This is a genomic window from Aquimarina algiphila, from assembly GCF_007489275.1.
GTDB classification, from domain to species: Bacteria; Bacteroidota; Bacteroidia; order Flavobacteriales; family Flavobacteriaceae; genus Aquimarina; species Aquimarina algiphila.
Genome location: NZ_VLNR01000009.1, coordinates 57,672 through 115,342 on the forward strand (window position 1 = coordinate 57,672; position 57,671 = coordinate 115,342).

At 31.6% G+C, this 57,671-nt stretch carries 50 protein-coding genes and 1 pseudogene (2 of these 51 cut by a window edge); 21 read left to right on the plus strand and 30 right to left on the minus strand.

Annotated elements, in window-relative coordinates:
- From FOF46_RS06050 to mutY, 3 genes are all read right to left on the minus strand, one after another.
- Positions 1–550 carry the start of a gliding motility-associated protein GldE gene (locus tag FOF46_RS06050; RefSeq protein WP_143915830.1) on the minus strand. Its footprint begins 782 nt before the window's first position, so the window shows 550 of its 1,332 coding nt (coding positions 1–550); its start codon is at positions 548–550; its stop codon lies off the left edge, out of view.
- Positions 551–574: 24 nt separating this feature from the next.
- Positions 575–1,036, minus strand: coding sequence for a single-stranded DNA-binding protein (locus FOF46_RS06055; RefSeq protein WP_109434434.1), 462 nt, complete (start codon positions 1,034–1,036; stop codon positions 575–577).
- Between the two features lie 178 nt (positions 1,037–1,214).
- Entirely contained in the window at positions 1,215–2,279 is a 1,065-nt protein-coding gene (gene mutY, locus FOF46_RS06060; RefSeq protein ID WP_143915831.1) for an A/G-specific adenine glycosylase, read from the minus strand.
- 130 nt (positions 2,280–2,409) lie between these two features.
- On the opposite strand from mutY, the gene FOF46_RS06065 reads away from it, so the two are divergent.
- Together FOF46_RS06065 and FOF46_RS06070 are read left to right on the plus strand one after the other, a co-directional pair.
- Complete coding sequence (locus FOF46_RS06065; RefSeq protein ID WP_024768281.1) at positions 2,410–2,700, plus strand: HU family DNA-binding protein; 291 nt, start codon at positions 2,410–2,412, stop codon at positions 2,698–2,700.
- Between the two features lie 282 nt (positions 2,701–2,982).
- Positions 2,983–4,521 (plus strand): Rne/Rng family ribonuclease, encoded by a 1,539-nt coding sequence (locus FOF46_RS06070; RefSeq protein WP_109434436.1) that lies wholly within the window; start codon positions 2,983–2,985, stop codon positions 4,519–4,521.
- Between the two features lie 81 nt (positions 4,522–4,602).
- Here FOF46_RS06070 and FOF46_RS06075 read toward each other — a convergent pair whose 3' ends face one another.
- Positions 4,603–4,821, minus strand: a complete 219-nt coding sequence (locus FOF46_RS06075; protein ID WP_109434437.1) for a hypothetical protein — start codon at positions 4,819–4,821, stop codon at positions 4,603–4,605.
- Positions 4,822–4,957: 136 nt separating this feature from the next.
- Positions 4,958–6,643, minus strand: a complete 1,686-nt coding sequence (locus tag FOF46_RS06080; RefSeq protein WP_143915832.1) for an AraC family transcriptional regulator — start codon at positions 6,641–6,643, stop codon at positions 4,958–4,960.
- A 333-nt stretch (positions 6,644–6,976) separates the two neighbouring features.
- On the opposite strand from FOF46_RS06080, the gene FOF46_RS06085 reads away from it, so the two are divergent.
- Complete coding sequence (locus FOF46_RS06085) at positions 6,977–7,231, plus strand: helix-turn-helix domain-containing protein (RefSeq protein ID WP_143915833.1); 255 nt, start codon at positions 6,977–6,979, stop codon at positions 7,229–7,231.
- A gap of 93 nt (positions 7,232–7,324) precedes the next feature.
- Here the strand turns inward: FOF46_RS06085 and FOF46_RS06090 are convergent, their stop codons facing one another.
- The 6 genes from FOF46_RS06090 to FOF46_RS06115 form a co-directional block, all read right to left on the minus strand.
- The gene (locus FOF46_RS06090; protein WP_143915834.1) at positions 7,325–8,443 is read right to left on the minus strand and encodes a helix-turn-helix domain-containing protein; all 1,119 of its coding nucleotides are present in this window, start codon (positions 8,441–8,443) and stop codon (positions 7,325–7,327) included.
- Between the two features lie 167 nt (positions 8,444–8,610).
- Entirely contained in the window at positions 8,611–8,934 is a 324-nt protein-coding gene (locus FOF46_RS06095) for a hypothetical protein (protein WP_143915835.1), read from the minus strand.
- A gap of 504 nt (positions 8,935–9,438) precedes the next feature.
- Positions 9,439–9,627, minus strand: a complete 189-nt coding sequence (locus tag FOF46_RS06100; protein ID WP_143915836.1) for a class I lanthipeptide — start codon at positions 9,625–9,627, stop codon at positions 9,439–9,441.
- A 122-nt stretch (positions 9,628–9,749) separates the two neighbouring features.
- Entirely contained in the window at positions 9,750–11,447 is a 1,698-nt protein-coding gene (locus tag FOF46_RS06105; RefSeq protein WP_143915837.1) for a helix-turn-helix domain-containing protein, read from the minus strand.
- A complete protein-coding gene (locus FOF46_RS06110) occupies positions 11,444–12,313 on the minus strand; it encodes a thiopeptide-type bacteriocin biosynthesis protein (protein WP_143915838.1) in 870 nt (289 codons plus the stop codon). The genes FOF46_RS06105 and FOF46_RS06110 overlap by 4 nt, the downstream gene beginning before the upstream one ends.
- Positions 12,314–12,385: 72 nt before the next feature.
- A complete protein-coding gene (locus FOF46_RS06115) occupies positions 12,386–14,671 on the minus strand; it encodes a lantibiotic dehydratase family protein (protein ID WP_143915839.1) in 2,286 nt (761 codons plus the stop codon).
- Between the two features lie 424 nt (positions 14,672–15,095).
- Here FOF46_RS06115 and FOF46_RS06120 point away from each other — a divergent pair, with 424 nt between their 5' ends.
- From FOF46_RS06120 to FOF46_RS06150, 10 genes are all read left to right on the plus strand, one after another.
- The gene (locus FOF46_RS06120; RefSeq protein WP_143915840.1) at positions 15,096–16,271 is read left to right on the plus strand and encodes an HlyD family secretion protein; all 1,176 of its coding nucleotides are present in this window, start codon (positions 15,096–15,098) and stop codon (positions 16,269–16,271) included.
- A 383-nt stretch (positions 16,272–16,654) separates the two neighbouring features.
- A complete protein-coding gene (locus FOF46_RS06125) occupies positions 16,655–18,838 on the plus strand; it encodes a peptidase domain-containing ABC transporter (protein WP_143915841.1) in 2,184 nt (727 codons plus the stop codon).
- A gap of 108 nt (positions 18,839–18,946) precedes the next feature.
- Complete coding sequence (locus tag FOF46_RS06130; protein WP_109435067.1) at positions 18,947–19,261, plus strand: HTH domain-containing protein; 315 nt, start codon at positions 18,947–18,949, stop codon at positions 19,259–19,261.
- Positions 19,262–19,413: 152 nt separating this feature from the next.
- Complete coding sequence (locus tag FOF46_RS31385; RefSeq protein WP_160114074.1) at positions 19,414–19,563, plus strand: hypothetical protein; 150 nt, start codon at positions 19,414–19,416, stop codon at positions 19,561–19,563.
- Positions 19,564–19,592: 29 nt separating this feature from the next.
- Positions 19,593–19,748 carry a hypothetical protein gene (locus FOF46_RS31390; protein WP_160114073.1) on the plus strand — a complete coding sequence of 52 codons (156 nt, stop codon included), beginning with the start codon at positions 19,593–19,595 and terminating at the stop codon, positions 19,746–19,748.
- An 81-nt stretch (positions 19,749–19,829) separates the two neighbouring features.
- Positions 19,830–21,074 carry a hypothetical protein gene (locus FOF46_RS06135; RefSeq protein WP_109435066.1) on the plus strand — a complete coding sequence of 415 codons (1,245 nt, stop codon included), beginning with the start codon at positions 19,830–19,832 and terminating at the stop codon, positions 21,072–21,074.
- 609 nt (positions 21,075–21,683) lie between these two features.
- Complete coding sequence (locus FOF46_RS06140) at positions 21,684–21,842, plus strand: ComC/BlpC family leader-containing pheromone/bacteriocin (protein WP_109435065.1); 159 nt, start codon at positions 21,684–21,686, stop codon at positions 21,840–21,842.
- A 412-nt stretch (positions 21,843–22,254) separates the two neighbouring features.
- Complete coding sequence (locus FOF46_RS31395; protein WP_160114072.1) at positions 22,255–22,407, plus strand: hypothetical protein; 153 nt, start codon at positions 22,255–22,257, stop codon at positions 22,405–22,407.
- 489 nt (positions 22,408–22,896) lie between these two features.
- A complete protein-coding gene (locus FOF46_RS06145) occupies positions 22,897–23,373 on the plus strand; it encodes a hypothetical protein (protein WP_143915842.1) in 477 nt (158 codons plus the stop codon).
- A 39-nt stretch (positions 23,374–23,412) separates the two neighbouring features.
- The gene (locus FOF46_RS06150; protein ID WP_109435063.1) at positions 23,413–23,892 is read left to right on the plus strand and encodes a regulatory protein RecX; all 480 of its coding nucleotides are present in this window, start codon (positions 23,413–23,415) and stop codon (positions 23,890–23,892) included.
- Positions 23,893–23,938: 46 nt separating this feature from the next.
- On the opposite strand, the gene FOF46_RS06155 is transcribed toward FOF46_RS06150, so the two are convergent.
- The 7 genes from FOF46_RS06155 to FOF46_RS06185 all read right to left on the minus strand — a co-directional run bounded on the left by FOF46_RS06155 (position 23,939) and on the right by FOF46_RS06185 (position 32,163).
- Positions 23,939–25,354: a S41 family peptidase gene (locus FOF46_RS06155; protein WP_143915843.1), complete on the minus strand. Its 1,416-nt coding sequence runs from the start codon at positions 25,352–25,354 to the stop codon at positions 23,939–23,941.
- A gap of 197 nt (positions 25,355–25,551) precedes the next feature.
- Entirely contained in the window at positions 25,552–26,514 is a 963-nt protein-coding gene (locus FOF46_RS06160; protein WP_143915844.1) for a helix-turn-helix domain-containing protein, read from the minus strand.
- Positions 26,515–26,945: 431 nt separating this feature from the next.
- Positions 26,946–27,812 carry a cupin-like domain-containing protein gene (locus FOF46_RS06165; RefSeq protein ID WP_143915845.1) on the minus strand — a complete coding sequence of 289 codons (867 nt, stop codon included), beginning with the start codon at positions 27,810–27,812 and terminating at the stop codon, positions 26,946–26,948.
- Positions 27,813–27,917: 105 nt separating this feature from the next.
- On the minus strand, positions 27,918–29,021 hold the full coding sequence (gene bioB / locus FOF46_RS06170; protein ID WP_143915846.1) for a biotin synthase BioB: 1,104 nt from the start codon (positions 29,019–29,021) through the stop codon (positions 27,918–27,920).
- A 105-nt stretch (positions 29,022–29,126) separates the two neighbouring features.
- Complete coding sequence (locus FOF46_RS06175) at positions 29,127–30,296, minus strand: beta-ketoacyl synthase N-terminal-like domain-containing protein (RefSeq protein WP_109435058.1); 1,170 nt, start codon at positions 30,294–30,296, stop codon at positions 29,127–29,129.
- An 84-nt stretch (positions 30,297–30,380) separates the two neighbouring features.
- A complete protein-coding gene (locus FOF46_RS06180) occupies positions 30,381–31,091 on the minus strand; it encodes a LytR/AlgR family response regulator transcription factor (RefSeq protein WP_143915847.1) in 711 nt (236 codons plus the stop codon).
- Positions 31,081–32,163: a sensor histidine kinase gene (locus tag FOF46_RS06185; protein WP_244299579.1), complete on the minus strand. Its 1,083-nt coding sequence runs from the start codon at positions 32,161–32,163 to the stop codon at positions 31,081–31,083. Before FOF46_RS06185 ends, FOF46_RS06180 begins: the two co-directional genes overlap by 11 nt.
- A 293-nt stretch (positions 32,164–32,456) precedes the next feature.
- Between FOF46_RS06185 and FOF46_RS06190 the strand changes: the two genes are divergently transcribed.
- The 4 genes from FOF46_RS06190 (at position 32,457) to FOF46_RS06205 (ending at position 36,451) form a co-directional block, all read left to right on the plus strand.
- The gene (locus FOF46_RS06190; RefSeq protein WP_143915848.1) at positions 32,457–33,602 is read left to right on the plus strand and encodes a serine hydrolase domain-containing protein; all 1,146 of its coding nucleotides are present in this window, start codon (positions 32,457–32,459) and stop codon (positions 33,600–33,602) included.
- A gap of 194 nt (positions 33,603–33,796) precedes the next feature.
- A complete protein-coding gene (locus tag FOF46_RS06195) occupies positions 33,797–34,756 on the plus strand; it encodes a hypothetical protein (RefSeq protein ID WP_244299580.1) in 960 nt (319 codons plus the stop codon).
- Positions 34,757–35,004: 248 nt separating this feature from the next.
- Positions 35,005–35,454 (plus strand): cytochrome c oxidase assembly factor Coa1 family protein, encoded by a 450-nt coding sequence (locus tag FOF46_RS06200; protein ID WP_109435055.1) that lies wholly within the window; start codon positions 35,005–35,007, stop codon positions 35,452–35,454.
- Positions 35,417–36,451 carry a hypothetical protein gene (locus FOF46_RS06205; RefSeq protein ID WP_143915849.1) on the plus strand — a complete coding sequence of 345 codons (1,035 nt, stop codon included), beginning with the start codon at positions 35,417–35,419 and terminating at the stop codon, positions 36,449–36,451. Before FOF46_RS06200 ends, FOF46_RS06205 begins: the two co-directional genes overlap by 38 nt.
- Here FOF46_RS06205 and bioA read toward each other — a convergent pair.
- Genes bioA through FOF46_RS06220 form a run of 3 tightly spaced genes read right to left on the minus strand, consistent with a single transcriptional unit; the run spans position 36,448 to position 39,571 of the window.
- The gene (gene bioA, locus FOF46_RS06210) at positions 36,448–37,713 is read right to left on the minus strand and encodes an adenosylmethionine--8-amino-7-oxononanoate transaminase (RefSeq protein WP_143915850.1); all 1,266 of its coding nucleotides are present in this window, start codon (positions 37,711–37,713) and stop codon (positions 36,448–36,450) included. The genes FOF46_RS06205 and bioA overlap by 4 nt on opposite strands.
- A 51-nt stretch (positions 37,714–37,764) precedes the next feature.
- The gene (gene bioD, locus FOF46_RS06215) at positions 37,765–38,406 is read right to left on the minus strand and encodes a dethiobiotin synthase (RefSeq protein ID WP_143915851.1); all 642 of its coding nucleotides are present in this window, start codon (positions 38,404–38,406) and stop codon (positions 37,765–37,767) included.
- A gap of 13 nt (positions 38,407–38,419) precedes the next feature.
- Positions 38,420–39,571: an aminotransferase class I/II-fold pyridoxal phosphate-dependent enzyme gene (locus FOF46_RS06220; RefSeq protein WP_143915852.1), complete on the minus strand. Its 1,152-nt coding sequence runs from the start codon at positions 39,569–39,571 to the stop codon at positions 38,420–38,422.
- A gap of 187 nt (positions 39,572–39,758) precedes the next feature.
- On the opposite strand from FOF46_RS06220, the gene FOF46_RS06225 reads away from it, so the two are divergent.
- Positions 39,759–41,561, plus strand: coding sequence for a M61 family metallopeptidase (locus tag FOF46_RS06225; protein ID WP_143915853.1), 1,803 nt, complete (start codon positions 39,759–39,761; stop codon positions 41,559–41,561).
- Positions 41,562–41,572: 11 nt separating this feature from the next.
- Entirely contained in the window at positions 41,573–42,112 is a 540-nt protein-coding gene (locus FOF46_RS06230) for a GNAT family N-acetyltransferase (RefSeq protein WP_109435049.1), read from the plus strand.
- On the opposite strand, the gene FOF46_RS06235 is transcribed toward FOF46_RS06230, so the two are convergent.
- The 4 genes from FOF46_RS06235 to FOF46_RS06250 form a co-directional block, all read right to left on the minus strand.
- A complete protein-coding gene (locus FOF46_RS06235) occupies positions 42,090–44,930 on the minus strand; it encodes an alpha/beta hydrolase family protein (RefSeq protein WP_143915854.1) in 2,841 nt (946 codons plus the stop codon). The genes FOF46_RS06230 and FOF46_RS06235 overlap by 23 nt on opposite strands.
- Before the next feature lie 218 nt (positions 44,931–45,148).
- A complete protein-coding gene (locus FOF46_RS06240; protein ID WP_109435047.1) occupies positions 45,149–46,162 on the minus strand; it encodes a hypothetical protein in 1,014 nt (337 codons plus the stop codon).
- 157 nt (positions 46,163–46,319) lie between these two features.
- On the minus strand, positions 46,320–47,015 hold the full coding sequence (locus tag FOF46_RS06245; RefSeq protein WP_143915855.1) for a LytR/AlgR family response regulator transcription factor: 696 nt from the start codon (positions 47,013–47,015) through the stop codon (positions 46,320–46,322).
- Between the two features lie 2 nt (positions 47,016–47,017).
- On the minus strand, positions 47,018–48,328 hold the full coding sequence (locus FOF46_RS06250) for a sensor histidine kinase (RefSeq protein ID WP_143915856.1): 1,311 nt from the start codon (positions 48,326–48,328) through the stop codon (positions 47,018–47,020).
- A 205-nt stretch (positions 48,329–48,533) separates the two neighbouring features.
- On the opposite strand from FOF46_RS06250, the gene FOF46_RS06255 reads away from it, so the two are divergent.
- Together FOF46_RS06255 and FOF46_RS06260 are read left to right on the plus strand one after the other, a co-directional pair.
- On the plus strand, positions 48,534–49,403 hold the full coding sequence (locus FOF46_RS06255; protein ID WP_143915857.1) for an ABC transporter ATP-binding protein: 870 nt from the start codon (positions 48,534–48,536) through the stop codon (positions 49,401–49,403).
- A 24-nt stretch (positions 49,404–49,427) separates the two neighbouring features.
- Complete coding sequence (locus FOF46_RS06260) at positions 49,428–53,000, plus strand: M1 family aminopeptidase (RefSeq protein WP_143915858.1); 3,573 nt, start codon at positions 49,428–49,430, stop codon at positions 52,998–53,000.
- Between the two features lie 100 nt (positions 53,001–53,100).
- On the opposite strand, the gene FOF46_RS06265 is transcribed toward FOF46_RS06260, so the two are convergent.
- The 5 genes and pseudogenes from FOF46_RS06265 to FOF46_RS06280 all read right to left on the minus strand — a co-directional run.
- Complete coding sequence (locus tag FOF46_RS06265; protein WP_244299581.1) at positions 53,101–53,739, minus strand: response regulator; 639 nt, start codon at positions 53,737–53,739, stop codon at positions 53,101–53,103.
- Positions 53,740–53,907: 168 nt separating this feature from the next.
- Positions 53,908–54,983 (minus strand): annotated as a pseudogene (locus tag FOF46_RS06270) (IS3 family transposase).
- Positions 54,916–55,062 carry a hypothetical protein gene (locus tag FOF46_RS32500; protein WP_244299582.1) on the minus strand — a complete coding sequence of 49 codons (147 nt, stop codon included), beginning with the start codon at positions 55,060–55,062 and terminating at the stop codon, positions 54,916–54,918. The pseudogene FOF46_RS06270 and the gene FOF46_RS32500 overlap by 68 nt, the downstream one beginning before the upstream one ends.
- Before the next feature lie 324 nt (positions 55,063–55,386).
- On the minus strand, positions 55,387–56,748 hold the full coding sequence (locus tag FOF46_RS06275) for a hypothetical protein (RefSeq protein ID WP_143915859.1): 1,362 nt from the start codon (positions 56,746–56,748) through the stop codon (positions 55,387–55,389).
- 55 nt (positions 56,749–56,803) lie between these two features.
- Positions 56,804–57,671, minus strand: the 3' portion of a protein-coding gene (locus FOF46_RS06280) for a DUF5018 domain-containing protein (protein WP_143915860.1). Its footprint extends 551 nt past the window's final position; 868 of the gene's 1,419 nt are visible here — the last part of the coding sequence; its start codon lies beyond the right edge, outside the window; its stop codon occupies positions 56,804–56,806.

Genomic DNA, 57,671 nt, shown 5'->3' on the forward strand with positions numbered 1-57,671 from the left:
ATTTTTGTTTTCCCAATCTATTATGAATCCCAATAGTAACGCTACGCATAGGGATACTGATTGGAGTGATAATCCAATCCAAAACCCTAAGAGGACGTGCCATAAACATGGCAAATTTCATTTTATTTCTACTGGCATATATTTTTGGCAAGATCTCACCAAATAATAAGATCAAAAAAGCTGCTAGTCCGACTTCTACTAAAAACCGCACACTAATCCAGCCAAACCACACATAGTCAAGGCTACTAAAATATACTTTCCCCAAAGCATCAAAAAGTAATATGATCGCAATATTGATAAAATTATTCGCTACTAATATTGTTGCTAGTAATTTCTTGGGATTATCTAATAATCTGGATATCGTCTTAAGGTTCTTAGATCCATTTTCTTCATCTTTTAGATCAGCAGGAGTTAATGAAAACAGCGCCACTTCACTTCCGGATATTAATGCAGAAAAAACAAGTAAAACTACAAGTGCCACCAAATTAACGGTTTGCATTGGATCAAAAGCGAATAGTAAAATAAATAAAGGTTCAGGATCAGGGTCCAAATTATCTCTGTTTAGTTAAACGTATCAGAATGGGAGATCGTCGTCTTCCATTGCTGGTGAATCAGGTGAAGCCTCTTGCGGATTGTTCACAGAAGGGGTCACTTGCTGAGTTGTATTCTGAGGTCTTGGCTCAGAAGATGGGTTCTCATTTTTGGGGGTAAGAAAAGTAAAATCAGTACACTGTATTTCTGTACTATATCTATCTTTTCCTTGTTCATCTTGCCATTTTCTGGTCTTTAAACGCCCCTCTATATATATTTTATCTCCTTTATTAAGGTATTTCTCACAAATCTCTGCCGCTTTATTTCTCACAACAATATTATGCCACTCCGTAGTAGTCACTCGTTCATTTGTACTTTTATTCACATAAGAATCATTTGTTGCGAGTGGAAATCTACCAATACAATTACCTCCTTCAAAATAATGCATCTTAACCTCATCTCCTGTATGCCCAATAAGCATTACTTTATTTAGTGTTCCAGACATTTTAATTATAGTTTGTTGTTAGGGTTTATACTTGCAAAGAAATAACAAACCTTTATAAATAACGCTATCAGAATAGTTCTTATTTTCTTCTATACCTTAAAATAACATTGTTATCTAGTAAATGTAATAAAAAATCAATAAATACAATACTCTTAGAATCGTCTTAACGTATCTTTTTTTAAACTAAATCTTTCTTAAAAAACGCTTCTATAAAATTACTTAACAAAATAGGAACCGGATAGGAATGTATATCTTTAAAATTTACTTTTTTCTGATCTTCACTACCATTTAGACTATCATTTAATTTTACAATGTAAAACTTAGTGTATAAATGTTGATGAGATAATTTATGCACTATTAACTCCTCTTTATAGGGTATAATCTCATACTCCTTAGTATTTACTATTTTCTGAAAAATATCATTTAACACTATTTCATCAACACCTACAACTTCTCCTTCTATTAAAGGAAATTCATATAGGCCTTTCCATATTCCGTTCCCTACTCTTTGTTGTAATATGGTTTCCTGATCTGATGAAGAAAATACCAGGTAATTAAAATACCGTTTTTTGACTTTTAGTTTTTTAAGTTTTACTGGTAAAGAAGGTACGTTACCTTTTTTAAGTGCTTCACAACTATCTTGTAAAGGGCAAACAATACAATACGGACTTTTGGGCTTACACTGCAATGCTCCAAACTCCATAATTGCCTGATTGTATTCTGCAGGCTCATCATGATCCATTAATGTTATTGCCAGTTTTTTAAACTCACTAATTCCTTTTGTACTATTAATAGGAGTATCAATTCCAAAATACCTGGATAATACGCGATACACATTTCCGTCGACTACAGGTACGGCTTCATTATAACATATAGAAGCAATGGCACTAGCCGTATAATCACCAACTCCTTTTAATTGCAATAAGTCCTTATATGTAGCAGGAAAAATACCTTTTAAATCATTGGCCACATATTTTGCTGTAGCATGCAGGTTTCTAGCCCTAGAATAATAGCCTAATCCCTGCCATAATTTAAGCACTTCTTCTTCACTTGCATTTGCCAAATCAAATACCGTTGGAAAAGTAGTTGTAAATGACATATAATATGGTAATCCTTGCGCAACTCTGGTCTGTTGAAGTATAATTTCGCTAAGCCAAATATGATATGGATTTTTGGTTTCTCTCCATGGCATTGATCTTTTGTTTTGTAAGTACCACGAAATGAGTTTTTTAGAAAAAATCATAATAAAATTATAAGTTTTACAAAATTAAACGTTTAAAGATGAAAATATCATCTTAAGTATTGATATTTTGGATTTTAAATTGTTATATTTGCCCCCTTGAAAATTTAAAAACCCCTTAATAGGTATTATAATGACTAAAGCAGATATTGTAGCAAAAATTTCAGAAAAACTGGGAATAGAAAAAGGAGATGTTCAGGCAACTGTTGAAACATTTATGGAAGAAGTAAAAAGTTCACTAGAAAGTGGAGACAATGTTTATCTTAGAGGATTTGGTAGTTTTATTATCAAAACCAGAGCAGAAAAAACAGGTCGTAACATTTCTAAGAATACTACTATCAAGATTCCTGCACACAATATACCAGCGTTTAAGCCAGCAAAAGTTTTTGTAGAAGGCGTAAAAACTAATGTAGAAGTAAAATAAACTAATAACAATAAATAAAATACACGCACTATGCCAAGTGGTAAAAAACGTAAAAGACACAAGGTAGCTACGCACAAGCGTAAAAAACGCAGAAGAGCCAACCGCCACAAGAAAAAGTAGTTTCTAACTACTTTTTTTGTTTAAAAGTAATGTTCTTTGAAATCGAAATAAAATATACTATCTACTACCGATAGGATTATTTTATTTCAACGGAATTGCAAAATTCCTGTGAAAAAAATTGTTTAATCCATTCCGATTTATCGGGATAAAAATCTAATCAGAGTGAACAACGAATTGATCATTAGGTCAGGTTCCTCTACAGATTTTGCCTTACTAAAGGATGGAAAACTAATTGAGTTACATAAGGAAGAAGACGATAGTGATTTTTCGGTAGGTGATATTTTTATTGCCAAAATCCGTAAATCCGTCCCAGGTTTAAACGCTGCATTTGTAAATGTAGGGTATGAAAAAGATGCATTTTTGCATTATCATGATCTTGGTCCTCAAGTGTCTTCCTTACTTAAATTCATAAAACGTGTAAGCACAGGTAAATTAAGAAATTATTCTCTAAAGGATTTTCCTGTAGAGGACGATATTGATAAACACGGTACTATTACCAATGTGTTAAAATCAAATCAATCACTGTTAGTACAGATAGTTAAAGAACCTATATCAACCAAAGGCCCTCGAATTAGCTCAGAGCTATCGATTGCTGGTCGATATATTGTATTAGTTCCTTTTTCTAACCGAATTTCTATTTCTCAAAAAATAGAATCTTCAGAAGAAAAAGAACGTTTAAAAAGGCTTGTTAAAAGTATCAAGCCCAAAGGTTTTGGTATTATCGTACGTACTGTAGCAGAAGGCAAAAAAGTAGCAGAACTAGACAAAGATTTACAAAATCTGATGGGACGCTGGGAAACCATGTGCAAGAAATTGTACAAAGCGCATCATCCGTCTAAAGTATTAGGTGAAATGAACAGAGCATCTTCTATATTAAGAGATGTGTTTAATGACACTTTTACTTCTATTATTGTAGATGATGAAGATCTCTACAGTAGAATTAAAGAATATCTGCAAGAAATTGCTCCAAAAAAGGAATCAATTGTAAAACTTCATAATCCTAAAATACCAATTTTTGAAAAATATGGTATTGAACGGCAAATCAAAACAAGTTTTGGCAAGACGGTATCTATGAGTAAGGGCGCCTATTTGGTTATCGAGCATACAGAAGCGATGCACGTAATCGATGTCAATAGTGGCAACCGGTCTAATAAAGCCAAAAACCAAGAAGATACTGCACTAGAAGTTAACCTAATCAGTGCAGCTGAAGTAGCTCGCCAACTACGTCTAAGAGACATGGGAGGCATTATCGTAGTCGATTTTATCGATATGAATAATGCTGATAACCGCAGAACTCTCTTTAATCAATTGAGAGAAGAGATGAAAGACGACAGAGCGAAGCACAAAATATTACCGCCAAGTAAGTTTGGCTTGATTCAGATTACGCGACAACGCGTACGACCAGAAATGAATATCAAAACCCGTGAGGATGATCCAAGCGGAATAAATGGTGAAGTTGAGGCACCTATAGTTTTGGTAGAAAAAATAAAGGTCGAATTAGAAAAATTAATTAAGAAAGAACATAAAAAGATAACGCTAAGTGCGCATCCTTTTATTGCAGCTTTTTTAACAAAAGGATTTCCATCCACCCGATCCAAATGGTATTTTAACCATAAACGATGGGTTAAGATTGTACCTAGAGACGCTTACACGTATTTAGAATATCATTTTCACGATAAAGATGGTGAAGTGATAAAATAAAATAAAGCCCGGACTTGTAAAAGTACCGGGCTTTTTGGTTTTATAATCTCCTCTTTATATTAAAGATTTAATACTCACTATTTATAGGCCAAAACATCCTTGAGTAGGTCTGTTAGTCCCTCCATTGTTTTTTGGATCAGTAACTGTTAATGTACAAGTAAAAGCACCTGAAGGCTCAGGTTTAGGTGGGTCTGTTAAAGGACAATGCTCACTTCCTCCCATAATCACTCTTGGGTTTGTTAATTTTGTGATCTCCAACTTTTCTAATCCTAATTTTTTTGTGATTGACTTTTTTTTCATAATTCTCTTTTTTTATTTGTTTCCGTTGGCAAACATAAATAGAATAATTCTGAAATGTCACTTTTTTATTTAACTACCGCCCTGTTTTCCAGAATCACTGAACATAAGATCTTAATAATCAATTTTTTAACAAAAATCAATTACGCTGTTGTTTTTCTAACTCTCGAATAAAGTATGAAGGTTGTATCTTTTTTATTTTATAAAAAGATTTAGAAAAAGCATCTGTAGAATTAAAACCTATCTCTCTTGCTATGGCTTTAATGGTATAATTCATAAACTTTTTGTCTGTTTTAAGTTTTTCAATACAATAATCTATTCTTAATTCATTGATATATACAATAAAGCTTTTCTTCTTATAGTGATTAATCACTCGGGATAAATATTTTGAATTTGTATTCATTTTTTTTGCCAATTCATTAGTGGTAATGCTTGGCTTTAAAAATTCTTGCTTTCGTTCAAATTCGTCTAAATCATTCAAAATTTTATTCGCAATATCTTCAGAAATCCCAATCGAATCAACCGATGTAGTACTTAAGGTTTTCTGATTCTTTTTATTAGCAGAACTGGAATTATATAATTCGTCAAATCTTTGTTTATATCTCTTCTTTTTTCGATAATTAAAAACCAAAAAAACAGATGACATCATACTTAGAATAACCAAAAAAAAGATAATTATTGTAGATGATTTTTTATCCCCTTTTAATGAATCTATAATTTTTTGCTTTTCAGAAAGAAGTCTCGGGGTATCATAATTTTGGACCACATTCTTGATAAGGTATTTATAATTACTATTTAATACACTATCCACTCTAAGGAGTTTTTCAATATATTCTAATTGGCTATCCGTATCATTTATACTTTTATAATAACTAATCAAAATCTCATGATTCTCTCTATTTTCTGGAATAATCTGAGTAACTCCCTGAAAAATTTTATCTGCTTTTTTATGTTCTTCTATAGCCTCTTCTTCAAAATCCAATGATGATAATGTTTTTCCTAAGTAAAAATGGGCTTGCCCCAAATTAGTTTTATCACCATTTAACTCTAAATCTGTAATTGCTTTTGCTAAACTATCTTTGGCTACGGTATAATTCGATTTACTAAATTGATTTATTCCTTCGTTTAGTACAAAATAACATGTAAACTGTTCTGCTTTTAATTCTATAGATTCTTTGTACCCTATTCTATTTATCATAGAAGCAGAATCTAGCACTTTATTAAAATTATAAGATTCTGACAAAGCAAAAAGTGTAGTTAAATAGTCATTGGGAGCTTTTTCTTTATATTTTGAGTAAAATGCATAACATTCTCGTAAGGTTACTAAAGCTGTTTCATTTTCTCCCAGAATAGCCTTCAGAATACCTATATTTTTCTTACAAGAATATTGGAGAAATATATTATTATATTTTTCTGTTTCGTCATATACTTTTAAATAATAATCAAAAGCCTTCTTAAAATTTCCCATGTCAAAATACTTAAGCGCTTTATTTAAATAGGCATAGGTAGGGTAGCTTTCTGTCTGGTGATTTTTTGTAATTGCTATTATAGTATCACAATATTTGATTGATGTCTCCCCTGTACTTATGCTGGATAAGAAATAATATCCATCTGCAATTCTTAACGTATCCTTTTCTTTTTTTGCTTTAGAAAGATATTTATTGGCATACCCAACAGCAATTACAGAATCCACTTCATTTTCATAAAATTTATTTAATAAAAACTTATAACTATCATCTAAGGTTTTCTCGGTGTTTTGATATGCAGTGATACTTTGTATTTGATAAAATAAAAGAATCGCTACGATATAAAAACTCTTGCACATTATTCTCTTCAAAATTTATGAATGCTATATTAAAAATACTATGATTTACACTTCATCTTCTTCCAAAACAAGAAGTAAATATACCATTTTCTGTTTTTTATTCGACTTCTTAAAAAGACAAATCTAAATATTTAAAAAACAATACTTTAACACAAAAAAGGATCTTGTTATTCTAAGAATCTATGCCGTGTTTTCCCGAATTGCAGAATACTCTCCTTGTTTCTTCCTTAATATTGGGGATATATTTGTTTCTATCAAAAAACAATGTTCTACAACATAAAACAAGGTCAAAAAAAGAATAAATATTCTCTATTAATTAAGAATATAAAGATTATGAAAATTCTCATCCAAACTATGCAACTTATTCAACGTATTGATCAATTGATCCATTTACAAGCAACAGGCACTCCAGATCAGTTAGCGTCGCGATTAGGTATCTCAAGAACTAAAGTCTATCGTATCATCAAATTTATGAAAGACCTTGATGCTCCTATACTATATGATTTACATTCTCAAAATTTTATCTATGCCGAAGCGGTAGGATTTAGGTTTGGATTTTATCAAAACGAATTACAAAGTGATGAATGAATCATAAACCATGGGTTAAGATTGTACCTAGAGACGCTTACACGTATTTAGAATATCATGTTCATGATAAAGATGGTGAAGCTAAATATTCATTTACGTACTAGTCCCTGAACTTTGTTTCTCGAGTTTTTTTATAAAGTATGAAGGATATATCCCTGTTTTCTTATAAAATGTCTTAGCAAAAGCCTCTGCTGTTTTAAACCCCACTTCTTGTGCAATGGCCTTGATAGTGTATTTTCTAAATCGAGCATCTGATTGTAGTTTTTCTACCGCAAAATCGATACGTAGGTCATTAAGATATTGACTTAAACTTTTCTTCTTATAGGTATTGATTACTAGCGACAAGTAACTGGAGTTAGACCCAAAACTCTTTGCCAGGTCTTTAGAATTGATTTTTGAGCTTAGATATCCTTGTCGCTCCTCAAATAATTGTAATTGACTAAGTAAATGCTCTAGCGTTTCTGGATTAATTGAGGATATCTCGGTCTTATTTTTTGGTGGTTTTTCTTTAGACTTGCTTTGCCGGGCATTGGTCTCCACCAATTGCAAAAATCGTTTTTTATAGCGTCGTTGGTTATAGTAATAATAACTCACTCCTCCCAGACTTAGAACCAATAACAATGAGATGATTGCAATGGTCTTAGCACTGACACCTTTTTCTGCTTCTAAAGAAACAATAAGTTCTTCTTTTTCTCTAAGCAGGTTGGGAGTGTCGAATTCTTTTATGATTTTTTTGTTTAGATTTTTATATTGCTTATCTAAGATACTATCTGCGCTAAGTAATTTATTAATGTAATACAACTGTTTATCCTTATCATTTTCTGATTTATAATAATCAATCAACATCTTATACCCCTCTCTCATTTCTAAATACACATATCCACTTTTTGCAGTTTCATCAAGTATTCTTAGATATTTTAAAGAATTTTTGCTGTCATTAAATTTTCGATTCAGTTTCGCTAGATACAAATAACCACTAACTTTTAATATACTATTTGGATAATATTTTTCAAGAAAAAACGTCCCTTTATTAATACTGTCTAAAGAGGCTTTATATTGTTTTTTATGATATAGGTTTATTCCTTCGTTTAGTACGAAATAATAATATATATCCATACTATCCTTTAATGACTGTTTAATTCCTTTTTTATTATAGTATGAAGATGAATCAATAAGTTGAAGTTGTCTAAAAGTAATTGATAATTGTAGCATCGAAGTATAATGCTCTTCTCGTTTAATATTATTCTCTTCTTCATATTTTAATACCTCTTTAAATATTTTTGCCGCTTCTTGAAATTCTCCAATTTGCTGTTTTAAAGTCGCAATATTATGTTTAGTTATATAATATAAAAATAGATTATTCGCCTTTCTGGAGTACTCTAAAGCTTGTAGATAGCTGTCAATTGATTTATTGTATTCTTTTGTTTGTATACGCCTCCTTTAATAGAATAAGAAATTGCGGGGTATCTTTTATTCTTCAGACCTTTACTAATTGAAATAGAGCTATCTAAATAAGCCAATCTCACCGGAACATCATTTAAGTAATTATAAGATATAGACATATAACCTTTTGCTATTTCAATATTATCTTTTCCTTCTTTTGCTTTACTAAGCAATGTGCTTGTATATGTAAAAAAAGTAGGAGAGTCTGGTTTATCCGATATACACAATTTAAAAAGCTCCTCAAAACTCTTTGTCTTCAACGAATCAGGGATTTGAAATTTTTGTCCAAAACTCAAAAAGGATAACAAAAGAAAAAGTGTTGTAAGATAGACCGATCGCATAGGTAGTTCTTAGAGTTAAAGCTCAAAAGTATTGAAAATATTAGCAAACCTCTAAAAAGTAAAAACCCAACTTAGTTAAGTTGAGTTTTTCAATTATGTTAATCTTTAATTTAAGTTTCCGAAATGGATTTTTTTTGATTTTAACAAGTTCCTTCTAAAGTTAAATCATCGCTAGATACTATTAGGTCACTACTTAAAGTCTGCCTCCAAAAAATAATTTCGTTTTTTGTTCTCTAAGAATATTACTCTTAAAGAAATATAAAGAAAAATGGGCTCACATCTCATTTTTCAGAAAACAGAATAAAAATCAACCAATCAAGAAGAATTAGCTCAAATTCACATCTCCTACTATTAATAAAACAAGAAGAGCATAAACAGAGACTCTCATATTGATCCTTTTAATCCCATCTTTCAAAAGTAATTCTATCGAATATTGCCTTCAAAAAACAAAGCACCACTACCAGTAGTAGGCGAACATTCGATTAAATCACTGGTACAGTTACATACTGTACGGTCACTTCCTCCTTTTACCTGTTGAAGTGCTTCAATATTTAATTTAGTAATCTTAAGTTTCTTTAAATCCAATTTCTTTTTCCCTTTTTTATTTTCCATGAGTTTTTTGTTTTGAGTTCGAAACAAATATAGGTATTACTCTTAAAGAAATGTGAATGAAAAATTTAGTACTGGTCTGCTTTCTAAGAAAACAGACCAGCAAACAACTAATAAACAGCATTTTATCTGCCAATTTGTTTGATAAAATAAGATGGGTAAATCCCTGTCTTTTTATAGAAGGATTTAGAAAAAGCTTCAGTTGTATTAAATCCAATCTCACGAGAAATTGCTTTAATAGTGTATAATCTAAATTTGGAATCGTTTTTGAGTTTATTTATTACATAATCGATACGCAATTCATTTATATAAACACTAAAACTCTTCTTTTTATAAGTGTTAATAATTTTAGACAAATATTTAGAATTTGTCTTTAATTGCTTTGCTAAATCTCCTGTGGTAATATTAGAACTTAAAAAACTTTCTTTCTTTTCAAATTTTTGAAGTCCTTCTAATACCGAATTTACTATTTCTTCAGAAATTCCTATAGATTCTGTAGTTGATGAACTTTTATTAATATTTTCCTTTTTAATAGAAACCACATTAGTTTCTACATTCATTAATTCTTGAAAACGTTTTTTATACCTTATATTTTTAGTGTAAATCAACATCATAAAAAAGATAAGTATGACTGCAATTGCCAATACTATCCAAAATTTTATATTCGTCTTTTTTTCCTTTTGTTCTAGATCATCTATTAAGTTTTGTTTTTCCTTTAATAACTTTGGTGTATCGTATTCCGTAACAATTGTTTTACTCAGATTTTTATAATTAAGATCCAAAACACTATCAATCGTAAATAATTTATTGATAAAATATAATTGCTTATTCTTATTGTTCTCTTTTTTATAATAATTAATCAACATCTCATATCCTTCCCGTATTTCGATAGATGTAAAATTGGTTTCTTCATAAAATCTATCTATCTCGAGTAAATACTGAAGAGACTTTTCGTCTTTATTAAATATTTTAAAAAGTTTCCCTAAATACAAATATCCACTAATTAAAAACTCTCTATCCACTGTATCATCCTTTAGAACTCCAGGGATTCCTTTGAGAATACTATCTAAAGACGCTTGATATTTTTTTTCTTGAAACAGGTTTACACCTTCATTCAAGGTGAAAAAATTGCGAATTTTTAAATTATTTTTGTTTGCCAAATAAGCGCCTTTTTTATTGTAAAAAGTAGCTGAATCAGAAATATTGACTTTTCTATATGTATTGGCTAATGTAAGAACCACTAACAATTTAGTTCGATTAGTCTTCTCATTTTCATCATAATACTTCATCACTTCTCTAAGTATTCTAATCGCATCTTCATATTCTCCAATCTTTGTCTTCATGAAGGCTACGTTATGTTTTGCAACAAAAGACAACCTTTTATTATTAGATATATCAGCATACTTTAATGCTAAAAGATGACTCTCAATTGATTTACTATAACTTCCTGTATGATAATATACCCATCCTAAATTCGAATACGAAACCTCAGGATAATCGTTCTTTTTAATTTTTTCACCAATGGAAATAGAACTATCCAGGTATAATATTCTTTTAGGAAAATCTTTTATATAATTAAAGGACATATATCGATACGCCTTGGCTAATCCTAATTCATAGTCATCCTGCTTTGCTTTAGCTAATAATACTTGTGAATAAAAAGGCTGTTTGATAGAATCTCCCAGAGATTTTAGAAACACATTATCTATCTCCTCAAAACTCTTTGCTTTCAATGAATCAGGGATTTGAAACCCTTTATCCTGAGCGAATCCATGGATAGTGCTTAAAAAAATGATACTAAAGACAAGTAGTACTCTTTTCATGCTTTGCTATAGCTTACTTTTGTTTTTTGGTAGCGTAATAAGAAATCATAACACACCAATTCATAAAAACGTTGTTTGGATCGAAAAGCTCGATTTACTAACATATGGATATAACTACTCATCAAATCATCCAGTGGCATTTCTAAACTGTTGTCTTGCTGCATTTTCATGATCATTTGTACCACAGCGGTCGATTTTTGAGTTTTGTGATCTATTAAGTCATCTAAAACCTGATATTCTTCTGGCATTTCTGTAGTCTCCAAAAATGCAGAAAGCTTGCTTTTTATGCCTCGGTATTTTTTATCTAATTGTTTGTTTAAAGTCTTATCCCCATGAAATTCTTTCTTAAAAGACTGACTATTTCGATGTACCAATGTTAATTTTTCCTGTTGTCCGTAGTTAAAACTTTCTAACAATCGATCTATTGCCTTTACCACAAACAAAAAATACAATTCTTCGTCTTCTATCAATGCTATAGCATTCAATAGCATTTCACTGTCATAAAAAAACAATTCTTCAGATATATCCATTGTGCGGGTGCCATATCGCTCTAATTCCCTCAAATAGGTGTCAGTCTGTATTTTATACACTACACCCTGCTCTACATAATCCTGTAATGCTGCATTCATTTGTAAAATTACCGTTCCTATGGCTTTTATATCTGGTAAATGAAATCGTATTCTGATATGAAAATCAGGATCCCCATACCGTATAAAAAACCAGGAATCTATCAATCCTTGTTGCAGTAACTGCTCTGTAAGAGGTTTTATGGTTTCTGTAAGGAGTACATCTGAGGTTCTGGCACCACAATAGATTTTATAGTATACCCATTCATCTCCTAATATATATGTTCGTTTTGTACTCATGTAGTCTTTTCTTTGTTCTAATTTTTCTTTCCTATTCAGCCATCAGATCACTGAATGTGCAAAATAAAATTTCTAAACCTCAACCGCCTTTGACACTTGATTTTGTGATTGAGCATGCTCTAGTTTTTCCTGATTGTATAGTGATATAACAAACTGATTGGTATAACTATTACCTTGTTGTTGTACTACACCTTTTTGTCCATCAGGCCGACCTTCTTCGGCAAAGAAAAACTCTTCAAGAATACATCCTTTCTTATTTTTAATAGCATCTAACCACATACGCACAGAATTACTATTCTCTAGGTTAATTAATAACGTATTATCACCATCAATAAGCTGAACTAATGCAGGCATGTTGTGTTTTTCTCTCCAACCCTGTATAACTTTAATGTTGCCTTTGTCTATATGTTCCTTTAGAAAAGGAAGGTCTGCTGTAATAATTTTCCATCTGGCTTTTGCCAATATAAAATCCTTATATACTACCCTGGGTAGAAAAGCGTGTTTATCTAATGCCTCCCCCCAATAAAACCCTAAACCAGATCGTCCTCCCTGTTTCTGTACATCGCATAAAAAATGATATACAGGTAATGCATTAGCACTATAATTATGAGCATTGGTCAATCGTGGTATAATTTCTTTATTAAGCGTCTTAGATCGTAAAATAATACGACCATATCGAACAGATATCATCAGATCAGATATATCAAGCTGTTGCTCCTTGGGTACATTAGATTTTCCTAAATACGGAATTTCATATTCTCGAATCGTAGCTCTACGAATCACATTACCGGTTCTGGACTCTGGCAAATGAACTACCTCTGCCAGAATTTGATTGGGATACATTTCTTGCTCTACTGCTGCAATATGCTGAACATGATCAAGAATACTATCATTACCTGTCGAAAATCGACCCAAAAGATTAGCTCCAGAAGACCCTCCTACAGAGGAAAACATCATTTTTTCTTCTCCATCAACATTTGCAATCTGTACTATAGATGACATAGTATCAGGTAAATCATTCCAATCAAGCTCCAGGTGTTCTACATCTTTATCTTCAAAGTGTAATGTATATTTATTTTCTTTATGAATATGCTGCAATTTTTGATTTAGGATTTCCTGAATAGGACTCCATGATATTTCCTGACGAGATACAGGTTTTAAAGGAATATACAAATCATCCAAAAAAGAAGTAGAATCTCCAGCATTTTGGTTTTGCAGATAGCCAATCCCTACTTCGGTATCTAATGCAGTAGCCAAAGGGATTTCCTGGGTTTCATATCGTTTTGTAAATGCATCTTTAAATCGCTGTAAATGGGTTTCTGAAGGAGCAGTACTTATTTTATTTAAAAGTGTTAAAGCCCTTTTAAATTTATACCCCCATCGCTTATCCAGTTGATTAAATTGTATCTTGGTATACATATCAGTCTGAAATAGATATTTCAGTTCAAAAGAGGTCTCTAGTTGTGATACCCGTTCACTTAACTGTAAATAGTCTTCTGCTGTATTACCCAATTTTTGATCTACTTGGTCCAAGAACACCTGATAATGTTTGATCTCTTTTAAGATAGATTCTGTACCGTCTAATGCCTTAAGACACTTTTCTAACTGCATTAAAAAATCCTCCCCAGTTACAGAAGGTTCTATTTCACTTACCAGAATCTGATTTTCAATTAGCTCACCTATAAATTCTTCTGCCTCTTCATAAGTAATCTCATCATCAACCAATAAATTAGCTAACTCTTTAATCTTTTTACCTGATCTGGTACTTTCAATTATTGTTTGTAAATATTCTGCATAGGCTACAGCTTCAATAGAATGTTCTCGCCTATTGTGTTGATTGTACTTATATTCTATGTATCGGTATTGATCTCCAATTTTATAGAGACTATTATTTGCATACCATAATAGCTGTTTTTTTATAACTTCTTCTTTGGCTAGTTTCTGTGAAAAGGCCACCAAAAAATTCATATCAAAACGGGTTTGCCTTTGATGATGTTTATAATCGGTCAATTCGATTTTATTAGCTTCTCCAAACTCTCCAATACTACATCCTGCAAATAACCCAAACGGAGTACAACGAGAACTCATTCTGGATATATACTTTAATAAAGAAGATTCTAGGCGCTTACTCTTTTTTGTATCCTTTAACTGACCAGACAACCATTTTTCTATTTCGGAAAATAGTTCTGGTGAGGCCAGAAAAATGGCTTCTCTTATACTATCATCTTTCCAAATATCTTTAAAACTGTCAATAGAGATCTCTTGATCTTTAGTGAGATGATGATAAAAGTTTAGTGATAAAAGTGGCGTCCTAAGACAAAATTTGTCAAAAAAGGTATATGGATTTTTTAGCTTCACAAGGTTCTAAGTCTTATTCTATAGTTAATTAATAGGTTATAAATATACTACTTTCTGTTTTAAGGTTTTTTTTAAGAGACCGTAACAAAAATTACTGATAATCAATTATTTACCTCCAAAAACTCGAAGTCTGAATTCTGTGAATTGCGGGCTTGTTTTCATGAATCACGACCGGCTTCACTTGTTTTCAGGCTTTTATCAAGGGTATATTTGATCAAATCAAAAATTATGACACACGCACTCATTAACTTCATTACAGCACTCATCAGATTCTTAATGGATCATTTAATCTCGATATCCTCATTTATTTTTTAATCGCTAAAAAAATCGTCACATGAAATGAGTCATAACCATTAAGTTGATCTCAACCAAAATGATTGTTGATGAATTCTATCTGACCGCTAAAACAATAAAATATAAACAGATGAAACAGTTATTTCCAAAAGAAATCATTGACAATACCATCGAGGTGCATCAATTCGAACATAGTAAAAAAAGCAAAACGATATATACAACAATATTAATTGCTCTTATCATCGCATTAGTACTTCTGCCTTTTATCAAAATTGATATTTACACAACTGCAAGAGGTATGCTAAAACCAAGTAAAGAACGAATTGCTATTACACCTTTGCAATCAGGAAAAGTAGTATTCGCCAATATGCTGGATAATCAAAAAGTAAAAAAGGGAGATACACTACTGATGACCAATACTTCTGTTATTAATGGAAAAATAGAGCGTTCTACTACACAGTTAATAGAAACTGAGCAGTTTATTAAAGATTGCGAATATCTTGTGAATACAACAACACCAAAATTTACTAGAATTCAATCTGCCCGTTATCAAAAAGAATACTTGTATTTCACACAAAAATTACGTGAACTACAAACCCGATTCGAAAAAACAAAAATTGATTACTTGCGTAATCAAAAATTATATGAAAAAGGAGTAGTTGCCAAAGTTGAGTATGAAAACAGTGCTTTTGAGCATCAATTAGCTACTAGTAGTTTACAACAATATCGAAAACAACAAAAAAACACCTGGCAAGCTTCACTAACAGAATATCAGGGTTCTATCAGAGAATTAAAAAGTGGATTATCTCAATTAGAGCAGAACCAAAAAGATCTTGTCATTACTGCTCCTATAGATGGGATTCTTAAGAATGTAATGGGACTTGAACCTGGAAGTTTTATTGCAGGTGGTCTTACTATAGCCGAAATATCTCCAGACACCAAGCTTATTGCAGAATGCTACCTCTCGCCATCTGACATTGGTTTGATCAGTAAGGATAAGGCTGTCAATTTTCAAATCGATGCTTTTAACTATAATCAATGGGGACTGGCCTCGGGTAAAATACAGGATATTAGTAAAGATGTAGACATTCTTAATGAGCAACCTGTTTTTAAGGTACGTTGTAAAATCGATCAAGGCCATCTCAAATTGAAAAATGGTTTTAAAGGAAGTTTCAACAAAGGGATGACATTAAGTGCAAGATTTAAACTTACAGAACGCACTTTATTTGAATTACTATATGACAAAGTAGATGATTGGCTCAATCCTTCAAGCCCAACAATCGCTGAAGTGAAAAGTGAAGAGTGAAAAAAGGAGTCAGAAGTTGAATGACAAATGTAAAATGTAAAACCGAAAAAATTAAAATGTAAAAGTGAAAAGGGCCTGATGCTGGAAGACGGAAGTCAGAAGTTAAAAAAGCATCGGACACCAGGCCTATTGCTTCAGACATCAGATAAAAAATGTAAAGTGAAAAGTATAAAAAAGAGTACAAAGTAGAGAGTACAGAGTGAAAAGTAAAAAAGAAGTCAGAAGTATGAAAACAGAAGTTATAGAATAGAAAAGGGTCAGATGTCAGAGATAAAAAAACATCCGACATCCGACTTCATACTTCTCACAACTATTAAAACTTAGATTCTTAGCGTCTTTGAATCTCTGCGTCTCTGAAACTTTACAACTTAAAAACAAAAACCATGGGGAACATAAAAATAAAACAACACGATATTACAGATTGCGGTGCTACCTGCCTGGCATCGATCTCTGCACATTATAAATTACAACTGCCAATTGCTCGTATTAGACAATTTGCAAGTACTGATAAAAAAGGGACTAACGTATTAGGATTAATTGAGGCTGCAGATAAGCTCGGATTTGAAGCCAAAGGCGTACGAGGTGATTTAGAAAGTCTATTTAAAATCCCTAAACCCGCTATCGCCCATGTGATCGTTAATGAAAAACTACATCACTATGTAGTGATTTATGAGGTAACCAAAGAATACATTAAAATTATGGATCCAGGAGATGGCAGGTTTCATAAAAAGACTCATGAAGAATTCGCAAAAGAATGGACCGGAGTCTTGGTATTATTATTACCCAAAGAAGATTTTGTGGCTGGTAATGAAAAAGTATCTGTTTTTAAACGCTTTTGGTTTTTACTCAAACCTCACAAAGGAGTACTTATACAGGCTTTTGTAGGAGCTATTATCTATACATTACTTGGATTTTCGACTTCCATCTATATCCAAAAACTCACTGATCATGTGTTTATGGGTACAAGTACCAAATTGCTTAACCTATTGGGTATTACAATGATTGTGTTATTAATTCTGCAATTAATTGTTGGAGCATACAAAGATGTTTTTCTAATCAAGACAGGTCAGCAAATTGATTCACGCCTGATTCTGGGGTACTACAAACATTTATTAAAACTCCCTCAACAATTCTTTGATACGATGAGAGTGGGAGAAATTATATCCAGAATTAATGACGCTGTAAAAATTAGAGCTTTCATTAATGGAGTAGCCTTAAATCTAACCGTTAATATACTGATTCTTATTTTTTCCTTTGGTCTGATGTTTACCTATTATTGGAAACTAGCCCTAATTATGTTAGCCATTATCCCAGTATACGCTATTATATACATCATCACAAATAAGCTAAATAAGCGCACTGAACGGGGTATCATGGAAAAATCTGCCGATTTAGAGAGTCAACTGGTAGAATCTTTAAATTCTGTAGGAACAATCAAGAGATTTGGTCTTGAAGATTTTGCCAATATTAAAACCGAAACACGTTTTATAGGATTGCTGAAAACAGGATATAAATCTGCCTTAAACACTGTGTTTTCGGCTTCGAGTACGGGAACAATAGCACAATTGTTTACCATTATTTTATTATGGAGTGGTTCATATTTTGTTATCGAAAAAGAAATTACAGCTGGAGAACTCATGGCATTTTATGCTATTATTGGATATTTCACCAGTCCGGTTGCTGGGTTAATTAGTGCTAACAAACAAATTCAGAATGCACTCATCGCAGCTGATCGTTTGTTTGAGATTATGGATCTGGAGCGTGAAGAAGATGCACAAAAAATAACCTTCACAAAACAGAATATCGGAGACATCAATTTTACTCATGTTGGATTTAGATATGGATCCAGAGTAGAGGTTTTTAAAGATTTTAGCCTTAACATTCCGAAGGGAAAAATCACCGCAATCATAGGAGAAAGTGGTTCTGGAAAATCTACTTTAATGTCTTTACTACAAAACATTTACCCAATCCAAAAAGGACAAATATCTATTGGGGATCAGGATCTTAAACATATTGAAAATAGCAGTTTAAGAGATGTAGTAAGTGTAGTGCCACAAAAGATAGATCTTTTTGCAGGTAATGTTATCGAAAATATTGCTGTAGGAGAATTTGCACCTGATATGGAAAGGGTTATGGAGGTTTGCAAAACCATCGGTATTTTAGAATTTATAGAAAATCTACCTAATAGTTTTGCCACCTATCTTGGGGAGAATGGTGCCACCTTATCAGGAGGACAAAAACAACGTATTGCTATTGCCAGAGCCTTATACAAAAATCCAGAAATTCTAGTATTAGACGAAGCAACATCTTCACTAGATAGCGTATCAGAAAACTACATTCAACGAGCTGTACAAAATCTACGAGATCAAGATAAAACTATCATCATTATCGCTCATAGATTGAGTACCGTAGTCAATGCCGACAAAATAGTGGTCTTAGAAAAAGGGGAAGTGGTCGAAGAAGGAAACCATAAAGTATTATATGCTCAAAAGGAAAAGTACTATGAGCTATGGCAAAAACAAATGCCTAAACTAGACAATATATCAACAATAAATGCTGTCGCATAATTAAAAGTTAAGATATGATGGATTAAGCATAAGAGAACCTATTCGATTCATTATGCATACCATCTGAAAAAATCACTCGAATATCATTTATTAAAAAACATTACAATTATGACTACAATCCTTAAACAAATAGAGCTTATTGAAAGAATCGATCAACTTATTAGAATGGAAGCCACAGGAACAGCAATAGATTTGGCAAACAGATTAGGTGTATCTAGAGCTACCTTATATAGAATCATAGAAATGATGAAGGAATTGAACGCTCCTATAGAATATGACTTTACCGTACAAAGCTTTGTGTATGCTGAAGCTGTAGGATTTAGATTTGGTTTTTATGTAAAAGACTTGCCATTTAATGAAATGAGATCTGTGAGTGGAGGAAATTCTTTTCAAAAACTACATTTTTTAGCAACATTCTCATAAGATGAGACAACCTGATGCTATCATTGTTAAGTAAAAAGTACAGTATACTACTTTTTATAATAGTTGCAACAACATACTAATCTTGAAAGATGTTTTGACGAAAACAAATTTCGAGTGTTTAAATTAATTACTAACATTTAAAATTTCAGAAAATGAAAAATTTAGAAAATTTTGGAGTACAAGAATTATCGGTTAAAGAACAACAAGCTACCGAAGGTGGATTCCTAGTTCTTCTAGGAATCGCAGCAGTATTTACAGTAGCATATTACTTAGGGTATAAAGCGTCTGGAGCTGATAAATAAAAACTTAAGAATCATTTAAAACATTTAATATGAAAAATTTAGAAAACTTTGGAGTACAAGAATTAACTATCAAGGAGCAAGAAACTACTGAAGGTGGTTTTTTACTAGCTGTATTTGCAGTGGTTGCAGTAGCTGGATTCCTATGGGGATTGGGTCAAGGCTTAGATGATAAGGCTAATCAATAATCAATAACTTGAGTATCCTATTTCCATTAACCTGAAAATAGGGTACTCCCCTTTAAATAGAAAAAGTCTTTATTCAAAAAAATGCTTTCCCAAATCAATAAAATTGTACTTACATGTCTGTTAATATATAATTTTACTTACGGACAAAAAGATTCTATTCATACAACTGAGTCTTTAAAACTATACAACTTTACTATGATTGACGGTGAGAATTATCTCACCATGAGGCAAAATAATGAGAACTATCTATCTGGATACAGAATATTATCACGTTTTGTAAACCAAAAGCCTTCTACAGCTGGTAAAATTTTACAGCTTGGGACATCCTTTTTAGGACTTCTAATCACTCATGAGGAAGGGCATAGATCTGTTTTGACACAACTAAATATCGGTGCTATTTCGCAACCATTTTCAATTTTTGAAGGAGCAGCATACGTCAAAGGCGTTACCGATATCACCTTACAGAATCTTCGTGATACAGACTTACCCAATTATATACGACTACATACTGCTGGGCTAGAATCAGACTTCTCTATAATTACTAAGACTGAAAGTTTAATTGCTCTTGAGGAAGACAGTTTTGAAAATCTAAACATCGAGTATCATACTCATAAACTAGCATTAATAGGATATTATCTTACCACTTTAATCCCGAAGCTTTCTCCCAGCATAAAAGAAGAAAGTAATGAATTAGACAGAGACATTGTTGGGCATGATCTTTATGGCGCAGTAAGGCATCTACATAGACCTAATAGTGAATTCTATAGGTATACAGATCATGATGACTTAACCAAAGAGGAGAAGAAATTCATAAAAAAAGTAGGTTTCTTTTCTTTATTAAACCTATTAAATCCAATACTCATTGGAAAAAACAATTTTACACTTTCTAAAAATTCTAAATTCAATTTAGGATTAGGGTATACAATGGCTCCATATGGTGGTTTTATCGATGAGAATTTTTGGTTGATTGTAAATAATAGATTAAAAATCCACTCCTATTTAAGACAGTCTCATAATAAAAATTCCTGGTTCTTGGCAGGAGGTTTTAAAATCATGAATTATAAATTTTATGATGACAAGTTATGGGTATCAACAGGATTACATTTTTGGTCACAACCCACAAATCTATCGTTCACAACCAACAAAAGTGACTTTGGATTTGCAACTGAGTTTAATACCGCCTATAAAATTTACTCTAACTCACAAAGAAAAATAAACTTAATGTCTAATGTTGGTTTAACCTATAAAACATTTGGTTTTATTCCAGAATATTCTACCCTTGAAAAAAAGATGCAATTTAACCTGGGGATATCTATTTTATGGTAAAATGATCCGTAGGCTAAAATTGTTTCTCAATTCTTCATTCTCATAAAATGAGACAACTTGATAGTAGTATTGCACTATAAAAAAACACAATGTTCTATTTAATATTAATCCCTGTTCTTCTTGGTGGTTTTCATTACATAAATAAACAAGTGAAAATTGAGAAATCTATTAAAATTATCTTAGCTATTGTATCTATTATAATGATTGCGCTTGTATTGATTGACTTTTTACATAAAATTATCTAATAATCTTTTATCCAAAAAAAGGTAATTCCAAAATAAAATTGCTAATGATCTTTTAAAATGAAACCTCAGTATATAATGTTTTGAGGTTTCTTTTGATAAACATTAGTAATATCTCAAAACTCACTTGCCAATTAGAGGCCAGTTAAGAATAACATCCTCAAAACATCAAGTTCTAAAAGCAGGCATGTAAACTTCTATCATATCTCAAATAATGAGACTACGGTTTCTTACTATTGATGTATCCAAAAAGCATCATATAATGCTTTGGGATACCGTTGCAACAAAAACATACTAACACATTAATTTGACGAAAGAAAATGTATTAGTAAACCAAAAAAGTAATAATCATTAAAATTTAAAAATTATGAAAAACTTAAATGAATTTGAAAGTTTAAACGAGACCGAATTAACTGAAATTAATGGTGGTTGTGGTATTTGTGACTTTATAGAAGATGTTACAGATGCGATTATTGACGCAGCAATGGCAATTGTTGAATTTGCTCTTACTGTTGGAGAAAAATAATCTAAATATCTTTTAAAATGAAAAAATTAAACCACGTAGATTCTCTTCTTTAAACCAAAGCAAGCTGTACTCTACCAACAAGGAATTTTTTCAATAAAATTATAAAATCGCTAGGAATCAAAAGATTCGTCATTACAAAAGGAGTTTTGTATGAATACAAAACTCCTTTTTTGATTGATAATATGAGTAAAAAAAACAGCAATCTCAATAGATGATACAATCTCAATGTATGATTGTATTGCGAGAGAGAAATACTCATAAATTCAATTTTTGATATCAGATCATATTGATGCTTCAAAGAATTAAAATCTGCTCTAAAAAAACAAAAAACCATAGTCTCATATAATGAGACAACTAGATCATATCATTGTATTATAAATCAAAAATCACTGATAACACAAAATCAAAACCCATGAAAAATCAAATCTTAGATCAATACACATCATTATCATCAAAAGAAGTAAAAACAATCAACGGAGGTTGTGGAGGAGAGGATGTTGAATGTCCAGAGTTAAAAAAACTTGTTGAGGCTTTAAACAACTTAAGGTTCCTTATAAATCTATAATTTATTAAATCATTTTATTCATCAATCCGCCTCTTTATAGATAGGTTTCAAAAATCAAAAACATGAAAATTTTACATCAATTTGCTGCATTAGATACAGGAGAATTAATAAACACTACTGGAGGTCAAATTGTACAAAATTTAAAAGAATCAAACACCTTATCTATCAATTGATGCTTCTGAGATCTTAGCCATTTTAGAAGCAATAGTATTAATCTTATAAAGTATTACCTAAGCTTTCTGGATCCAATACAAAATCGAAAAGAAGAATGGATCAGAATTATTTAAACCGAAACCTTATCATGAATCATTTTCGATTTTAAAATGAAAAACTATAGTAATCCAGAAAGGCAAAATATTAGTGAGTAAGCTAATGAAGTGAGTTTAGTGAGTTCAAATTCCTCTATTTTCTTTATGAATATAGAGGAATTCTTCTCGTCCAGAAACCTCTAAATAATATCACCTTTTTTATATCTTAAAACTAACAACCATGAATGATGAAAAAAAATTACTGTACAGCATCTTAAAAAAATTTAACGGAATGGGTAAAATCGAAGCCTATGATCTTATTCATAAGTTAGAAACACTCCTATTTTACACTTCTAATCCTATTAATGAAGAAGAACTTAAACAGATTATAGTTTCAAATCTAAGTCTCAACCATGAAATAGACCCTTTTCATTTTACTATGCTCCCCAACGGAAATTCTTGTGAGTTTGATGGTTTTAATGAATGGTTACACATCTACAAAGAAAACAGAAGGATATTTCCAAACTGGTCGATATTAGACACTTATTATTTTAAAACCAAATATGCTCCCATAGACCTTAAAAAGTTAACCAAAAAAAGGTTATTAATGGACCTTAAAGGTAAGCCTGAAGAAGAAAAAATTATAAACTTTCTCAAAGAATATAAAATTTCTAAAAAAGATGTAATTACAAATAGGTTATTAATTTTGGAAGCTTAGTTTTTCACAAATCTTAATAAGTACTGTACATTTGTAACCATGTACAAGAACCCAGTTAAATCTGTAACCGTTGCTGAAGCAATAGCAAAAATGGAGCATTATTGTGCTTACCAGGAACGATGTCATAAGGATATCGAAAGTAAGCTCAAAACAATGATGCTAATCCCAGAGGCCAAGGAAAAAATCATACTACATCTCTTAGAACATAATTTTCTTAATGAAGAACGTTTTGCTAAAAGTTTTGCACGAGGAAAGTTTACTATTAAAAAATGGGGAAAACAACGTATTGTAAGAGAGCTTAAATTTCGTGATATCTCTGCTTACAATATAAAAACTGCGCTTAAAGAAATTCCTGAAAAGGATTATTTTGAAACCTTTCATGCTCTCTCAGAAAAAAAATATCATAGTATTACCGAACAAAATAATAGCAAAAAACGCAAAAAACTAGTTGATTACCTTTTATATCGAGGTTGGGAGACACATCTTGTTTATGAAAAAATGAATGAGCTTTTTGGCTAAGAAACCCCAAAAGATATCATTATGACATCCTTTGAGGTTTTTGATTTTAACGTGTCTTATTTAATATTTCTATTGCCAAATCAATTCCACTATCTTTTTCTTCAATAAAATCATCATTCGAGAATAACGGAACTCTATTCTCTTCACTTGGTCCAACACCGATTGTTTCAAATACTTTTCCATTCGCATCGCTATACACTTCATTAGACAGTCCTATTAAGGCTCCATTTGGTAACGTATGTGTTAAAATATCCGAAAAAACTCCATTTGTATTATCACCAACTATCGTAACATATGGCAAATCTTTCATGCAAAGCGTAAAAATCTCTGCTGCACTTGCTGTCAAAGGGCTTGTTAATACTATAATATCTCCTGTAAATTGAAAATCACCTTTTGGGGTCACAGATATTGATGTGCTTTCTGTAAAACTATCTCCTAATCTCGCTTTTTTAGAAAATACTACTTGCTCCTGATCTACAAATCGTGAAGCGATATTAACAGAAACCATATCATATCCTCCTTCATTAAAACGAATATCCAGTATTAACTTAGAAATTCCAGAATCTTCAAGATCATTCATCATTCTATCTAATACTGTGTTTAATGTTTCCAGTTCATTCTTTTCATTCGTACTATAACCCGCCATACCAAAAACATTAATATATGCTATATTATCATTAATCAGTCCCCAAGCTATATTTTCGCTTTCATCAGCTTCAAATTTATTGCCTAAATATGCTGCCCCAATAGTTTCTAATCGTTGAGTATAAAGTCTATCATAATCTTCTTCAGAATCAATAATGAGATCCCCACTTAAACTAGAATTTAATCGTTCTAACAAACTAGGTAAACCAGAATTAATTTCGATACCATTTGCTTCATCTTCAATAGCTACATGCCCATCTTTAAAAAGGAAAATTAACTCTATCACAACATCATAAAAGTTCTCTGAAGTTACCTGATCTCTTAAACTTTCGTATTGAGACCAGTTTACATTTCTAGTTTCAAAAAAAACATAATAATCATTAAAAATATTCCAAAAATGATCAAAATTAACCTTTGGATCATCAGTTTTAGAAAGCTGATCAGGAAGACAAAATTCATTTTGATTTAATAACCTAGTAAACTTAATATCTGATGCTATAAGCTCTGATCTGCCTATCAATTCGTTAGCATTGATAAGATCCAGAGAAATTCCAAAAGATTCTTCTGCAACAAAATCATCTTCTACCACGGCACATCCAGCCTTATTTATATTATACAATACACTTTTATTATCATTAATTTCAATGATATATCCTTTGTCTGCTGCTAACCAAAAACCATTTTTAGTTGCTTCTGGCTGTGGCTGATCATCATCAGATTGACAAGCCATGAAAAAAACCATCAATAAGAGCAAAAAGCATCTTTTAAAGTTTTTAATTACTTCTATTTTGATATTGTTGTGCGAATTCGAATTCATACTAGTTTTATATTTAAGAGTTACATTTCACTGACAAATCAAAAATCAATCAATTGTATCGAAAAAATATTTGAAAAAGGGTGATATGAAGTTTCTACCTGCTCACCGTTATCAGTTTACGAATAGATCGATATTGTATCTAATTCTCATCAAAACTAGGTAGGATGTATGAAATCAACGTTCGAGATTATTAAAATTTAAAAAATCGGAACCTTTTTGTTTTTAGATCTAAACTGGCTGGGAGTCAATCCAGTTTCTTTTTTAAACGAGGTATAAAATGTAGTTTTCGACTTAAAACCAGCCTCTAAACCTATAGCTAATAAACTATACTTATCAAACTCTGCATTAAGAATCATATCCTTTACCTCCTTTACTCTGTAAGAATTGATATATACAGTAAAATTCTTTTTTGTAATATCATTTACAATCTGTGATAGATACCCAGAACTTATATTTAATAGTTTAGCTATAATTTCCTGGCTCAAATTAGGATCTCTATAAATATGATCATTTTGAAGAAGGTTTTCTAACTTTAAGAAATATCTATTATCTTCTGAAAATGAAGCACCTGTATTCGTTGGTACTTCCTGTTGTGTATTATCATGAACTTCTGTAAGGTTTACATGTAAAGTTCCATTGTTAACATCACTTATAATATTTTTTTGATCATTGGTTAGTTTTAATGTATAAATTCCATAATACACAACCCAAAACACAAATACTGAAGCCACTGTACATATAATAGATATGCCAATTTCATAACCTATATTAAAAATCATGTCGATAATATCTATTATAATCCATGAGGTTACTAAGAAAAATATCCAAACACACAATTTTTTCAACCATCTACTATTGGGATGCATTCTATACTTTTCTTCTTTAAGAATTTTATAGGACCAAATAACGAGAATGAAATTGAATGAATAGTAGCCTAATTCTTGAAAATCAAAAATCAAATCGTATACAAGCTCTTTATATTTCCAGGAATAAGCATATTCGAGATTAAAAATTACATTAATGACAACAGAAAAAATAAAAGGCATATATAACCAAAACAGTTTCTTACTCTTCCCTAAATCATGATTGATTGATTTTAAAAAATAAAGAAAGAAAAAAACCGGAAATAAGAATACCCATTCGATATCATATAATATCATAAATTTTGGGTATTTAACAAATACATCAATAGCATCAAGGTAAACAATTAAGCATTAATGAAGCCAAAACCAGTATAGCATATCCTAAGTAATTATTGACCTGACTTTTATAAAAAGGAGAGAAAAGAATTGCAAAACCAAAAATAAATCCTTGAGAAACAGTAATCAGCAAAAAAAGATGAGCAACATTCATTTTTTTCTTAATTCTTTTATCTTAATACAACCGTAACTTATCTCTTTTATGGGAATCTATAACCACCTGTTTATCAAAGATGAGCACAGGTTTTGATTATTAATTATTTCTAGCTTCATATGGTTAAATAAATCTGTACCAATCTAAGGTTCCAAGAGTTATCATCTTTATTGACCAATAAAAAGCTGTTTTGTTGCAATAAAAAAACTACATCTCGAAAGAAGAAATGTTAAAAATATCATCCATTCCTTTTATTAGTTCTGGATATGGCTTTATTATTTTTATACTGAATCCATTTTTGACCTCTAGTTTTTCGCATAAAATTATCCAGATATCGCATAATAAAGACATTATAAGTAGCTTCAATAAAATTAGTTGTCTTTTTTGGGACAGAACGGATACTCATAGAAAAACCTGGTGTTAGATATGTCATCTGATGCCAGTATCCTTCTGGCATATAAAGTGTTTCTCCATGCTTTAAATTTGTAATATATCCTTTGGCATTTTTTAATGCAGGCCATTTTTCAAAATCTGGATTTTCAAAATCTATATCTTGATGAGATATTAATGAGTGCGGTACTTTATATAAATATTTTGTCTCTGAAGGAGGAAATAATATGCATTGTTTTTCTCCATGAAAATGAAAATGAAGAATATTTGCTAAATCTATATCATAATGCATAAAAACTTTGGAACCACCACCACCAAAAAATAAGTATGGTAATTTTTTCATGAATTTTAATCCTATCGCATCAGGATATGTAAAATCATTCTGAAGTTCTGGTACTTCTTTAAGTAGGCTATATAAAAAAATACGGTAGTTGGTTGGTTCTTTTTTGAGCAAATCAATATATTCACTCATTTTCATACTTGTATGTGCCTCATTAAATTTACGTTCTGAGGAAACCGGTCTATCATCATATATTGGCACCGTTTTATGTCCTGCCAATGTTTTGATATAAGACAAATTCCATTTCTTATATGCTGTCCAATCTTCAATCAACCTTTCTATTACGACTGGTTTTTGTAACTCGACATGGTCTTTAAGAAACTTCTCTTTGGTAATTGTTTTTACCCTTGGTATTTGCTCTAAATTTAATTTCACTACAAATAATAATTGGAAATACTACTAATAACATATAGTAGATTTAACAATTAAAACAACAATGTATTAATCGATATATCTTTTCCCTTAACAATAAAGATTATCTTATTTATCAGCTATTACTCCTTTAGCTTTTTGTTTTGCTGCCTCATTTCTTTCAATAGTATGTTCAGGTCTTGACCATTTAGGTTTTTCGCCTATAGGTTCATATTTTGAATCTTCTGCTTCTATTGTTTCTGGCTGTGCTTTTTTGACAAATGGTTTTTGTGGATTAAGTCCTAGTAATTTAAACATCTCCATATCGGCATTCACATCTGGATTAGGAGTAGTCAATAACTTATCTCCTGCAAAAATAGAGTTTGCTCCCGCAAAGAAACACATGGCTTGTCCTTCTCTACTCATTTCTGTTCTTCCTGCAGATAATCTCACCTGTGTCTGTGGCATAATAATTCGGGTAGTAGCTACCATCCTTATCATATCCCATATAGCTACCGGTTTTTCTTCTTCCATAGGTGTTCCTTCTACAGCTACCAAGGCATTTATCGGTACAGATTCTGGTTGTGGGTTTAACTTTGATAATGCCACTAACATTCCTGCACGGTCTTCTACTTCTTCTCCCATTCCAATAATACCACCACTACAAACCGTTACATTTGTTTTACGAACATTATCAATCGTTTTTAAACGATCTTCATATCCTCTTGTAGAGATTACTTCTTTATAATATTCTTCTGAGGTATCTAAGTTATGATTGTAAGCATATAAACCCGCTTCTGCTAATCGTTGTGCCTGATTTTCTGTAATCATTCCTAACGTACAACACACTTCCATTTCGAGCTTATTGATCGTACGAACCATTTCTAGCACATCTTCGAACTCCTGGCCATCTTTAACATTACGCCAAGCTGCTCCCATACACACTCTGGAACTTCCAGAAGCCTTAGCACGAAGTGCTTGCGCCTTTACTTGTTGTACACTCATTAGATCATTTCCTTCGATATCAGTATGATATCTAGCTGCCTGAGGGCAGTATCCACAATCTTCGGGACATCCTCCTGTCTTTATCGATAACAGAGTTGATACCTGTACTGTATTTGGATCATGATACTGACGATGGATCGTAGCTGCTTTGTACAGCAAGTCCATCATTGGTGAATTATAAATATCTAGAATCTCTTGTTTTGTCCAATCGTGTCTAATAACGCTCATAAAAAAGGTATTGTGAGTCCTCAAAAGTAATTGTTTCTAATCAAAAAACACAACGAAGAAACATCAAATTCGTGGTTTTTAATAACAATGAAATGATAAACTTTGTTAATATTTAAAGGGTTTTTCTAATAAAATGCTAACTGCATTACCTCCAAAACCTACAGCATTTATTATTATTTTATTCAATTGTTTTGGAATTTTATCATATGTAACAAACGGCACCGGTATAAATTCTTGATGTTGAATCATTAAAGCTCCAAGTTCGAGACTTAAAATTCCGCTGGCTCCAAATGTATGACCAATCTTCCATTTATTCGTTGTCAAGGCGGGAGTGTTTTCTCCAAAAACAGCTTGTATAGCATTATATTCTGCCTGATCACCTTTTACTGTTCCTGGTGCATGCATGACAATAGCATCTACTTCATTTGTAGGAGTTTTTCCTAAAGCCATTTTCATCGATTTCTGAAAACAATCTGCTTGAGTAGATATCGATATATTGTGTTTTAATGGTTCTGTTGCATATCCAACTCCTTTAATATATGCAATTGCATTTTCTCTTGCTCCTTTTTCTATACAAGCAACAGCTGCTCCTTCTCCCAGAAACATAGAATTTCGAGTTTTATTCCAATTCATTGCCTGACAAGGGTATGTCAATCCATTATTTGATCCATAAATCTTTAGTGCTTTCATCTGTGCAATAGTAAATGGTGTTAACGGAGCTTCACTACCTCCTACCAAAAACTTATCTGCTAAACCAGATTGCAACCACGCAACACCATTAAGTACGGCATGTAAAGCAGTAGAACATGTTATAGAATGACTGATTTCAGGCCCTATCGTTTGTAAATCGTGAGCTATCCATGATGAAATATTTCCCAAAGTCGTTGTAGGAGAGCTCAAAGTAGATGACTTATTTGTTTCTAAAAACTCCTGATGATATTTTTCAAAAAGTGCTGTTGCTCCTCTAGAAGATCCAATGTTAATTCCAAAATTTGGATCATCATCCCAACCGGCGTTTTTTACTGCTTCTCTTGCTGCAAATATTCCAAAAAGAACAGAGTTATCTAATGCTTCATAATGAGCATTCTCTTTTCTTAATTGTTTAATCATTCGATTTGCTTCTGCAGTCAGTACTGCCACTGGTGTTTGTTCTCTTCCAAAATCTTCAAAAGAAATACAGTGAGAAGGGTCTTTATATTTTCCCCAAATGTCACCAGAAGAAATTCCTAAAGGAGAAATAGAAGAAATCCCTGTTATTGATATGATCTGTTGCAATGCCTAATTTTTGGCAAATGTAGGGGTTTGATATGTTTTGTTCAACTGTTTTGCCTACAATAGAGTTAATATTAACAGCTAATTTTATCGATTAATATTCAAATACCCATATACCTTTTCCTTATAGCTAACTCCTATTGGGATTTCAATCGCATCTAACTCAATATCATTATGAGTATATGCCGTTATTTTGTTTAGATTGATGATATATGACCTATGAACCCTTAAAAACAATTCTCTATCTAATTCTTTTTCTATATCGCTAATTTTATACTTGGTCAGAACTTGTTTATTAGTCGTATGGATCTTTATATAATCTTTAAGGCTTTCAATATATATAATATCATTAATAGAGATTTTATGGTATTTATTTCCCGATTTTACTAATATAGATTGCTCCTCACTTTTGGGGACTTTTTTGTTTTCTATAATTTTAATATTGTCCTCTCTTGAGAACCGTTCGACTGCTCTAAAAAACCTCTCGAATGTGATGGGTTTTAGTAAGTAGTCTAAAATATCTAAATCATATCCTTCTATAGCATAATCTCTATATGCTGTAGTAATTATAGTTTTTGGAGGGGTTTTTAATGTTTTAAGAAAATCTAATCCAGTTATATTAGGCATTTTTATATCCAGAAACATCAAATCTATAGTTTCTGTTCTTAATACTTCCAATCCCTGAATAGCATTATTGCATTTAGCTACAATTTCAAAGGATTCTATTTTAGAAATGTGATTTTCTAATAATCGTATAGCCAGTGGCTCATCATCTATAAGTAAACATCTAGTTTTCATCTATAATCCTTATTTTTAATCTTACAAAAAACACATCTTCTTTAGTATTTTCTATTTCTAAAAGATACTGGTTTGGATATAATAAATCTAATTGTTTTCTAATATTCGTAAGACCTATTTTTTTTCTGGGAGCATCTATATTTATAGGTTGAATAGTATTAAAAATTTCAAATACAAATAATCCGTTTTGATAGTTTGTTGAAATATTAATCTTTGGAGATCCACTATCTTCTCCTGCACCGTGTTTAAAAGCATTCTCTACAAATGAGAGAAGTATCAATGGAGCGATCATGATATCCTGAGATATGTCTTTTTTAAAAGTCACCTGTAAGCGATCGTCATATCTTAATTTCTCTAATGCTATATAATTTTCTAACATTCTCACTTCTCCGTATAGGGATACATATTTATCGGTGCATCTATATAAAACATAATCTAAGATTTCTGATAATCGTTCTATAGAATATGCTGTCTTAGGAGAGTTTTCTATTGCCAAAACATAAATATTATTTAGCGTATTAAATAAGAAATGAGGATTTAGCTGAGCTTTAAGGATATGGAGTTCTGCTTCTACTTTTTCTTTTTTTAATTTTAATTCTTCTTGTTTTGTATTTGCGAAGTAGATAAAATATTTCAGGAAAAGAAATGTAAATACCACTACATATACCGAAGGGAAATAGTTAAACAAAAGCTTTTTCCAATCTAGTATTATTTCTAATAATGATTCTTGTTCAAAAGGATATGTTCGTATTAATGGTTCTGATAAATAAATGATCAAAACCCTTCCTAAAGCACTAGTAAAATATATGGATAAAATGCTGGTTACGACATATAAAAATTTCTCTCTTCTTAGAATGTATCTGGGTATTAAATAATATGCAAAAAGATATGAACCTATAAGCTGGGGAATAAGCATACATAATTGCCTTATAAAAGAAGCTATCAAAGAATATTGATCCAGCATTCTATCTCTAGCTATAAAACTGAACATCACTATCAGCCAAAAAATAAAATGTTTTGCCCATTTCGTATTTTGAATATGTTCTGTTATTTTTTCTGCCCGATTCAACATTTACACATTTCTAATTAAAACCATAAAAACCAAAATAATAAATAATTCATGAATTCATTTTGCGCATCGATAAATTCTTATCAAACACTCCTCAATTAGAAGATTCTCAGGACGAATTACATTCATACCAAAATTTAATCTTTATATCATCTTAAAGATCAAAGTCATCGATATTTGTTTATACTATTCTTTAATTTTATCATATTTCGAGGTGGATGAGATTGTTATTATTCAATCATTCTGTTAGTCAAATATAAAACTGTCATAAATAAACTAAAAAGCACTGATTTAATATGAAAAATACAACAACTAAGATCATCATTCTTGTATTTCTTTTTTCTGTATTTGGAATAACACTTACAAACTTTGATTGTATTCGTACCGAAGAAAAATTCCCCAAAAGTATATCTGAAAAGATAGATCATCATATCAAAAAATATGTTGAAAAAGATCATTATCAAGGTACAGTCATTGTTGCTAAAGAAGGAAAAGCAATACATAAAAGTGCATATGGATATTCAAATAGAGAAGAGAAAATCAAGAATACTATTGAAACTCAATTTTTAATAGGTTCATTGACTAAATCTTTTGTGGCTGTCACCGTTATGCAATTGGTAGAAAAAGAAATATTAGATCTACACGCTCCAATACAATCATATATCCCCAACCTCAAGAACGAATTATCAGAACATTTAACCTTACACATCTTACTGAAACATCAATCCGGATTATCTCCTCACTTAGAGAGAATCACAAATTTTGAAAATAAAGATGTATCTTCTCAGGAAATCATCCAAATCATAAATACCTCATCGTTATCATTTTCACCTTCTACTCAATATCAATATTCTAACCTTAACTATACACTTTCTGCTATTGCTGTCGAAAACGCTACTGGAAAAAATTTTGCAGATGTATTACAAGAATACACCTTTGACCCTTTGCAAATGAATAATTCTGGTGTCGAAAGGATCGCCAATAGACCCAAAAACAGAGCTAAGGGATATCATAAAAAAGCATTCGGAATTGAAAACGACGAAAACATTGTTTCCTATGCTTTAGGCAGCGGAGATATCTATTCGACTGTTGAAGATTTATTAAAATGGGATCAGGCGCTATATCAAAACACACTCTTATCTGATAAAAGTAAAGCGCTTCTATTCAAAGGAGAAAACTCAGAATTTGGAAACTACGGTTATGGATTTCGTATTCATGAATATCAACAAGGCCGTAATAAGGGCAAAAAAGGCATTTTGACTCGCCATGGAGGAACTATGGATGGGTTTATGTCTAATTTACATCGCTATACTGATGATCGTTTAACTGTAATCATATTGGGAAATATTCGTCCTTTTCCTATTAGAAATATGACTTTTGAACTGAAAGAGATAGCATTAGGTTTAGAAGTTAACGAACGAAATCGAACAAAATTCGAGTAGAAAAAATGATCTCGAATATTTCTAAAACTATGAATACCTCTTGTATCGTTATGAATTCTAATGTTTACATGCTCAATTGTATTTATATTCTGAGAATATTTTTACATCCCAAAGAATCTTTAATACGTCGATTTTCCAAAATTCAATATTAGTTTTTTCCAACTTTTGATAAGAATTTTAAAATTGATATTACAATGACACGTATTTGTATAACACTAGGAATCATATTAGCATCTGCATTATTTAACCTTACTTTTAGCCAAAACAAAGAAATTTCAATCCAGGAAGGTTCTGGTATGTTTTCTATTGAAGGCGGCCTTAAACATGAGGAAAAAATAATTCAGGTATTCTATCACAAACCAAAAGTATTTAGTAAAAAAACAAGAGTCCTGATTGTAATCCCCGGATCAGGAAGAAATGGTGACAGCTATAGAGATAGTTGGATCGAAAAATCAGAAAAACACAATCTACTAATCCTATCTCCAAGTTATCCCGAAAAAGACTATCCATATGAAGGGTATCACTTAGGAGGAATTTTAACTGATTTAAACATCAGAGAAAATGTCAAATTCGAACAGAATTCTAATCGAGTATTTTTAAATGAAGAAAAGGTATCCTTTAACATTAATAGCAATACTAAACAATGGATTTTTAATGACTTTGACAGATTGTTTGATATCGCGACCCGTCATCTTAAAATCTCTCAGAAACAATATGATATCTTTGGACATTCTGCTGGTGGACAAATTTTACATCGCTTTGCTATTTTTCATCCTAAATCAAAAGCCAATCGTATTATAGCCGCAAACTCTGGATCATATACCTTGACAGATTTTGAAACTCATTTTCCTTTTGGCACAAAAAAAACACACCTTACTAATAAAGATCTAAAAAAATCATTTGCCAAAAAACTAACCATTTTTGTGGGAGAACTAGACAACGAACATAGTAAAGGTGGAATTTTACTACGATCAAAAACGGTAGACAAACAAGGTTTACATAGATTAGCAAGAGCGAAATACTTTTTTGAAACTGCTAAGAATAAAGCAAAGCAAATGGGGTACAAATTTAATTGGAAACTAAAGATTGTAGAAGGAGTAGGGCACAACCAAAGAAAAATGGGGAATGCTGCTGGGGAATTTCTTTTTGATTAAATTTGAAATACATTATACCAGTTCTGACTTGAATTTGCTCATAAGAAAACAACATATTTTTGTCTTAGACGAAAAATAAAAGTTAAGTATAGCCATAGCTACAGTTAACTTTTATTTTGAAGAATAAGGCTAAAAGATATCGTTTTATTGGGTAGATTCAATTCGGAAATGGTATTTAAAAGAAGAACGTATAGATTGTAACAAAACCGTTACAATCTATACTTATATAATGAATCTTATACTACACCATGGATACTATTGAACATAAAAGTTGGTTTGCAAGAAATTGGGGATGGGCAGTTCCTTTAGGAGGTTGTCTCACTATTATTATCTTATTTTTTGTCTTTTTAGGTTCTGTAATATTTGGAGTAAGTGAATTGATCACACAATCAACACCTTCACAAGATGCCATTGCCAAAGTAAACGAAGACGACTATGTCATAAATATTCTGGGAGAACCCATAGAGACTAATGGAATCATGAATGGCAGTCTTTCTTATGAAAACAATGTAGGTTCTGCAGATATATCAATACCGATAAAAGGCCCTAATGGAGAAGCACAACTATATGTGGTTGGCACCAAACTAAATGATCAATGGACATATAAAGAAATGTATGTGATCATTGACGCTACCAATGAACAAATCGATTTACTAGGATATGAGCAAGATCAATACAGCAACGAAAACGAGCAATAGCTTAATAGTTTTTGGAATACCTTTACTACTTATTTTATCAATGGTTTTAATCGCAAAATCAAAGATATTCGAGGTCAACCCAGGCACGCTTTCTTTTGCTATAACTATTGACCTTCTTTTTACTATACCTATTCTCTATTTTTTATTAATTAAGAAGAAAAACATTCCTAAAACCACTATCATTCCTTTCTTTGTGATAGGAATGCTGATCACTTCTTATATCATTCCAAAAGAACACCAGTCTTTATTGAATTGGGCAAAAAACTGGATTTTTCCTTTTGTAGAGTTAGGGGTGTTTATGTATTTATTTTATAAAGTTAGGAAGACTATAAAACGATATAACGCTAATGCAAAACTAAAACCTGATTTTTTATCTGCTCTAAAAGAAACTTCTCATGAAATTTTGCCTAAAAAAATAGCTTCACTCCTTACTATGGAGCTTGCAGTAGTCTATTATGGCTTTATAGATTGGAAAAAGAAAAGACTAGCACAACATGAGTTTAGTTATCATAAAAAAAGTGGAACCATTTCTTTATTAATTGCATTGATCGTTATTATCACCATTGAAACTTATGTACTACATGTTCTTCTTTTAAAATGGAGTCCTATTGCTGCTTGGATAGCCACCATATTAAGTATGTATTCGGGTATTCAACTTTTTGGTTTTCTAAAATCTCTAATGAAAAGACCTATTGCTATTGAAGAAGACAAACTGCATTTGCGATATGGAATCCTAAGCGAAACAATAATCGATATTGCCAACATTGATGCTATAGAAATCACTAGTAAAGACATGGTATTTGATACCAAAACCAGGAAGTTATCTCCTTTTGGTGAGTTAGAAGCTCATAATATGGTCATTAGATTGAAAAAAGAAAATACACTTACCGGGCTTTATGGGATACAAAAAACCTTTACAACTATTGCTTTTTTTATAGATAACAAAGAGGAATTTAAAGGTGAATTAGAAAAGTCTATAGTGCTTTTTCAAGATTAAATCGTATCTAACAATTCAACAATAGCATCATAAACACTATTCAATTGCTCATCAGTAATTACATATGGAGCCAGAATATAAATTGTATTTCCCAGTGGTCTTAGAAAAATTCCTTTTTGCATAAAATGATCAAAGATTTCATAACGCTTTTTACCATATCGATCCATGTCTATATTTAATTCCAAAGCATAGATGACTCCTTTTTGTCTTGTCGTTTTTACTTTAGAATGCTCTTTTATCCTAGTATCAAAATCTTTGTGAGCTCTAATTATCCTATCAATATGATTTTGGAATTCTTCTGTTTGTAACAACTCTACTGCAGCTAATGCTACCGAGCATGCTATCGGATTTGCAGAGTACGTATGCGCGTGAAAAAAAGCTTTCCCGACAGAATCATCAAGAAAAGCATCATAAATTTCTTGTGTACAACTTGTAACCGCCATAGGAACAAACCCGGCAGTTAAAGCCTTTGACATCGAAATAATATCTGGTTTTGTTTCTATATATTCTGATGCAAATAGTTTTCCTGTTTTTCCGAAGCCGGTCATTACCTCATCGGCAATCGTGATCACATTATTTTCTTTACAGATACTTAAGATTTGATCTAAATATCGTGCCTCATACATATGCATTGCATTAGCCCCCTGAACTAATGGTTCATATATAAAAGCTGCTACTTCATTAGTTTTAATATACGCTTGTAATTGTTTTATTACGTTATCAATATTTTCAAAATTAGGTGTCGAAATACGTTTAACATTAATAAAAAAATCTTCAAAAGGACCATTATATACAGATAATCCAGATGCAGACATCGCTCCAAAGGTATCTCCGTGAAACCCATCTTTAAACGCAATAATCGTATTTCTTTTTTCTCCTTTATTAAAATGATACTGCAGTGCCATTTTGATACCCACCTCATTTGCAGTAGAACCGTTATCAGAAAAGAATATCTTCTCCTGATTATCTGGTAAGATTTTGATAAGTTCTTCAGATAACTCTATTGCTGGTTTATGCGTAAATCCGGCAAATACAATCTGATCTAACTGCTGCATTTGCTCTTGTACTTTCTCTAATATAAAATCATTACAATGCCCATACATGGCAGTATACCAGGATGCAATACCATCTATGTATGTTTTATCATCTTCATCAAATAGCAAAGCTCCTTTTGCCTTTACGATGGGTAATGCTTCGGGATGTATTTTATGCTGTGTGAGAGGATGCCAAAGATGTTTTTTATCTCTTTCTTTTAAAGTCATATGAAGCGTATTTTCGTAGAAACGAATATCTTTTTGATTTATTTTTTTATGCTAAATAGATTCAAGGGCATCTTTAAACAGTTCTGAATATGAAGAAACCACTCTTTCATCAAAATAAGGTTCATCTTCAATTCGACCAATGATATTTACTCCTGTCATCTTTTGAATGATATCTTCTGTAGTTTTATGTTCATCTCCACTAAAAATAATAGAGACGTTATATCCTTTTTCTTTCAAAACCTGAATAGTTAGCAAGGTATGGTTAATACTTCCTAAATAATGCCTGGATACCACAATAACTTTATAATCAGGTTTAATAATATCGAGAATAGTCTTGGTATCATTTAAAGGAACCAATAACCCTCCTGCACCTTCAATAACTAAATCATTGTTTACGTTTGGAGGTTTTATCTTATCAAGATCAATGACAATATTGTCAATTTCTGCAGCGGCATGAGGACTCATCGGTGTTTTTAGAGCATAACTATTTTTATGAAATTTAGATATTGAATTAGATACCAATGTTCTTACTTTATCAGTATCTGAAAATTCTAAATCCCCAGCCTGAATTGGTTTAAAATAATCCGCTTGCAGTGCTTCTACAACAATAGCAGAAGCTATCGTTTTTCCTACCTCGGTACTTATTCCTGTAATGAATATCTTTTTTGGATGTCCCTTTTTTTTACTAGACATAACTATCCTTTTTTTAGGTATTGACAAAGGTAGCTAACAACTCCAGAACTTCATCGATTTCTTTTCTAGAATTAAAAGAATGTAAACAAAATCGCAATCGCTCTTCACCTGCGGGTACTGTAGGAGACAAAATAGGTTTTACTTCAAATCCTTTTTCCTGAATTCTGGTTGCTATTTCTTTTATTTTCTTATTCCCTGAAATAATACAGCAATGGATCGCAGAATCACTTTTAATAAAATGTGATTTTAGATCAAGTGTTTCAAGTTTATCTTTAAAGAAAGAAATATTCTCAGCAAGTTTTTTTATTTCAGGTGTCGTATAAAGTTCCTGATAAGCAATATTGATAGTAGCCAGAGCGTGCGGTGGTAATCCTGTCGTATAGATAAAACTTCTGGCAAAATTTATTAAATACCTTTTTAAATCTAATGAGCCTAAAATTACAGCTCCATGACACCCCATTCCTTTACCAAATGTATTAATCCTTGCAAAAACCTGATCTTCAAGATGTAATTGTTGTAACCGTCCAGCTCCATATTTTCCGTGAACACCAATTGCATGTGCTTCATCAACTATAAGATGACAATCATATTTTTTACAGAAGGCTACAAAACCATTTAGATCAGGAGTATCCCCATCCATAGAAAAAACAGATTCGGTAACCACATAAATTTCCTGATTTTTATCATCCACATTTTGAACTCGTCTAATGTGCACGTCTAAATCTTCTAAGTCATTATGCTTAAATTTATAGGATTTGGCATTACTCATTTGTATTCCATCTCTTATAGAAGCATGAATTAACTCGTCATAAAAAATGATATCCCCGCGCTGTGGGACAGCAGAAAAAAAACCAACATTAGCATCGTACCCAGAATTAAACAACAAAGCAGTTTCTGCATTATGAAATTTTGCTAAAAAAACTTCCGTTTCTGGATATAATGTATGATTCCCAGAAAGCAACCTGGAACCTGTTGCTCCATTTTTATAAATTTCTTTCTCTTTTAAGAACTCATGAGATCGATCAAAAATTCTTTTTGAAGAAGCAAATCCCAGATAGTCATTAGAAGAAAAATCGATTCGGCTTTCATGTACTGAAAGTTCACGAAGTGCATTATTTTCTTCTCTATGCTGAAGTTTTTTAAAAAGCTTTTGCGGTAATTGCATAACAGTCCAAAAATAAAACAAATACAGTTTAAAAAATGACGGATTTTTAATTAATACTTATATTTGGATTTCATCACTTATTCATAGTCAAATCACAATGAAAAGCGTATAGTAAAAAAGTCTAAAATCATTTAGGAATCGCTATACAAATTTGATCTAACAATCAAAAAACAATAAAACGAAAACCATGAGACTCATACACATATTAATAGCGATACTACTTGTACAATTGGGCTTCTCGCAATCAAAAAATCAATATAGCATATCTTTTGACAATGCGGTCCATCATGAGGCCAAAATAAAACTAACTTTAACAGATCTAAAAGCAGATACTATTGCTGTAAGGATGAGTAGAACATCTCCCGGAAGATATGCTTTGCATGAATTTGCGAAGAATGTCTATGATCTAGTAGTTACTGATGGTAAAGGCAAAAAAATCACCGCTACTCGACCTAACCCACATCAATGGGATATCTCGGGACATGATGGTACTGTTAACGTTTCTTATACTTTATTTGCAGATCGAGCAGATGGTACCTATTCGCAAATTGATGAAACTCATGCTCATCTTAATATTCCTGCCACTTTTATATATGCCCCAGAACTAAAAGATCGACCGATAGAAATTACTTTTGATCTTAGAAAAGATCTAAATTGGAAAATAGCTACCCAACTCAAGACTTTGGGAACGAATAAATTTGGTGCTCCTAATCTACAATACTTTATGGATAGTCCTGTAGAAATTAGTAACCATACAGTACGGGAGTTTAAAGTAGCTTCCAATGGTTCAGACTATATTATAAAGCTTGCTTTACATCACCCTGGCACAGAAGAAGAGGCCAGTACTTACTTTGAAAAAATAAAAAAGATTGTAGTACAGGAAAAAGCTGTATTTGGAGAGTATCCAAAGTTTGACAATAATACATATACTTTTTTAGCCTGTTATATGCCACAAGTATCAGGAGATGGTATGGAACATAGAAATTCTACAATACTTACCAGTACACGTAGTCTTGCCAATGAAGGAATGGAAAAAAATATAGGTACTGTATCTCATGAATTTTTTCATGCCTGGAATGTGGAACGTATACGACCAAAAACATTAGAACCTTTTAATTTTGAAGAAGCTAATATGTCGGGAGAATTATGGTTTGCAGAAGGGTTTACCAGTTATTATACCGGTTTAATCTTGTGTAGAGCCGGCATTTTAAGTCAAGAGCAATACATAAAGGGATTAGCAGGATCTTATAATTATGTCTGGAACTCACCTGCCAGAGCCTATTTTAATCCAACAGAAATGAGCTATCAGGCTCCTTTTGTAGATGCCGCAACATCAGTAGATCCAGTAAATCGAGGAAATACCTTTATTTCATATTACTCTTATGGTAGTGTATTAGGATTAGCACTTGATTTATCGCTAAGAAGTCTTAAAGATGACCTTAATCTGGATGACTATATGAAGCTAGTTTGGAAAAAATATGGTAAAACTGAAATTCCATATACCAAAAATAATTTACGAACCACTTTAAAAGAATATGCTGGAAAAAGTTTTGCTAGTGATTTCTTCCAAAAATATATTGATGATAGCCAAATCCCTGATTATAAAACTTTATTTGCTGAGTTTGGAGTTTCGTTAATTAATGATTCTAAAAAACCATATCACGGAATCTCAATAAAATTTGATAAAAATAATAACGCAATAATCAATAATTATCCTAAAAAGGGAACACCAGCATATAAAGTAGGATTAGATAAAGATGATATTATTTTAGCAATAAATGATGATTCCTTTACTAATAAAAAAGAACTGGAAGAATTACTTAAAAAATATACTCCTGGAGAAAAAATAAAGATCACTTACAAAAGGTTTGAAAAAGAGATAGAAACAGAAATGACTCTTGCTACAGATCCAAAAATTGAGATTGTATTACAACAAAATGCTGGTAAAAAAGCCACAAACAAACGTGAAAAATGGTTAAACGCTAAATAGTCACATACATCATGAGTATAACGTATACCACGGTTACTTCTGAAGAGGAATTACAACAAATCTTAACTCTTCAACAAAATAACTTACCTATATCAATTTCTAAAAGCGAAAAAGAAATAGAAGGCTTTCTTACCGTGCAACATGATCTTGAAATCCTTAAAAAAATGAATACTTTACAACCACATGTTATCGCCAAAGATGGCAACAAAGTGGTTGGCTATGCACTGTGTATGCTTAAAGATTTTAAAGAGGATATTGAAATTCTGAAACCCATGTTTACTCAAATTGAAGCACATTTAGATGCGCATATCTCTTATTTTGTTATGGGGCAAATCTGTATTGACAAAGCCTATCGAAAACAAGGCATTTTTAGAGGTTTGTATCAAACCATCAAAAAAGAATCACAACAAAACTATAGTCTCCTTATTACAGAAGTTGCATCAAATAATTTACGCTCATTACAAGCGCATTATGCAATAGGTTTTAAAACATTAATTACTCATAAATCCGATGGTGTAGAATGGCATCTTATTCATTGGAACTGGGAGTGATGCTTTGCCGTTTCCCTACCGTTTCCAGATCATAGCCAAAATCTCTTCCTTTTTGTATCCTGGGAACACCTTTAGTCATCCATTCTGGTGCAAGTTCACCTTTTAAGTAATGATCAAAAAACTGCATCATCCGTATTGAAAGATCTTGTCTGTTTTTTATCTTTCTTAGGTTATGAGCTTCATCATTATACACCAATAACCATGCTGGTTTTTGCAGTCTGCGCATTCCCATAAACATTTCAATACCTTGATAATACGGGACAGCTCCATCTTTATCATTATGCATCATTAATAGTGGTGTTTCTATTTTGGGAATTCCAAATAATGGAGAGTTTTCTATATATAAATCAAATCCATCCCATAGATTTTTACCTATACGACTTTGTGTTTTTTCATATTGAAAAGCCCTACTCATTCCTGATTGCCATCGGATTCCTCCATATGCAGAAGTCATATTACTCACAGGTGCGCCCGCCATTGCAGCTTTAAATTTATTAGTTACTGTAACTAAATACGCCACTTGATATCCTCCCCAACTCTGACCTTGAATAGCCATATTATCACTATCAATATATCCAGATTTTTCTAATGCTTCTACTCCAGAAACGATACAATTATAAGCACTCGCTCCGGGTTTACCTTCTTCATAAACAATATCAGGCACGAACATGATATAATCATTACTTACGAGATAAGAAGCATTTACCGTAGAAGCACTAGGCCTTGGAATATGATAATAATTATAGCTATCTGATCTTTTCTCATAAAAATAAGTGATCAAGGGGTACTTTTTAGATGGGTCAAAATCTTCTGGTTTATATAGAATTCCTTCTAATTTTTTGCCATCAAATGCTTTCCATGAAAACAACTCTGCAGTTCCCCATTTAAAATCTTTTTGATGTGGATTGATTTCTGTGATTTTATTTGATTCTTTAAATCCATCATCTGTTACATAAAGATCAGAAAAAGTAGTGAAGTTTTCCTTTCGATAGGTAAACACCTCATTATATTTTGCTTTTTTATAAGATCCTATATAGAATTCTAATGGTTTTATTTTTTCAATAAGTTTTTCCTTTCGTAAAACATATAAACCAGAAACTTTTGTCTTTTTATCAAAACTTGTAATCAACAATGCCTTATTACTATATGACGCTAAATTTCTATGATCAGAATCTAGTCTTTGTGTTCTATATTGGATATTATTTTGTCTTCCGATTTTAGTTATATTACTTGGTGTTTTATTTCCCGAAAGCAAAACTTTCCAAACATCAAATTTATCATAGATCAAGGCATTACCTTCATTGTCAAAACCTCCAAACCCATATGGGAAAGGTGACGCAGGTCTATCGTTATCCTCATCATAAAATGCTACTTCTAAATCTTTAGTAAGATTTGTTTTTTGTTCGGTGTGCAAATTAACTGACCACCAATTTTTGGTATTCATATCATAATACAAAGCATATTTTCCGTCTGGAGACAAATATGGTCGAGAACCTACATTTTCAATTATCAAATGCTTTTGCCCTGTATTTGTATTAATTTTATAATAATCTTTGGTTCGAGGGAAATCCCAGGATCGTCTAACATCATAAGGTGATCCCGTTGATCCTAAAACAAATTGCTGTTCTCTATCATCATCAAAAATGACATCATCAATAGTATTATCCTGAATATGAATATAGTTTTTGGTTTCTGTATTATAGTACGATAGATAAGCCTTCTTATTAAGTTTTTCGAATTTGGATTTCTGTTCGGGTTGAATCAGCTTATCCTGCCAATTCCAAACATCTACTTGAGGTATTTCATCTTTTAATAAAGTTGTGTCCTTACTATATACAATTCTGGGTTTTGAAAATAAGTAAAGTCGTTTTCCGTTTTCAGAGAAAAAAGGAGTTTGATCCTTACTCAACTCCCAATTTTTCCTAAGGTGTTTACCCTTAACATCAACAAGCTTTTGTAATCTTCTATCTTTATAATAATGTAGTTCAAATTTTAAAGAGTCTATTGCTGTAGAATCTGTAACTGATAAATATGTAAATTGACTACCATCTTTATACACCGAGAGTTTAGTATACATGTATTTTGTAGTATCTATAACAGTCTTTGTCCCAGATATTAAATTGTATTGAAATACGCCTAGATCTCTTTCTTTTTCTTTTTTATTTTTAAGTGTATAATAAAAAGTATTTCCTCGCTCAGGAATAGTAAAATCTTTTATTTGATGTATGGTATCTTTTTGTTTAGTTTCTAAGTTATATACCAGAGCATAATTTTGTTTATATGCTAATGAAGTATTTTTTTGTAACGTGTCTTTTTTCTGTTCAGAAGCGTCTTTCTTTTTCTTTTTTTCCTTTTTATACTTTTCAAGAACTAACCAGCCTTCTTCTTTTTGGGGCATTTTATAAGTCTTGACTCTTAAAATAGAATCTGAAATGCTATTGGTTTTTGCATCATAGATCAATAATGCATCCTTTGTTCTGTTTTCTTTTTTTATCTCTTTCTTTTTTTCTTTTCTAGTTAATTGATATGCCGGTTTTTTCTTAAAAACCACATAGTTTTCATCCCAAGAAATTGAAGCCTGATATCCATTTGGATAAGTGAATTTAGTTTTACTTTGAGTATTATATATTTCTAAATAGCCATCGCCTCTTTTAGTATTAGTTTGGATTGTAGAAACAATTAGTCTTCCTTTATTTGATATTTTTACTTTAGTAATATTCTTCCATAAATCGTAGTCATCATGGGTCAAAGTCTTTTTCTGCGCAGAAAGAAATGAAGTGCTTAGTATAACTACAAAGGTGATCAGTCTTTGAATCATAATTCAAGTTTTAATATTAGCGAGTTTTTGCATGGGGAAAAGTATAAAACCTTTCTGCTAATATAGGTTGTTTAACATAATTTTATCTAAAAATCAGGCATTTATATCGTAATACCGTTAATTTTTTAGAACATCAAAAATATTGCGCTTTTTACTTGTATTAAATCAATGATACCATGAAACCAAAAAATTGACTTCATGGTACCATAATTAAGTTTTTATTCAATTCCCAAATATGGATTATAGGTATATGTTTTATCAAAGTTTTCTAGTCCATTAAAATATTCATCTACAAGGTGAGCGGGGTAATATGCTATTCCTCCTGCTAATAACCCTTGATTTCCTCCATCATTTTTATCATCCCAATTCCAAGGAGCATTAGCGTTACCATTCCCATACGATTTCTGAAAAGATTTGGCATTACTAAATAGACTAGTATTAAATCTTTGATCCCACATCCCTCCATTTTCGAAAATGTTTACTAGTTTATATTTTACATTTCTATCATAGATATCAGAAGGATACTCACTTGTGGTTTTGCTTGGAAAATACACTATATAATCGCTCCCTCCTGGTTTTTGTTTTGAATGCGCTTTTATACCATGGCCTTTGGCTTCTGCAGAGGTTTTAAATCGACTTACTCCATTGTGATTTTGTAATGTTAATGTTCCATCTATATCTTCGTTTCCATTAGTTAATCCAGAGTTAGGTGCTTTATAAGAATAAAAATCAGAGTGAAATACGGTTATAGCTCCCAAAGCACTGCCATACATCGAATTATCTTTTTTAACAACCGTCAAAACACCTTCCAGATCATTTTCATGTTCATCTATGCGATATAGAAAGAAAATATCTGTCCAGTCTCTTGGATGAAAAAACGCATAAGTAATAAAATAATGTGTTGTTGTTTCTACTACAGAATAATACCCCACAGCATTTCCTTGATTGTTAGTTTTTGAAATATTACTCCAGTTATTCTTTGCATTAAGATCTCCATCAAAATCATATCGTGTAATATAATCTGCTTTCCCACTCAAACCATGAGAACCAGTCCTGTCAACGTCCTGATAATGAATCGGAGCATGGTAAAATGCCAAGTCGAGGTAAAAATTTTGGTTTTTGTTTAAATTAATAGCATTCTCTCTCTGGGTTTGATCAGGGGTAAAATCATCCCCTTTTTCGCAACTAAGAATAACAATAAAGATGAGTGTAAATAAAATAGATTTTTTCATAATTGAAAAGTGTTTGGTTAATAATCACTTAAAAGTAATACCCTACACCTTTCAAAAGCTTAGCTAATTCTTAAGGCTACTTTACGTTAATATTGATAAAAGGTTATCTATATTAAATTAGTCTGAATATTTGAACGATCGAGTTTTTAATACTGTTTTAAAACAATCTGTATTTCAAAATAGCTTTATACGATTGTCCTATAGGAATAACCGCTCCTTCTAACTTAATTTGATTCCCTACAATACTTTTAATTGAAAAAACACTCACCATAAAAGAGCGATGTACTCTTATAAATTGTTCTGTTGGTAGAATGGTTTCAAAATAAGAAATTGATTGATGGATAAGTAACATTTCATTTTGAAGGTATAATTTTACATAACTACCATAACTTTCTAAATATTTAATATCATCTAACTGAATATGATAAGTTTCTTTATCTCCCTTTAAAAAAATACTGGTATTAGTCGCCTCCTTGACAATTTTATTTTTCTTCGAAGAATGTTCTTTTTCTTTGATTACTTTGGTATATGCTTTTAAGAATCGTTCAAAAGAAAAAGGTTTTAATAAATAGTCACAAACTTCTAACTCATAACTTTCTACTGCAAATTCTGAATACGCAGAAGTAATTATAATCAACGGAGGGGAGGTTAACGTTCGTAAAAAATCCAAGCCTTTTAGTTTAGGCATTTCAATATCCAAAAAAATCAGATCTACTTGTTTTTTCTGCAAAAATGTTATTGCATCTATGGCATTATAACAATTCCCAATCAAGGTTAAATCACTTAGTGACACAGCATAATCTTCGATTATAGTATGCGCTATAGGTTCATCATCTACAATGATATAATTCATGTTTAGATATTAATTGTTAAACGTACGTTATAGGTTTCTTTCTGGATATCAAAATCAAGAGTAAATGCATTATTATATATAATCTCTAATCGTTTTTTCAGGTTTTCTAGTCCAATACCTTTAGAATCACTTTGAGCAGATTTATCATAATTATTAGAAACTTCAAACATAATCTGACGATTAGAAACTTCAAGATTTATATTGACGTAAGCTCCTTTCACTAAAGAATCTACTCCATGCTTAAATGCATTTTCTAACAATATTATAAATAATAATGGAGGAATCAGGATATCAGATTCTTGAATATCTTTATTAAAAGTAATTTCTACCTTTTCATGATGTCGTATTTGCTGAAGTTCTATATAATTCTCAAGATATTCTATCTCCTCTTCTAGTTTTACTTCAGATTCTTTCCCTTTATAAATTACATATCTCATAATATCGGAGAGTTTAAGAATAAGATCTGGAGCATCATCAGATTTACGTTTTGCAAGTCCGTATAAATTATTTAGGGTATTAAAAAAGAAATGCGGATTTACCTGTTGTTTTAGCAATGCTAACTCTGCTTTGGCTTTATCTGCTTTTAGATTTTGAAACCATTTCCATTGATCATACAGCCACAATATGATAAACAACGGTATGGGAAACAAAAACATTATAAACAAATCGAGATTTTCTGAATGTGTTCTGGTACCTAAAAAAGCTATAACTAAATAAAATAACACTAACCCTCCTCCATAGAGTCCGATAATCAACAATCTGTATTTTTGAAAAAATCTTGGTGCCAAAATATAAAATACTCCCAACCAAAATAATGTCAATAAGGAAAATGTAATTGGGTTATCAGGCACTCTCATATAGTCATCTATTATTAACATAACAATAAAAATGATAGCAAGGATTATCATTTTTATCAAGATAGACTTACGTTCTTTTAATAATGTAATTGTGTTTTTATTCTTATACTTCTGTAAATACCATGACCAAAGAATGTAAAAACTGCTTATAAACAATAAAAACATACAACTGATTCCTAACACTCTATAATCCATTAATCTCCCCAACATAAATCCTATCAAAGAGATTGTCCAACTGGCTATCATCCAATAAAAAATCCTCTCTTTTCTATGAAAAAATGCAGCGTGTACGATAATAGAAATAACTAATCCCCAAAATATAAACCCCAATACATTAACTAGTATTTCTTCAGAATCGATACGAATAAAATCAACATACTTAAGGCCTTCAATTATAAAAAAGAGAAGTATAAATCCAAATGGGATAGCTCTATATTTCTTTAAAAATCCAATCATAACTCAAAAATAATAAACCTATACATATCCCAATAGTTATATGTACAGACGCTATCAAAATAGAAACGAACTCGTCATTTTTTTTGATTAATCGTATTTATTGTGTTTTTCAAAGTATCTGTTCAATTCTATTTGTATTCATATATATTATTGGGTTTCTCTTCCAACTCAATTTATGTTCGTGTCAGAATCAAAATTAATTGGTATGAACACATTACAAATAAAAAATGTATCAAAAACCTATGCTAATGGCGTAAAAGCGTTAGATACTATTTCACTAACCATTCATAATGGTATGTTTGGCTTGTTAGGACCAAACGGAGCAGGTAAATCTTCTTTAATGCGAACAATTGCGACTTTACAAGAACAGTCATCGGGAGACATCTTGTTTAACGGAATTGATATTATTAAACAACCTCAGGAATTAAGAAATCAATTAGGATACCTCCCACAGGAATTTGGAGTATATCCAAAAATTTCTGCGCAAAAACTCTTGGATCACCTTGCTATTTTAAAGGGTATTATTAATAAAAAAGAACGCAAAGAACAAGTAGAAGCCTTATTGCAACAAACAAATCTAAACCAGCATAGAAAAAAAGCAGTATATACTTTTTCTGGCGGAATGCGACAACGATTTGGTATTGCACAAGCATTATTAGGTAATCCTAAGTTGATTATTGTAGATGAACCAACAGCTGGTCTGGATCCTGAAGAGCGTAATCGATTTCTAAATTTATTAAGTGAAATAGGAGAACACATTATTATTATTCTATCTACTCATATTGTAGAAGATGTAAAAGATTTATGTGCTAATATGGCTATCATGAGTCAGGGTAAAATAATTACAAAAGGTATTCCTACTCAATTAACAGAGAAATTACATGGCAAAATCTGGCACAAGATCATAGAAAAACAAGATCTAAAAAGTTATCAAACTGCTTTTAATGTCATTTCTACTCGACTAATATCTGGCAAAACGCAACTTCATGTTCTTGCAGATGAAAAACCAGAAGCCGGATTTGAACCTATTAATCCGGGATTAGAAGATGTGTATTTCAGCACGTTACAAGCATAAATTAATTACAAAATAAACGCGATTATGTTTACTCAACTTTTTCAATTCGAATGGCGATATCATTCCAGGCAATTATCATTCTACATGTTTTCTATTGCATTTTTCTTTTTTGGATTTTTCATGTCATCAAAAGGTAGATTAGGAAGTTCAGAATTAATTAAAAGTAATGCTCCATATCAAATTAGTTTTTTTATTGGAATGTTTAGCCTGGTATCTGTTTTTGCGATTATGTTCTATTGCGTGCATGCAATCATTAGAGACCAACAATATCATACCGAAGGCATTATCTATACTACTTCTATCAAAAAACATCATTATTATTGGAGTCGGTTTTTGGGAGTATTTTTGGTTAGTCTTATTGTATTTACTTTAGCACTTGTGGGTTTTGGAACAGGAACATTTTTTCCCACTGCCCCAGACCAATTTGCTCCCTTTAAGATTATACATTATTTATCTATTTGGACAACCCTACTATTTCCCAATTTATTTATTCTTACTGCTTTATTATTCTCAATTTCTGTATTTTCTAGAAAAGCATTAACCATCTATATCGGTGCTGTTCTTATTTATGCTTTATATTGGGGGTGTTCTATATTTCTCAACTCTCCTATGCTTGCCCAGGCTGTACCACCTTCTCAAGAAAATATGGTTATTGCTGCATTAGCCGATCCATTTGGATTATCTGCTTTTTTTGAGCAAACCATGTATTGGACTCCTTTTCAAAAGAATACTCAACTTCTATCCTTTTCTGGATATTTTCTTTGGAACAGAATAATCTGGATCTCGCTTTCAATACTTCTTTTGGGAACTACATATAAACTGTTCTCCTTTAGAAAAAATGCTCAAAAAGCAAAAAAAAATGAAGACGTTTTAGAAAGAGTACATCAGAAAAAATTGTACACTCCAGTTTTGACATTTGCAAAAACCAGAAAAGCACAATGCTCTAGTTTTTTATCCCTCACAAAATTAGAGCTAACAAACATTTTTAAGAGCTTACCCTTTATTGCAATACTTTTGATATGGATTTTGATCGCTATAACCGAAATTTATAATAGGATTTATGAAGGTGGTTTTTATCATGATAGTTTATATCCTTCAACATCATCATTAATTGAATTGATAAGTGAACCACTACCTATTTTAAGTCTAATTCTTATTATTTTCTATAGCGGAGAATTAATATGGAAAGAACGAAATTTAAATTTTAACGGTATTTTAGACACGACTCCTGCATCAAACAATATCTTTTTTTTCTCAAAATATGTTGCACTACTCGTATTACCATTATTATTAATTATCACTTCTATTCTAGTTTCTATAAGTTTTCAGATTGCTGGAGATTATTATGATTTTGAATGGCAACAATACATTAATATGTTCTACTTTCAGGGTACTGAGATGATTTTTTATGGCGTTTTGACACTCTTCATTCAAAGTATGGTATCCAACAAATACATAGGAATGTTTCTTTCTGGAATTCTTATTTTTTTATTAGGAAGTTCGCTAAGTAGTTTTATTGGGATAGAACATCCACTACTTCAGCTAGGAAGAACATCTAAAGTAGTATACAACGATATGAATGGCTATGGATATTACCTAAAACCCTTCAATTATTATGCTTTATATTGGATAACACTTGCAGGAATTTTGGTAGTACTAGCCTTCAAATTATGGAAGCGAGGAATCATCGCTAGTGCAAAATTCAGAATACGATTACTTTTTTCGAATTGGACAACACTCCAAAGAAGTATTGTTTTTGTATTAGCTCTACTTTTTATTAGTTCTGGAAGCATAATTTTTTTTAATGTCAATATTATAAATGGTTATGTTTCTTCTCATAAGGAATTAGATTTAGCCGAAGCTTATGAACGTAAATTTAAACAATACGATTCGCTTGAAGAATTGTATCCCATCCATCTAAAAACAGCCTTGGATATCTATCCCGATGAGAAAAAATACACAGTAAAAGCTGATTATATCTTAAGTAATAAAAGTGACACTAAGATTACTACTGTTTTTATATCTCCAAGAGAATCATTACAATCCGTATTTTTAGAAAATGCCGTATTGATTGAATATGATTCTATTTTCAAAACACATCTGTTCAAATTAAAAAATCCTTTATTGCCTGGTCAGCATTTAAAATTTAAATATGAGCTCATCATAAAAAATGATGGTTTCGAAACTCGAAATTCTATTGTAAAAAATGGCAGCTATATTTTACATTCCTCCTTTGAACCATCTTTGGGATACAGAAGAAGTAAGGAAATTAAAAATTCTAGCGAACGAATAAAGCGTGGGTTACCAAAATTAGAAGAAGAAATCATAAACAATACTAATTTACATGCAAAACCTGATAATCTTATTGGTCGTGTTCCTTTTGAAACCATAGTATCAACACAGACAGATCAAATCGCTATTGCACCAGGAAATCTTATTAAAAAATGGAAAGAGGGTCACAGAAATTATTATCACTATAAGACACATGGCAAGGTATCTCCTTTACTTGGATATTTTTCTGCCCGTTACGAAGTACAACAAGAAAAATATAATGGTATCAATATAGAACAATATTTTCATCCAGAGCATCAGATGAATATCACCTCGGCTATGAAGGCTAGTAAAGAGACATTAGAGTATTGTACTCAAAATTTTGGCGATTATCCTTTTGATCATCTTCGTATTGCAGAAATTCCTGCACATTGGTCCTTTGGAGGACAGGCTATGCCAGGAACTATAAGTATGGTCGAAGATAATTTTTATTTATTAGATCAACGTGATTCTGAAGTTTTTGACCTGGTAGCCAAACGTACTATTCATGAAGTAGCACACCAATGGTGGGGACACATACTAACACCCAAAATGACTCAAGGGGGAGGTTTTTTTACAGAAGGGTTAGCCAAATACACAGAAATGGTAGTAATGGAGAAGTATTACGGAAAAGGTGCTTTGTGGAATTTATCAGAAACATCTAATAAACGATATTTTACAGGACGTTCATACACTTCAGAACTAGAACCTCCTATCTATTTATCAGACGGGCAAAGTTATCTCCAATATGGCAAAAATTACACTGTATTACTAGCGCTTAAAGAGCTTATTGGAAGTAGAAAAATAAATACTATACTTCATAAATTGGTGTCTAAATTTGGAAATAAAGAAGAATTTGAAATTATTACCTTGGATTTTCTTGAAGAAATTTATCTGGTAACTCCTACAAAATATCACCCCCTAATTGATGATTGGTTTAAGCGTATTATTATTTATGATTTAAAAATAGAGAACACTTCATACAAAGAACTAAAAAGTGGAAAATACGAAATTACGCTAGATGCAGTAACCAAACGATTTGAAACCAAAAATCAGGGTAAAGATGTAGAAATTTCGATTCAGGAACCTATCCAAATAGGATTATTTAGAAAACATCCTAAAAAGATCAAAGTGGGTGATGATATCTTATATTTAGAAGCGTATCATTTTGACAAAGAGAATTCTCAAATAAAGATTATTGTTGATGAGATTCCTAAATACATTAGTATTGATCCCTACGGAACGCGACTAGATAAAAACAGAATTGATAATATAAAGCATTTATAAATCTTAGTATAGATAGAAACTCCAAATGCTAATTAATTAGCATTTGGAGGGTCTGTAAATTGAACTCTGTCTGAAATAAAATTAGTACTTAAAATTTATTTCAGACAGAGTTCAATTTACATCCTCGTTTTTTATACTCCACTATTGCTTCATACTTATTTTTAACATAAAGTTTTCCATAAATATTTCTTAGGTGGTATTTTATTGTATTTATACTTAAATTTAAGGTCATTGCTATTTGGTTATAAGTCATACCTTCTGATAATAAAGTAATAACCTTATTTTCTCTGCTTGTAAGTTCATTACAGTCATTTTTTTGAAATGATTCCACTACCATTCTAGCTATATTCGTACTCATGGGTGCCCCCCCATTAATAGCTTGGTATAACGCATTTAAAAATTCTTTTTCCCCACTACTTTTTGTCACATATCCTATTGCTCCTGCACAAAGAGCATCAAAAACATGTGTAGAGTTTTCATGAACGCTAACTACTATTATAGATACAGAGTCACCTAATATAGCCTTAATAGCTTTAATGCCTTCAATGCCGCTCATACCTGGGAGAGAAATATCAATTAAAATAAACTCAGGGCTAAGATTTTCTATATGTTCCAATGCTTCCTCGCATGATGTATAAGCTCCACATACTCTAAAATTTGTTGTATTATTTATAATCTCTTTATAGGATTCTAATAATACTTCGTAATCTTCTACAATCATTACTTTTTTTATAGGCATATGCTAAAATTTGGTAAGATATAAAGCTATTTAATTTTAAGTAAGCTAACATAAAAATAATGTTAATAATTTACTAAAGCTGTATTACACTCTCTTATTATGAGGATACCCCCTAAAATAGGACGGTAAGTTAAGTTCTCAAAAAGAAACCTTGACCTCCTCCTATATTTAAGTACTGGCCATAACTAGAGAATTCGGGCTATTTTGATACATTTCGATGTACTCGTTGGGTGACATGTCACCCAACGAGCTGTGCGGTCTAAAACCGTTGTAATCTTCTCTCCAAATATCGAACTTTTCCTGTGCATCTTCCAAAGAAAAGAACCAATTGGCATTCGGACATTCATCTCTAAAGCTACCATTGAAACTTTCAATAAACGGGTTATCGGTAGGTTTTCCGGGCCTTGAAAAGTCCAGTTCAACATTGTTTTCATACGCCCATTTGTCCAATATTTTACTGATAAATTCACTTCCATTATCCACTTTCACACGCTTTGGAAGCACTTCGTTCCCAAAAGAAATCCCTTCCATCACTTGCACAACATTACTTCCCTTAAGCGACTATCCTGCTTGTATGGCCAAGCACTCCCGACTAAAATTATCCGCTACGGTTAAGGCCCTGAAACGATTGCCGTTGTAGAACTGGTCACAGACGAAATCCATGCTCCGGCATTCATGTAAACTAGAGGCATTGCCTTGACTCGGTTGTCTATGTGCGGCGGAACGGTTGCGTTTTGGCCGCTTGCCCCTTAGGTTCAATCCTTCCTCGCAATAGACCCTGTACATACGCTTGTGGTTGTCCATGAAGCCTTCCCGTCTCAAAAGGATATGGATGCGCCAAAAACCATAACGAACCCTTACGGCGGCAATCTCGTTCATACGCATGCGTAATAAATCGTCATTGCGACTACCCTTGGCCTTGTAATAGAATACGCTCTTGTGCAGCAATACGAGCTTGCAACAACGCTGAATGGAGATGTTGTGCTCCATCCTGATGTTATCGACCATCCCACGCTTTCGGGACGGTCTCAGAACTTTTTTTTCAATACATCCTGTAAGATCTGTTTGTCCAAGCTCAAATCAGCAACCAGCTTCTTTAGCTGCGAGTTCTCCTCTTCAAGGTTCTTGAGCCTTCGAAGTTCGGAGACCCCCAAACCCCCATATTGCTTCTTCCAATTATAGAAAGTGGCCTCGCTGATACCCATCCTGCGGCACACCTCCTGGATACGGGTTCCCGTTTCCACCTGTTTGATTACAAATACAATCTGCGATTCCGAATATTTTAATCGTTCCATAAGCAAATACTTGTTCAAAGTCAAACATTTATTCGCCCTGAATTCTCTAACTTACAACTGTCCAGTGTAACGGGAAGAGGTCATTACATATTATTAAAACTTAGTTTTTGCTTTTAGTACATTTATCTTTAGAAAAATAAAGCATAAGTAGCATTGTAATAAAGTAAGATTTGGGTGTATTATTCATATTAAAATTTTTATTAGCTATACTTTTTGTTTAGTCAATTAAAAGCCACTACTTATAAATAAAACATTATTAAACTTACACATAATTTTCAAAAGCTTACTTCGATTAGGTATATTATCATTATGCATAATTTGTGATATTCTTTTTATAACTATAAATGTTTAGCTATTTAATTTTACTACAATCTAAATTAGCTCCGTTGATGATTTCCCATAATTTTGACTTAGTTTGATAAGAACCATTAATGTATTCTTTATATATATCTGCATATTTATAGCTACATTTACCTTTAGAATCTTTTGAAACAACAGCAGCTTTTATCATTTTACGCATAATTACTCCAGAAATATCATGCCTAATTATAGTCCATTCATCATGCATAATTACTGCTTTGTAAAATTTTTGATCCCAGCCTTTTTCTTTTGCACTTTTATTAGCCAATAAAACAATTTCTTGTTCCAATTTAGGGTTTTTCATTTTGGGTTTTGGAAGCTCCTTAGAACCATCTATTAAAAAATCTATGTAATCAAAAACTTCTTTTTTAATATTTTTTTTAATTAATTTCCCTTTTTCTTTATATGAATTGAGCACAGACAAATCCACCTTTAACTTTTTATCCTTATTATAAAGGTTTACTGTAGGAGTAGCACTTTGATCTACCGCAATAGCTAATTCTCCAAATATATGATTACCATCTTCCTTAAATTTAATAAAATGATTTAATTCCTCTCCTGGCTGACCTGGTAAAAAAAATAAATTAGGATCAAAATTACTTCTACAAAGTTTATAGGTATCATATTTACTTGTTACAATTATTGATGAATTATTACTTTCATTATATGGGTAATATTCACTATAACTTTCATTTTTGTTATATGTTCTACTTGGACGAAATCCTACTGAACTTTTTTCTTGACCCCAAGAAGAATCCATTGGATTAAATTTGGAAATAGTTATTTTTAACTTTCCACCTATAAATGATTCTTTAGGCTTATAAAGATTTCCAAATGGAATATCAACAGAACCAGGAATAACATTTAAAGAAATTACATCTGCAAGAAATATACGCCTTACTTTCTTTTCTAAAATGCTTTTAGTTAACTCCTCGTTCATTTGCCTTAATCTAGAAGATTCACTAGCTACTACCGATTTATCTTTTGACAATAACTCCACATTTGTACATGTTAAGAATGCTGTAGACAGCATAAACTCTGGTCTATTAGCCTCATCAAAACCGTACCTCTCTAATTTACCATCTCTCAACAAAACCACATAGCTAAAACCATTTCCTACATATATATACAAATCTTTAGTTCCTTTTACAGCTATTAATTCTCTTTTATTAATTTCTCCATTTATATGATAAAAATCAAGATTTAAAGTACCGTTATCACAACATTGAGTTATTTCAACTTTTTTATAATTTTCATTAGTATTATAATAGGTTCCCTCCTCTATTCCTTGAGCATTGATGCAAAAGAATGACATAAAATAGAAAAAACTAATTAAATCGTATCTATTTTTCATTTTTATTTATTTAGATTAATCGTAAATTTATTTTTTAATTTTATATTAACTAAATCTATTTTAAGCTTTGCGCAAACAACCAATCCCAAACTTTTTCATTATTATATGTTTTAGTCCAAGCATCATGCCCACCTAATTTATACATCGTAAATGCCATATTTTGATTTGGCTTATTTATTCCTTGATTGGTAGACCATTTATCTGTATCTGTATTAAAATGCATCGTATAATCTTCATTAGCCACTGTTCTACTTCCATCACCATAAGGATATACGGCCATTACTGATGTTCCCGTATTTGCCACTCTATTAACATTATCTATTGTAGTTGCTCTACCAACTCTTTTATCTTCAAAATTATGGAACGCCCATATTTTTGAGTTTATTAAAAAATCTGCTGGTTGCACCAACCTATTTGCTCCACAAATAGGAACTGCCGCTGCTATTTTATCATGATGAGACTCTAGAGCTTTCCATGTACCTCCTCCACCTGCACTCAAACCTGTAACATAGACCCTATTTATATCAATAGGGTAATTTTTAATCAAATAATTGTATAAGCTTAAAAAAGAGTTTCCTCCAAACCATCCGTTTGGACTTTGCGGAGAAATAACTATTGCCTCAAAATCTTTACCATTTTTTATTAATTTTGGTGGTCCATTAACTAAAACCTTTGACAAATCTTCTGAACCATTTCCTTTTTGTCCTATACCATGATAAAAAATTAAGAGAGGGTATTTTTTAGAACTAGAGGGGCTAAAATCTATTGGTAAATATTCATAAAAACCGTAAGGAGGATTATCAGTGGCCTCACTTAATTTAACCGCTGTATGTTCTCCCGCATTACCATAAGGCGCTCCATTTTTGATTACAATATTACATGTAACCACATATTCTTGGGTTGTACCATCTTCTGCTGTTACT

Coding starts and splice junctions, on each gene's coding strand:
- FOF46_RS06055 (WP_109434434.1), bottom strand. CDS start 1,036: ATGTCTGGAACACTAAATAAAGTAATGCTTATTGGGCATACAGGAGAT.
- mutY (WP_143915831.1), bottom strand. CDS start 2,279: ATGATTTTTTCTAAAAAACTCATTTCGTGGTACTTACAAAACAAAAGA.
- FOF46_RS06065 (WP_024768281.1), top strand. CDS start 2,410: ATGACTAAAGCAGATATTGTAGCAAAAATTTCAGAAAAACTGGGAATA.
- FOF46_RS06075 (WP_109434437.1), bottom strand. CDS start 4,821: ATGAAAAAAAAGTCAATCACAAAAAAATTAGGATTAGAAAAGTTGGAG.
- FOF46_RS06080 (WP_143915832.1), bottom strand. CDS start 6,643: ATGTGCAAGAGTTTTTATATCGTAGCGATTCTTTTATTTTATCAAATA.
- FOF46_RS06085 (WP_143915833.1), top strand. CDS start 6,977: ATGAAAATTCTCATCCAAACTATGCAACTTATTCAACGTATTGATCAA.
- FOF46_RS06090 (WP_143915834.1), bottom strand. CDS start 8,443: ATGCTACAATTATCAATTACTTTTAGACAACTTCAACTTATTGATTCA.
- FOF46_RS06100 (WP_143915836.1), bottom strand. CDS start 9,627: ATGGAAAATAAAAAAGGGAAAAAGAAATTGGATTTAAAGAAACTTAAG.
- FOF46_RS06105 (WP_143915837.1), bottom strand. CDS start 11,447: ATGAAAAGAGTACTACTTGTCTTTAGTATCATTTTTTTAAGCACTATC.
- FOF46_RS06110 (WP_143915838.1), bottom strand. CDS start 12,313: ATGAGTACAAAACGAACATATATATTAGGAGATGAATGGGTATACTAT.
- FOF46_RS06120 (WP_143915840.1), top strand. CDS start 15,096: ATGAAACAGTTATTTCCAAAAGAAATCATTGACAATACCATCGAGGTG.
- FOF46_RS06125 (WP_143915841.1), top strand. CDS start 16,655: ATGGGGAACATAAAAATAAAACAACACGATATTACAGATTGCGGTGCT.
- FOF46_RS06130 (WP_109435067.1), top strand. CDS start 18,947: ATGACTACAATCCTTAAACAAATAGAGCTTATTGAAAGAATCGATCAA.
- FOF46_RS31385 (WP_160114074.1), top strand. CDS start 19,414: ATGAAAAATTTAGAAAATTTTGGAGTACAAGAATTATCGGTTAAAGAA.
- FOF46_RS31390 (WP_160114073.1), top strand. CDS start 19,593: ATGAAAAATTTAGAAAACTTTGGAGTACAAGAATTAACTATCAAGGAG.
- FOF46_RS06135 (WP_109435066.1), top strand. CDS start 19,830: ATGCTTTCCCAAATCAATAAAATTGTACTTACATGTCTGTTAATATAT.
- FOF46_RS06140 (WP_109435065.1), top strand. CDS start 21,684: ATGAAAAACTTAAATGAATTTGAAAGTTTAAACGAGACCGAATTAACT.
- FOF46_RS31395 (WP_160114072.1), top strand. CDS start 22,255: ATGAAAAATCAAATCTTAGATCAATACACATCATTATCATCAAAAGAA.
- FOF46_RS06145 (WP_143915842.1), top strand. CDS start 22,897: ATGAATGATGAAAAAAAATTACTGTACAGCATCTTAAAAAAATTTAAC.
- FOF46_RS06150 (WP_109435063.1), top strand. CDS start 23,413: ATGTACAAGAACCCAGTTAAATCTGTAACCGTTGCTGAAGCAATAGCA.
- FOF46_RS06155 (WP_143915843.1), bottom strand. CDS start 25,354: ATGAATTCGAATTCGCACAACAATATCAAAATAGAAGTAATTAAAAAC.
- FOF46_RS06160 (WP_143915844.1), bottom strand. CDS start 26,514: ATGATATTATATGATATCGAATGGGTATTCTTATTTCCGGTTTTTTTC.
- bioB (WP_143915846.1), bottom strand. CDS start 29,021: ATGAGCGTTATTAGACACGATTGGACAAAACAAGAGATTCTAGATATT.
- FOF46_RS06180 (WP_143915847.1), bottom strand. CDS start 31,091: ATGAAAACTAGATGTTTACTTATAGATGATGAGCCACTGGCTATACGA.
- FOF46_RS06185 (WP_244299579.1), bottom strand. CDS start 32,163: ATGTTGAATCGGGCAGAAAAAATAACAGAACATATTCAAAATACGAAA.
- FOF46_RS06190 (WP_143915848.1), top strand. CDS start 32,457: ATGAAAAATACAACAACTAAGATCATCATTCTTGTATTTCTTTTTTCT.
- FOF46_RS06195 (WP_244299580.1), top strand. CDS start 33,797: ATGACACGTATTTGTATAACACTAGGAATCATATTAGCATCTGCATTA.
- FOF46_RS06200 (WP_109435055.1), top strand. CDS start 35,005: ATGGATACTATTGAACATAAAAGTTGGTTTGCAAGAAATTGGGGATGG.
- FOF46_RS06205 (WP_143915849.1), top strand. CDS start 35,417: ATGAGCAAGATCAATACAGCAACGAAAACGAGCAATAGCTTAATAGTT.
- bioA (WP_143915850.1), bottom strand. CDS start 37,713: ATGACTTTAAAAGAAAGAGATAAAAAACATCTTTGGCATCCTCTCACA.
- bioD (WP_143915851.1), bottom strand. CDS start 38,406: ATGTCTAGTAAAAAAAAGGGACATCCAAAAAAGATATTCATTACAGGA.
- FOF46_RS06220 (WP_143915852.1), bottom strand. CDS start 39,571: ATGCAATTACCGCAAAAGCTTTTTAAAAAACTTCAGCATAGAGAAGAA.
- FOF46_RS06225 (WP_143915853.1), top strand. CDS start 39,759: ATGAGACTCATACACATATTAATAGCGATACTACTTGTACAATTGGGC.
- FOF46_RS06230 (WP_109435049.1), top strand. CDS start 41,573: ATGAGTATAACGTATACCACGGTTACTTCTGAAGAGGAATTACAACAA.
- FOF46_RS06235 (WP_143915854.1), bottom strand. CDS start 44,930: ATGATTCAAAGACTGATCACCTTTGTAGTTATACTAAGCACTTCATTT.
- FOF46_RS06240 (WP_109435047.1), bottom strand. CDS start 46,162: ATGAAAAAATCTATTTTATTTACACTCATCTTTATTGTTATTCTTAGT.
- FOF46_RS06245 (WP_143915855.1), bottom strand. CDS start 47,015: ATGAATTATATCATTGTAGATGATGAACCTATAGCGCATACTATAATC.
- FOF46_RS06250 (WP_143915856.1), bottom strand. CDS start 48,328: ATGATTGGATTTTTAAAGAAATATAGAGCTATCCCATTTGGATTTATA.
- FOF46_RS06255 (WP_143915857.1), top strand. CDS start 48,534: ATGAACACATTACAAATAAAAAATGTATCAAAAACCTATGCTAATGGC.
- FOF46_RS06260 (WP_143915858.1), top strand. CDS start 49,428: ATGTTTACTCAACTTTTTCAATTCGAATGGCGATATCATTCCAGGCAA.
- FOF46_RS06265 (WP_244299581.1), bottom strand. CDS start 53,739: ATGCCTATAAAAAAAGTAATGATTGTAGAAGATTACGAAGTATTATTA.
- FOF46_RS32500 (WP_244299582.1), bottom strand. CDS start 55,062: ATGTTTGACTTTGAACAAGTATTTGCTTATGGAACGATTAAAATATTC.
- FOF46_RS06275 (WP_143915859.1), bottom strand. CDS start 56,748: ATGAAAAATAGATACGATTTAATTAGTTTTTTCTATTTTATGTCATTC.